The organism is Olivibacter sp. 47, from assembly GCF_030372825.1.
Lineage (GTDB): Bacteria > Bacteroidota > Bacteroidia > Sphingobacteriales > Sphingobacteriaceae > Olivibacter > Olivibacter oleidegradans.
On record NZ_JAUCNR010000001.1, the window covers coordinates 4649663 to 4707333 of the forward strand.

Here is a 57671-nt window from a genome sequence, read left to right on the forward strand (position 1 = left end):
TTCCGTTCGTTTAGTCAAGTTAGTAGGAGAGGCTTTCTTTGAGATACAAGAAGATAACCAAAGACCCTTTTACGTGCAATCCTCAAGGCTAGTTACCCAAGTATTGGGAACCGCTTTTAATATGAAAGTTTTTGAGCATGAGCCTTTGGTGGTTACCGTACAGTCGGGCAAAGTGAAAGTAACCGGTGAAAAGGAGGAGCGGGTATTGACACCGAATCAACAAGTTGAGTACTTGGAAGGAATGGGTTTATCTGCTGTGAAAGCCGTAGACGCCTCGGTAAGCGCGAGCTGGCGAAATGGGGTGCTCAACTTAAATAATAAAACCCTTTGGCAGGCGACACGCGAAATGGAGCGCTGGTATGGTGTAACGATCCGTATTGATAAAGAAAAATTAAAGAATTGCGTGATAGCCGGGGAGCATACCAATACCGGTTTATATAATGTGTTAAACTCGTTGGCTTTTGTCTTGAAGCTGCGGTATACAACTAACGGAAATGAAATCGTCATTACAGACGGAAAGTGTCCTTAATTGATCAACCTCAAAAATAATAAAAATGAAACCGACATAGCATAAAATACATAAAGAAGCGGGAACATCGGATAATGTTCCCGCCGACGGCAGCTTAACAATACTTTGGCCGGTAAGAAAAGCTGCTACGGATTAACGAACTCAATATTCATTAAACACTCAAAATTATGAAATTAATACTACAACAAGTAGTAATTAGGATAGTTATGCGTATCGCAACCATTATTGCGTTTCTTATAATAAGCTTATCCTGTTCTTTTGCCACTACAGGAAAAGCACAGGGACTCGCAACGCTGACCGTTCACTTGGATATGAAACAGGCAACCGTTAAGCAAGTGCTCGAAGTGTTGGAGTCGAAAATAAACTATAAATTCTTATATCCAAAAGCCTTGGATAGTTATAAAAGCCCGGTTTCAATCTCCGGAACTTATGCGGTATCGGATATTTTGGTGGAGCTTGCGACCCAAACCGGATTGTCTTTCCGACAAATTAACCATACCATCGCCGTGTCGCTCAACAATGTGAAGGCTAAGAGTGATGCTATAAAACAACTGCTGGTAAGCGGTCGTGTAACCGACACCTTGGGAAACCCCTTACCGGGAGCCAGTGTGCTGGTGAAAGGCGGTGGTAAGGGTGCGAATACCGATAGTCAAGGGCATTATCGTATTCAGGCCGCTAAGGGTGATGTACTCTTGTTCTCTTATGTGGGCTATCGACAATTGGAAGTGCCGGTAGAAGGAAAGCAAACGATCGATGTGCAATTGCATGAAGAAGGTGCCGCTTTGAGTGAAGTAGTAGTGGTTGGCTATGGTGTACAAAAGAAAGCCACAGTAACGGGAGCGGTTGCAACGGTTTCGGGGAAAGAGATCAATAAGGCGCCTACGACCCATGTAGCCAATACGCTGGCAGGACGTGTAGCGGGGATTACCGGACTGGAAAAGACTGGCGAACCGGGTTCTGGCGGAGCGCAACTGTTTATACGCGGACAAAGTACGCTGGGCGATAATAGCCCGCTATTAGTTGTCGACGGAGTACCGAGTTTATTGGGAGGACTTGACAAATTGGACCCGAATGACATTGAAACGGTATCGGTATTAAAAGATGCCTCCGCTTCGATTTATGGTGCCAGAGCAGCGAACGGTGTTATCCTAGTAAAAACGAAACGTGGAATTGACGGAAAGCCGACGCTCGATTATAGCTTTAACCAGGGTTTTGTGACTCCAACGAGAATGCCCAAAATGGCTGATGCTCCGTTATACGCGCAACTGACCAATGAGATTCTTGAATATGCGGGGCAGCCTATTAAATTTTCGGCAGAAGATATCCAGAAATTTGCCGATGGTTCTTCACCTTATACCCATCCGAACACGGATTGGATCGATGCGGTTATTAAACCGCTTTCCTTACAGAATCGACATAATTTAGGGTTGCGCGGGGGATCGGAGAATATCAAGTACTTTGTTTCATTGGGCTCCCAATATGAAGATGCCGTGTACAGGAATAGTGCAACCAATTATAAGCAACAAAACTTACGGGTTAATTTGGATGCAAAGGTCAATGAATATATACAATTGAGCTTTGATTTGCAGGGTCGGCATACGAACCGAAATTATGCGCCGCGCGGAGCGGGCGATATTTTCCGGTTTATTCAACGTGGTCGACCAACGGAAACAGCCATTTGGCCAAACGGCCTCCCCGGGCCGGATATTGAAGGGGGTAATAACCCCGTAGTGACATCCACAGAGGAAGCTGGGTATAACCACCATGTGATTAACCTCGGGAATGCGATTATTGGTTATAAAATCAAGATTCCGGGAGTTGAAGGCTTATTTGTGGATGGAACCTATGCAGCGAGTGTAGAGGTGCTGCACCGCAAAAATTTTGTAAAGCCTTGGACCTTGTATTCCTTTGGCGGTTTTGACGAAAATAACGAGCCGAAGTTGGTCGCCGCCCAACGGGGTGTTAATTCGCCGGAACTGACCGAACGTTACGATCAGAATCAGCAGGTTCTTTTTAATACAAAGATCAACTATGTACGCTCTTTCGGCAAGCATAGTCTGAATAGCTTTGTGGCATATGAGCAAAATGTGGATAAGGGAACCAACATTCTGGGCTATCGTCGGGACTTTATATCCCCGGTGGTTGACCAACTTTTTGCGGGAGGTCAGGACATGCGCAGGGTGGAAGGGTATGGCTATGAATTTGCCCGAAGAAATTATTTTGGTAGAGTATCCTATCAATACAATGATACCTATTTACTCGACCTTAATTTTCGGGTAGATGGTTCGCAGAACTTTCCCGCGGGGAAACGTTATGGTTTCTTTCCCGGGGTGTCAGCCGGTTGGGTCTTATCCAATGAATCTTTTTGGACCAAATATGCGAAAACAGTCAATTTCATGAAATTAAGGGCCTCTTATGGGCAAATGGGAAATGATAAAATCGATAATTTCCAGTTCTTAAGTAATTATGGTTTTGAGAAAAATAGTGTTCTCCAGGGAGCAATTTTCGGAGATAACCTAACCTTCAATCCCGCAATTTATCCAGTGAGAGTGGCTAATCCCAATATTACCTGGGAGGTAGCCAATACCTTAAACGTCGGTTTGGAAGCTCAATTATGGAATGGTCGTTTCGGACTGGAATTCGATTATTTCCGTGCAGATCGTGATAAAATTCTTATTCAGCGTGCGCAGTCAATACCACAGTATGCAGGGTTTTCCTTACCTGACGAGAATTTAGGAAAAGTTCGTAACCAAGGTTTTGACGCGGTATTAAGCCATCGGAATACCTTCGGGAATTTACGAATGGACATCAGTGGCACCGTTTCCTTTGCGCGCAACAAGATTCTGTTTTGGGATGAATCCCAAAATATCCCGGCATACCAACAATATACCGGTTCTCGCATTGGATCCGGGCTCTATTACCATGCCATCGGGGTATTCAAAAATGAAGAGGAGCTGGAAAATTATCCTCATTGGTCAGGTGCTCGCCCGGGAGATGTGATCTTTGAGGACTTTAACCGAGATGGCAAAATAGATGCGTTGGATCGTATCCGTTTTGAACCTTCTTTCCCCGAGTGGAATTTCGGATTGAATATTAATTTGCAATACAAAAACTTTGATCTTTCGGCGCTTTTTCAGGGCGCTACCGGAGGCTCGCAATATGTGCGAACCGAGTCGGGCCTGATCGGGAATTTTCCCCTTGCTTTTGTAGAAAATCGCTGGACACCGGATAATCCGAACACGAATGTTCCTCGTGTATACGATACGCGTGAGTATTGGATTACGCAGGGCAATTCCCATTGGTTATGGGATACCGATTATGTTCGTCTGAAGACCTTACAGGTTGGTTATTCCCTTCCGGCACACGTGATCGAAAAAATCAAGCTGAAAGGTTTACGCTTTTATCTCAGTGGACAAAACCTGTTTACTTGGGATAAAATGAAGATTTTTGATCCTGAAATCCATGACAGAGAGGATAATGGAAATCAAGCTCATTATTATCCCCAAATCAAGATCTATAATATAGGTGCTAATATCACTTTCTAAAAGCTAAATCATGAATAAAAGATATAATATTGCGGTACTTTTTTTCCTTTTGGTATTCGGTGCCTGTAAGGACGATTTTTTGGATCGGAAACCCTTGGATTCCATTTCCGATGCGGACGTATGGAAGGATCCTGCCTTGGTACAATCGTATGTAAATGAATTGTATGTGGACGTGTGGGACCCCTTTATCGATAGTTGGAAGGTGATGCATACCGCCATTACGGATGAAGGGATGTACCTACGTGATAAGGGCACGGACGTCGTTTTAAAAGGGACTTTTACACCTGAAAATATGGGAACCTTAACCCAGTTCGGACGATGGGAACCGTACTATAAGGCGATCCGGAATTGTAACCTCCTTTTTGAGAATATGGATCGTGTGCCGTTTACCGACGAAGCGATGAAAAATCGTTTGTTAGGAGAAACTTATTTTTTGCGCGCCTATTTTTACCTAAATTTGGTAAGTCATTTTGGCGGGGTATCGTTGATTACTAAATCTTTCGGCTTGGACAGTGGTGAGGAAATGTTTGTAGAGCGTAGTTCTTTTGAAGACTGCGTTGAGCAAATTGTGGCTGATTGCGATCAAGCGATTGCGTTATTGCCGGAAAGTTACGGGGCGGATCATAAGGGACGGGCTACCAAGTTTTCCGCCATGGCGGCTAAATCGCGCATCCTTTTATATGCAGCGAGTGATCTATATAATAAAGCTGCAAACAGCAATGCTTTGGTAGGCTATGTAGATGGTAACCGGCAGGAACGGTGGCAGCGAGCTTATGAGGCGGCCAAAGATCTGTTGGATAACCCAGGGCCGCATCGTTTATACCAACCTACAGATTCTGCTACCGAAAATTACGGACGAGTATTTTTAGACAATCATAATCCGGAGATCATTTTTGCCATTCTGCATAACAAAGAATTGAAAGGTACATCCGTGGATTTATGGAACGGACCAAATGGTTATCATAACTGGGGTGGCAACCTGCCGATAGAGAACTTTGTTTCGGGTTATCAAAAACGGGATGGCTCTCCTTTTGATTGGAATAATCCGGAGGATGCAGCAAATCCATATGTAGGTCGTGATCCGCGATTTTATGCGTCTATTTTATATAATGGTGCCAAATGGCGACAGCGGCCCACAGACGCGGCGGCGCTGGATCCCGACAATGTGATTCAAACGGGGCGTAAGGAAGTATATAATGCCTCCACCAATAAAATTGAGGAAGTATGGGGCGTGGACACCCGTTATAGTCCGATTGAGAATTGGAATGCTTCCATCACGGGCTACTATACCCGAAAATTTCTGGATATCAATGTAGATGGTCAGTTTTTTCGCGGAGAGCAGCCTTGGATCATTTTTCGCTATGCCGAAATCTTGTTGAATTATGCCGAAGCCGCCCTCGCTTTAGGTAGGGAATCAGAGGCCCGGGAAGCAATCAATACGGTAAGAACACGTGCCGGCATGCCGACCTCAACGGTCAGTGGACAGGCTTTGGTCGATCTGTATCGTTATGAGCGTAAGTATGAACTGGCTTTCGAAGGGCATCGTTACTTCGATATGCGACGCTGGTTGATTGCTGAAAGTTTAATGAACGTACCGGCAAAAGGAATAGATATCTTGGCGAAGCTCAATGCAGACCGGAAGACTTACACCTATCAATACAAAATAATTGATGTGGCACCGCGCCAATTTAATGTAAAGGGCTATTTTGCGCCTATTCCCATTGGGGAAATACAAAAGAATCCTAAATTACAGCAAAATCCTAATTTTTAATCCTAAAGAATGACTGGCATGACAACAAAATTAAATAGAAGGGCTTTTGTATCGGTGATTTCTAAAAGCAGTGCGATAGGGTTTATTGCTCCGGCCTGGATCGGTGCAGAATCTCAGGCAAGCCATGTGTTTCTTACGAAGCCGTACCTGCAAAACCCAATGGCGAATGCGATGACCATCTGCTGGATAACAGCTAAACCGAGCCATAGTTGGGTAGAATTTCAGGAAGTAAAAGGTGGCGAGCAACGAAAAGCGCAGGCTGTCGTATTGGGTTTGGTGGTTGCGAACAATACCATGCATCGAATTACGCTCCGGAATTTAAAACCTGGCGTTACTTATCGTTATCGCGTGTGTTCGCGCGAGCTGCAGATGTTTAAACCTTATGAGAAAACATTCGGGGAAACGATCTTTAGCGACTTTTATCAGTTTACTACACCCGATCCTTCCAATAGGGAAGTCTCCATGCTGATCTTTAACGATATTCACGATCGGCCTATTTCTTTTGGTCAGCTCATGAAGTTAAATGGCACGGATCCTTTTGATTTTGTTTTTTTGAATGGAGACATGTTCGACTATCAGGAAAGTGAACAACAACTGATTGATCACCTGATTCAGCCGTGTACGGAAATATTTGCGTCAGAAAAGCCTTTTTTATTTGTTCGTGGAAACCATGAGACGCGTGGAAAGTTTGCTTACCATCTGGCTGATTACTTTGAAAATATAAATAATCAGCCTTATTTTCTTTTACCCGTGGACCGGTGCATTTTATTGCTTTGGATACGGGGGAAGACAAGGTAGACGACGATGTGGAATACGACGGGTTGGCCGCCTTTGATGTCTTTAGGGAAGAGGAAGCACGCTGGCTGGAAACCGAGTTACAAAGCAAAAGTGCAAAGGAAGCTGCCTTTCGCGTGGTACTAATGCATATTCCTCCTTTCTATTCAGGCGACTGGCATGGAACTATGCATTGTCGGAAGCTCTTCTCGCCGCTGTTTGAAAAGTACGGAGTTGATATGGTTATTTCAGGACATACCCATCGCTACGGTGTACACAAACCGCAGGAAGTTCATAGTTATCCCATTATCATTGGTGGGGGCCCAAAAGAAGGAAATCGTACATTGATAAAACTAAAGGCCAACGAAAGAGAGTTGAATCTTTCCATGCTAGCTGACACGGGAACTGAAGTAGGAGCTTACCGCTTGGTGGCACGTAAGAGAAAATAATCACATAGGGGATAAGCTCGAGTAAATTAAAAAGCCTTGGCTCTTAAGCCAAGGCTTTTTCGTGGGAATCGGTCTGATAACTTAATACTTGCTTAATATTACGACCGGTATATTTGCATTGCAACCTGATTTTATTCAGCTTACATTTATGAGCGCACACATCAAATTCTTTTGCTACTGCTGTCTTTTCTTTTTTGTAACGGGCAAGGTACAGGCACAGCTATTTAAACCAACGGTGTACCCGGACCGCGTCATATTGACCTGGGCCGAGGATCCGACTACCACACAGTCTGTTACCTGGCGTACGGATACTTCAATAGTTACCGGTTGGGCGGAAATTGCCGAGGAAATGAGTGCTCCGGGACTCGAACCACCCAAAGCACGTCAACTCCAAGCAACAACGAACAGTCTGATGGATAAGGAATATGCGGCTGCACATTATCATCGAGTGACATTTCGTGACCTCAAACCAAGTACGCTCTATGCTTATCGTGTGGGAAGTGATACTTTATGGAGCGAATGGTTTCAATTTAAAACCGCTCCTGCGAAAGAAGAGGCTTTCTCTTTTATCTACTTGGGTGATGCGCAGAATGATATTAAATCCAAATGGTCTAGAGTAATTCGAAAGGCATTTGCTACCGAAGGCGATGCGCGGTTTATTGTACATGCAGGCGATTTGATCAATCGGTCGAACAACGATGAGCAATGGGGTGAATGGCATTTCGGCGGTGGGTTCATCAATGGTATGATACCGAGTGTGCCGACACCGGGTAATCATGAGTATAAGCGTGATGAACAGCAAATGTTAAGGTTGGATCCACATTGGAAAGCACAGTACACTTTACCTACGAATGGGCCGGAAGGAATGCAGGAAAGTGTTTACTACGTAGATTACGCCAATGTTCGCTTGATTTCGCTGAATTCGCAAATGATTGTACTGGACAGTCTTGCGCGTAGAAAACAATTCGATTGGCTGGAACAGGTTTTGAAGAATAATCCGCAGCGGTGGACATTCTTGACTTTTCATCATCCGATTTACTCGACAGCGAAAGGAAGAGATAATAAGGAGTTCCGAGAATTGTTTCAGCCATTATTTGAGAAATACCATGTTGATATATTGATGCAAGGGCATGATCATACCTATGGGCGTGGTAGAAATTTGCCAGTCGGAAAGTCGAAAAAAAGTGCCGGTGGCCCTATGTATTTGGTGTCCGTGGCGGGGCCAAAAATGTATGAGATGGGCTCGGATAACCAATGGGCTGATAAGCTGGCATCTCATACACAGTTATTTCAGGTCATTCATGTTGATCACGATCGATTAATCTATAAAGCCTATAAGGCGTCAGGTGAACTTTTTGACACTTTCGAACTGAAGAAAAGCTCGCGTAATCAACCCGCTACCTATATCGAGCGGATGCGCCCGGATTGATAGACTCCGATTGCTGATGAAAATGTTCAGAAATCATTCGGAATATATGTAGACGGTTCATAAAATGCTAAAATTGCTGATATATTAGGTTATATCTTGTAATTTTTTCTCTCCCGGTATAATTAGTTTTGTAACATCTTCGATGGAAAACTAACGAATCGGAATCAAATAACCAATTATGAGAGAGCAATCGGCATGGGATGATCGGTCTATGTGGGATGGACTGGTTGATGGGCAACAAGGGGCTTTCACTGCCCTAGTGAGGCGTTATACAGACACTCTTTACGATTATGGCATGCGCTTGTGCACAGATGAGGAATTAGTAAAGGACTGCGTACAAGAGGTGTTTCTTTTTATATGGAGGCGAAGGCAATACTTGCAGCAGCCGGTTTCTTTGAAATTTTACCTGATGAAGGCTGTTCGAAATAAAATAGGCCGTGAACTTCCGAAGTGGCAAATGAAAGAGCAGCTTCAGGAGTCTGAGTATCAATTTCCCGACTTCTTTATCGAACTGGATGAACAGACTGCGACGCCCCCCGCTGTTCGAAAGCGTTTGAAGTCCTATATCGATCAGCTTTCACCTCGTCAGCGGGAAATTCTTTATTTACGGTTTTATGAAGGCCTCCGACAACAAAAAATTGCTGAAATGATGAATCTAAATCATCAATCGGTTTACAATCTTTTGCGTGGCGCACTGGTTGCGCTCAAGAAAAAAGTGGACTATGAAACACTGATTGCTTACTGGTGTTTCTTTTTCGTATTGTTGTTTTTTAGCTAAAGGAACAAGCCTGTATTGACAAATAACTAAGGTTGCAAGATCTTGACAATTTCTTTAAATCCTTTGGTTTGTGCATGCTGACTCGGTGTTACACCCTGATGATCGGGAATATCTAGCTTGGCACCTGCGTCTTTCAGGATCTGTACGATCCGTTGGTATTTTTCGCTTCCGTCACCTAGCAGTACGGCTTCCATCAGGGCGGTCCATCCCAAGCGATTGACATGATCTATCGGGAATCCTTTGGTGTTAGCTAATAGTTGAACGGTTTCGATATGCCCGCGTTCACAAGCGGGAATAAGTGCCGTTCCGTGATAACGGTTGAAAATATCGAAACGCGCTCCGTGATTCAGAAATAACTGTACCAGCTCGGTTTGTCCACTGGCACCGGCATAAAGAAAAGGGCTGTCTTGGTTATCTGCTTGTAGATTGACGTCCGCTCCATGCGTTACCAGCAGTTTAGCCAGGTCGGTTTGATGGTTGATTGTCGCGATCAAGAGCAGTGATCGTTTGCTCTTATCTCTTGTGTTTACATCCGCTCCGTTTTGCAATGCTTTAGAAACGTCTTGTATATCGTTTTTTTCTACTAGGTTTAGAATTTCCTGATTGTTCAAGATCTTTTTTGTACTTTCCGGCATCGTTAAATTACATGAGGTAATAGTCGTTATGAGCATCATTACAAAAAATATTGTTTTCATAATTCAATTAGTTTTGAATGATCAGTCTCCTCAGCACTTTTGTCAAGTCTGGAAATTTTCAATTTAAAAGACAATATTGCCTTGATAAATGAGTGATTTAACAGGTGAAACCCGCGAAACAGCTTCAGCAGAACAGCTGGCCTCGATGAAAACTATATTAGCATCATCACCCACTTTTGGCCATTGTTGTACCCCTTGATCGCTCAAGGGAAGCGGACCGGCGGTTGCCAGCTTTAAAATTCTCGATAAGTCAAATTCGGTGGTGTATCCGTACAATTGTGCAGCAAGATTCGCTTTTTGCAGTACGCTTCCCGTTCCGAAAGTGTTCCAGTGATCGATAATGCTATCATTCCCGGTCATGATTTTCACCTTGTGCTTTAGTAAGATGGGAATCGGCATGATCAGTCCTCCGAAAGGTATCGTAGAAACAATGCCTATTCCAGCGGCACCAAGCCTTTCAGCGATTTCTTCCTGTTTGCTAGCATCTAGCTTCCCAAGAACGAAACAATGACTCAGGTAAGTTTTTTCTTTTAGCCTCGGATTTTCGATTACCTTATCGATGAGGTATTCTACTGTTCTCAATCCAGATTCTCCGGATTCGTGTAGGTGTATATCGATGCCTTTGTTGTGGTCGAGCGCAAGTTGTACGGTAAAATCTATTGTCTTTTCGATTGCGCCATCGATTGAATAAGGATCCAGTCCGCCAATAAAATCTATATCGGTTTTAGCTGCTTCTTTCAAGTAGGGAACGGTATCGGTATAAAAAACGCCGTGTTGGGGAAATGCGACCAGCTCGGCTCCGAAACCATTTTTTTTGTTTTCTAATGCGTTTTGAAGATGCTTTAAGGAATCTAGCTTCGACGTTGGTTCGATATTGACATGGCTTCTTGCAAAGGACGTTCCCTTCGATTGAAGAAGTTCAATAAGTTTTTCTGCCTTGTAAGTCGAATTTTTCAACATATCGGGCAATATTTTCTGCTCAAGGGCAATCATTCCTTTTACGCCACCGGTCCTTTTTCTTACTGCCTGCCAGTTTTCTCCGTAGAAAGTTTTATCAAGATGAATGTGCATGTCCCTAAAGGAAGGGAGCATAAGTAGGCCTTTGGCGTCAATTGCCTCCGCAGTGGACTGATTAGGACTAATTTTTCTGATTTTTCTATTTGCTACTTCAATGGAAAAAAGCGCTGTTTTGGTGGCAACCACTTCGCCGTCTTCGTACTCGAAACCAGTTTCTAAGCGAACATTCTTCAGCGTGTAATTACCGCCCTCCATTAATTTTCCCTCTTTTCTCTCCGCTGCTCCTTGGCTAACCTGTGCATTGACCACACCTGGCGTGAGTGATAAGCCTGCAAATCCTATGGTTGCGTTTTTAAGGAATTCTTTACGTGATAGCATTGAATGATTCATCTTTTTATTGTTTGTTCACGTTCAAATTATACGATACCTAATGACAAAGGTACGATGCCTACTTTTTATAAGGTGTGAAGGATTTCTGCTATTACTTGTGGGATTTATCTATTTCGCGAAAAGCCGAAGGTGTTATTCCTGTTTGGGTTTTAAAAAAGTTGGAGAAATAAGCGTGATCTACGAAACCCAGTTCGAAAGCAATTTCTTTAATGGAAAGGCTTGTGCTTTGTAGCATTCTTTTTGCTTCGATACATACTCGTTGCTGTATGAGCTGTGTTGCTGAAACTTTTAGATTTTTTTTACAAAGGATATTCAGATAATTGGGTGAAATATGTAGCTGTTCCGCATAGAAAGTCACTAGCTTCTGCTCCTTGAAAAATTCATCTATTAAGGTGTTGAATTTAGCTAGCCGGGGATTGGATTGATAAACCTTGAACTCGGTGAACGTGCCTTCTGCTTCTTTACTAACAATTGCGGCAATGACTGCAGCGCGAGCGCTGATCAGATGTACGAGTGAACGATCATTCTTTAATTCATGCTTGATAGCATCAAACTCATATAATAACAATTGGAAGGCCTCATCAGTCAATTGAATAACAGGGTGATTTTGGTAGTTGGTAAAGGAAAACCTGAAATAGGGAGCAAATTGCTCGAAAAATGAACGTTCGATCATCAGTTGATATCCGGTGGTTCCTGTTTCTATATCCCATTTATGCATCTGGCCCGGAAATAAAACGTGTATTTGATGGTTGCCGATTTGATAATCTATCGAATCAATATTGTGTGTTCCCTGTGCTTGATCAAAGAGGATGATAATAAAAAAGTCGTGTTTATGAGGCTTCTCGATTAGCCGTTTACCATGAAGTTCATTGAATATGATTTCCTCACGACCGGCAATCTGTCCTTTTCGAAACCCATGGATTCCGATAATGGGTATTGTATGATCCTCTTTATATGTGGGCATAAGGTAAATATAGTGAATCATGAATGTTTTTTAATTTCATCCTATTATTTTCTTTTGGTTGATGAGAGCTCGAGTAAATAACCGAAGCGGCAGCGAAGCTCATTGACACCTGTAAATGTAAACACTTGTCAATAATAATTGCCCTGTGTGTACAGACAGTTGCACTAGTACAAGCTCCTGCTTAAAACGTATAACTTAGCACTTATAACTAAAAAGCTATCAGCAGTCAGCTTTCAGCCATCAGCTTTAATAATATATTATTACAGTGGCACGAGTAGTTACAATAGCATAGGCCCTTACTTAATTACGTATAACTTAGCACTCTTAAGCCTTAAACGGACACTGGTAGCAGGACATGGGTAGCAGGACAAGTCATTACAGTTGCACAAGCACTAGTACAAGCTCCTGCTTAAAACGTATAACTTAGCACTTATAACTAAAAAGCTATCAGCAGTCAGCTTTCAGCTATCAGCTTTAATAATGTATTATTACAGTGGAACGAGTAGTTACAATAGCACAGGCCCTTACTTAATTACGTATAACTTAGCACTTATAACCGGCATAGGCTATGTACGACCCATCGCTGACCGAAAGCTAATTCCTAATAACTAACAACTAACAACCAATAACCAACAACTAACAACCAATAACTAACAACTAATAACCAATACCTAATAATTAACATCCCAAAACTATTTTTATTCAAAAAAAAGCAAAAGCATGAGTAGATTTTACTTTTTGATGTCTATATAGTTTTAGAGACAGAGCTTGAACGCCACATGCAACATTATAGACATTATAAAACGGTCGATTTTTTAACTGATGACAATTTTGCTGACTGGGTGAGGTTTCCGCGGCCGGATAGCGACCGGCACTGGCAAGAAGTTTTTGTTCTTTTTCCGGCACTTGTTCCCTTTGCAGAAGAAGCGCGACAGATGTTGTTGCATATGCAGATAAAGCCAATAAACGGGGGAACGGACGACTTACAAAAAAATATTCTAGATAAAGCCTTTGATGCCGACAATGTTACAACGAAAAAAATAGGCGCCCTGCAAGGAAAGCTCTATAAATGGAGTGCTGCGGCACTGATCGTCCTTGTGTCCGGACTTATATTGTGGAAGGGATTAGTTACCCGTTCGACCAAATTGGAAGTGGTTATTGCAAAAGATGGAGGCGTAAAGCGAGTGAAGAATTCGGCAGATATGGCCTTACTGGTTCAACTTCCGGATCAGTCTACCGTTATCTTGCAACCAAAGTCGCAACTAAGCTATCAGGTAGACTCCTTTGCTGTTAAAAGAGCGGTGTACCTAACGGGAGAGGCATTCTTTGATATTACTAAAAATGAACAGCAACCTTTTGTCGTTAATACGGATCAATTGAGCACAGTGGTTTTGGGAACGAGTTTTTTCATAGATGCTAAACCAGGCGTAGCAGACCATCATGTGGTAGTAACGAGCGGCTCTGTCCGTGTCAAGGAACGAATACACCGGGCTAAATCGAGACCCGATGAATCCGATGGATTGCTATTAAAAGCGGGCGAAGAAACGCGAACGCAAGGGGATCATTCACTCGTTGCTATACCTTCACGAGAAGCTTTACACATGCAGGATGATTTTGAAAAAGCCTTTGATTTTCAAAATATATCAATGGATAGGGTGGCTAAAATCATACAGGAATATTATGGTGTGCCTGTGCGGATTGAAAGCCAAGTTTTGACGAATCGAACGATTACGGCTTTTTTAGGAAAGGTTTCTTTGCAGGAGAAGCTCGACTTAATTGCCAAAGCTGTTGAAGCGCGGTATCAATTGGAAGACGGTATGGTCATATTTACTTTAAAAAACCAACAATAAAACCGATATGAACAGAATAAACAGGAGAACGTAACCAAGCATGCTAAAAACCCGCTAAAGCTGCTGGAACATCATTAGCGGGTAAGTTTCAGCCCATCAATTTATTACCGCTCGTCAAAGTGGTTTGGGGGCTATTTGTTAAATTTTCAATAAACCTAACAACCAAATGTATGGAAAAAAATCAACATTTATTGTTGTCATGAGGACAGGCACATTACAATTATTAATGGCAGTATTCCTTCTGGGGAGCACTTGGGCGGCTAATACCCATGGGCAGGGAATACTCAATGAGCGCATTACATTTTCAAAAAAAGAGGCCTCTTTACAAGTTTTGTTAAAAGACATTGAACAGGCTTTCAACATTCACTTCATTTATAGTCCGGCACTCATTAATGTCGATCAGACTGTAACGATTATTGCTAAGGATCGGCCCTTGGGCGGATTATTGGACGAATTGTTGGACCCTTTACGTATTAGCTATGAGGCGTCAGGCAATAATGTGGTATTAAAGCGTGCACGTGGACAAAAGCAGCTTGCCATAAAAGGAATCGTACGGGATAAGGCGGGATTGCCCTTGGGAGGCGTTTCAGTGTTGCTGAAAAACGCTGCGGGTAAGGGTACTTCAACGAATGAAACCGGCACTTTTTCCATCTCGGTACCGAGCAATGCGACGCTGGTGTTTCGTTATATCGGCTACCAAGAGCAGGAAGTATCGCTGAATAATCGTAGCTTTTTGGAAGTGGTCATGATAGAGGATCCTGCTAACCTTGATGAAGTAGTTGTAGTGGGATATGGTACCCAAAAGAAAGCGAACTTAACAGGTGCCGTAGCGACCGTGAGTGGAGAAGAGTTGGTGAAGCGACCGGTAACTAATGCCGCATCCATGTTGCAAGGACAGGTGCCGGGTCTACGTGTTGTACAGAATTCGGGTGAACCCGGAAACGAGGGGCTGTCTGTCCGAATTCGTGGGCAGGGTACTTTCAGTGGCGCGGGTTCTAACCCATTGGTGTTGATTGATGGGGTAGAAGGAAGTTTAAACGACGTTAACCCTAATGATATCGAGAACGTGTCGGTATTGAAAGATGCTGCCTCGGCATCGATCTATGGATCTAGAGCAGCAAACGGGGTTATTTTAGTGACCACCAAAGCAGGTCAGTCCGGCGGTTTTGTGGTCGACTATACCTTTAATGGTGCCGTGCACACCCCTACAAGATTGTTCGATCTCATTACCAACTCGGCCGAATATATGGAACTTTGGAATGAGGCAAGATTGAATAATGGCAATACCGCTGGCTTATATCCTCAGGAAACGATCGATTTATATCGGAATGCAACCGATAGGGTGCAGTATCCAAATGCTGATTGGTTGGATATTATGTTCAATCCTGCTTTTGTACAAACACATAATCTTGGAATCAGCGGTGGTACCGGTGGTACGCACTACAATTTATCATTGGGTTATATTGATCAACCCGGCGTGATGAAGGGTTTTGAATACAAAAGGTACAATGCCCGTTTTAATATTGGTTCTTCTATCAACGACCATATTAAAATAGGGGCTAATATAAGTGTAAAACAAGGCGATGTTTCCCGCCCTCGTCAAGGAGCACAAGATGCTTTTATTGCTACCATATCACAGGCTCCTACGTATTTGCCAAAGCTTCCGGATGGACGTTATGCATTTAAAGCCTATGATTTTGAATATAACAATAAAAATATGTTGGCCATTGTGGAGAACGAGGTATTCTGGAAGAATCGTGACTACTCGGTTAATTTGCAAGGCTGGTTGGATGTGCAGTTAAGTAAAAAATTGAACTGGTATTCTAAAGCGGCTATCGTTGCGGACTTTGACAAATCGAAAGACTGGCGTCCGGTAGTGCCGCTGTATAATTACCAAACAGGTGATTTCGCGACAGATTTAGATGTAGGTGGCAAGGGACTTGGGGTTAACAACAGCGAAAATCGATATACCAACTTATTTACTTATTTAAAGTATGACGATGTTTTTGCAGGCAGTCATCAATTGTCTGCGCAGCTTGGCTTCAGCCAAGAAGCGAATAAGCATGAATACTTATATGGCTATCGCCGCGACTTTTTCAGTACGGACTTGAAGGAGTTGGATGCCGGGGGGTTAGCAGTGCAGAACTCAAGCGGTTCTACCTACGAGTGGGCGATGCGTTCATTCTTCGGTCGGCTTACCTATAATTATAAGGAACGCTATTTATTGGAAGTAAACATGCGTTATGATGGAACCTCCCGATTGCACAACGACCATCGCTGGGGGGCTTTCCCCTCTGTGTCCGGAGCATGGCGGGTTTCCGAAGAATCTTTTGTGAAGCAAGCAGATTTGAGCTGGTTGAATAACCTGAAAATCCGTGGCTCCTATGGGGAATTGGGAAATCAGAATATCAATATTGATATCCGGAGTAGCTCACCTTATCAATATGCTTATCAGGAAACATACCCATATCCTTACCAGGATATTTTAAATTATACCGGCAATTATCCATTTGATAATGCCAATTTAAGCACCGGTGCGGCGCAGACGGCATTGGCGAACCAGCTACTTACTTGGGAGACGACCAAAATTGCCGATATTGGTTTGGACTTGGCTGTTTTAAACGGTTTGGATCTTACCCTAGACTGGTATCGGAAAACAACTTCCGATATTCTTCGGCCATCCCAATTAACCGGCGTAGTGGGGCTTACAGCGCCAAATATCAATAGTGGTACCATGGAGAATGAGGGTATTGAGCTTGCGCTGCGTTATAGTAGACGCGTACAATCAGGCGCTTTAGAGGGCTTATCATATAGTTTTGGTGGGAACATTGATCGTTTCCGAAATAAGTTGGTGAAGTTCGGGCAGCGCGAAATTGGCAGTAATACGATTAAGGAGGAAGGTCGTCCTTGGGATACTTTTTATATGTTGGAGTGGATCGGCATTTTTCAAAGCGAAGAACAAATACAGGCATCTCCCCGTCAATATAATGACGATACACAGCCAGGTGATTTGATCTTTAAGGATCAAAATGGTGACGGTATCATCGATGATGATGACCGGACTTATCTCGGGGGTCAATATCCATCGTTTGAATATGCCTTTACGGGCAACGCTAGCTGGAAGAACTTCGATCTTTCCTTTATGTTCCAAGGGGTAGAAGGGAGAAAAATTTATGTCGCCGATTGGGGCACGGTACCTTTTATTCAGGGATCGCCACCCACAACCGATTGGCGCAATCGGTGGACACCGGAGAACCCGTCGACAACGATGCCGCGAATATATTGGGGTTTTGATGCACCGGCAAAAGTGCGGCGGACGTCTAGCTATTATTTACAGAATGCTTCTTATTTACGGTTAAAGAATATCACGATCGGTTATACCTTCCCGGCTAATTTAGTAGAGCGGATAGGTTTGAGAAAGCTGCGTCTGTTTTTCTCGGGCGACAACTTGTTTACCCTTACGGATTATCCGGGTTTGGATCCGGAGCGGGGCGGAAATGGTGTTTTCGTAGGCTATCCTCAAAACAAAATCTATTCGTTTGGTCTAAATGTGCAATTTTAAGTTGAACACGATGAAAAAGTATATATTATGGATGTGTACCACCCTTTTTCTGTTAAGCATGGGTGGTTGTAGTAAAGATTTTCTTGATAAAGATCCCTTGGATCGTTTAACGGGTGATCAGTACTGGAAATCGAAAGCCGATTTTGATATGGCACTAACCGCTATTTATGGGCAGTTGCAAAATAGCATCTTTTCCTATGGTAGTCCTAATTGGGATGTGTTGACGGATAATGGCTACGGTCAACATAATTATAACGGCAGCCAAGGCATTGTGCGCGGTGAAATTTTTCCTTCCTCGGGAGGATATATTGTTGATATTTACAATGCATGTTATAGTGGCATAGCTCGGGCCAATATCTTTCTTTCTAAATTAAGTGCTTACGAGGGGGCGGAATTGGATGCAGCTGCCCGTTCGCGCTATGAGGGGGAGGTTCGCTTTATGCGTGGCTTCTACTACTATATGCTCTATGCCTGTTATGGTGCAGTGCCTGTGGTAACGGAGCCGCTCACTTTGGAAAATCAAGTTCAGCCAAAGGCTGCTGAAGCGGATGTATTGGCGCAGACACTTGCTGACTTGGACGTAGCCATTGCCAATTTAGGATCAACTCTTTACGCTAGTGGAGATGGCCATATAGTTAAAACATCCGCACAAGCGTTAAAACTACGGGTGTTACTTTATGCGGCCTATGATGAAAATGGAACGCCTGACCCCGCTTTGTTAAGCGAGGCGAGTACCTTGGCAAAAGAAATCATGGCGGCCGGTTATACATTGACTCCCTCCTTTGAGAGCACCTTTAGGGACGGTACACAAGAGGGTAATCCGGAAATTATTTTTTCCATCAAGTTTCTAGCACCCAATAATGCAACGCCAATGGATCAATGGTATGGTGATTGGGCGGTGGTTAGCCCCTTACCTAACTTTTTAATGCATTTGAACCAGGTGACATTCGTCGAGACCTGACGATTTTTGATAAGGTGGTGAATTTTGACGGTGTTGTCCATCGGCCTTCCAATAATGTGCCCACCGGCTACGGGTTAAAGAAATTTCTGACGCCGGGCCTGATACCTTATGGTTATTCGACACAAAGTCAGCAAGACTGGGTTATGCTGCGTTACGCGGAGGTATTGCTTTCTTTTGCAGAAGCGGAGAATGAGCTTTCAGGGCCTACACAGGAGGTGTTAGAGGCCTTAAATGCGATACGTTTACGTGCCAAGTTGGATCCGCTAGCTGCGGGTTTGACCAAGGAAGCAATGCGAGCGGCTATTCGCAAGGAACGCCGTTTAGAGTTGGCTTTTGAAGGCTTGCGCTATTTTGATCTGAAGCGTTGGCGGATAGCAGAAGAGGTGCTCAATAATGTGAAGGATGGTATCCTTACGTATCGATTTGAAGAGCGCTTTTATCATTGGCCTTTGCCGCAAACGGAAATCGATAAAAGTCAGGGCGTACTGGAACAGAATCCGGATTATTAAGTTATTTATAAATGTATTTATAAATGCATTAGGGCAGTCGCTTGCTAGAGTGGGGCACTTTGTCGGTGCTATGAAATGAGAACGTCCGGCTTTTGGGGATGCCGGACGTTCGTCTTTTTTTAATCAACCTAAACCTATCTTATTATTTTCAAATCCTGTGCCAAATGTTTTCGTCGTTTTTCAGTTAGATTAGCGCGGAATTAGAAATGAAATCCTCGGCAGGTATAGTACCCTTGTCCTAAAAAATGGACAATTGAGATTTATCTACGTAATAAAATACCAGACAATTGTAATGAGTATACCGGACAATTGTAACGAGTCCGTGTAACTTTTACGCATAATAGTAAGTTAACCTACACTTAACATAATAGGGCTATTCTTGCGCCAAATTGAAAAGGTAGTATGAAACATTTTAAACCCTATTTTTTTACAAGCTTATTGGTGGCAGGCCTCAGTGTTACGAATCAGGTAAGTTTGGCAAAACTAAACAACCACATTCACTTAACAGAAGCACCGCAGGAAGAAATTGCACTTGCAGGCCTGGTAAAGTCGGCCGAAACCGGCGAAACGATTCCCTCCGTTTCCATTATAGCTGAGGGTAAGGCCGTGGGGGTGACCGATGTCAATGGAAAATTTCAGGTAAAAGTACCACGAGGAGCGGAAGTACGCTTTCAGTACATGGGTTATCAGCCGTATTCCACCAGATTTACGGAGGATAATCAAAGCTTATTGATTTCACTTGGCAGTGCAAGTACCGACTTAAGCGAAGTGGTGGTAACGGCATTGGGTATCAAAAGGGATGAAAAAGCGCTGGGCTATTCGGTATCTAAGCTCGATAATAAAGACTTAACCGAAGCGATGCCAAACAATTGGTCGGAAGCCCTTAAAGGAAAAGTAGCCGGTTTAAATATTACGCAGGCCAGCTCGGGTCCGCTGAATACCTCGCGGATTAATTTGCGTGGCAATTTATCACTCGACCCGGCCAAAAATCAGGCCTTGATTGTGGTGGATGGTATCCCCATGATCAATGGAAATATCAGCTCGGGAGTTGATCAGGCTTATGGTGCGGGTGCAAGCGGTGCGGATAAAGATATTCCAATCGATTTCGGAAACGGTTTAGGCGATATTAATCCGGACGATATTGAGTCGATCACCGTCTTAAAAGGAGCCGCGGCAACCGCTCTCTACGGTAGCAGGGCCGGTAATGGAGCCTTGATTATTACGACTAAATCGGGCGCTAAGCACGACGGCGGTATTGGCATTACAATCAATTCCAATACCAGCATCAGCGATATTTTGCGTTGGCCTGATTATCAGTATGAATATGGGCAAGGCGTGCAAAACCGCAACGCTGCAGGTGAGCTTTACTATTCGTATGATTTATCGGAAGATGGGGCGAATACGGGTTCTACCTCCAGTGCGTTTGGACCTAAGTTTGACGGTCAGTCATATTTCCAATACGATCCGGCAACGGGTGCACAATCGGCCACGCGTGTGCCATGGGTACCTTACAAGGATAATATCAAAAGCTTTTGGCGCACGGGAACAAACTTTACTAATAGCGTAGCCTTGGATGGAGCAACCGATCGATTTTCGGCAAGAGCTTCCATTACGCATACCAAAAATAAGTGGATTATGCCGAACACGGGTTTCGACCGTTTAGTGGCGAGTTTGAATACCAGCGCGCAACTGACCGAGAAATTGAAATTGAACGCGAAGTTGTCTTTTACTAATAAGAACAGCGATAACCTCCCGGGTACAGGTTATAACAATCAGTCGATCGGCTATTTTATGATCTTCCAAAATCCGAATGTTGATCTGGATTGGTATCGCCCCATTTGGAAGCCCGGCATGGAAAACATAGAACAAATTCACCCTTTTAGCTCCTTTATTGAGAACCCTTTCTTAATTGCCTATGAGATGACCAATAGTCTGCGCAGTACCAACTTGGAAGGGAACTTGCAGGGTATCTATAGCTTTAACAGTAAATGGGAATTGATGCTCCGTTCCGGCTTAAATATGAGGCAGGATCAGCGCGAGCAACGGCGGCCCTATAATACGGCAAATTTCCCCCAAGGGTATTATAAACAACAAGACGTGTTTTTCAAAGAGACCAATACGGACGGATTGTTGACCTATCGTGATAAATTGAGCGAGGACTTCTCTTTTACAGGGTCGGTAGGGGCAAACTTTATGCATAATCAAATCAGAACCAGTAATGGAGTTGCACGGGGTTTGATGGTTCCGGGTATCTATAAACTGTCTAATGCCCTAACACAGGCTGTGGCCGAAAACCAAACTGTTGAACGTAAAACCCATAGTGTTTATGGTTTGATCAATATCGGTTGGAAAGATAAAATCTTTTTAGATGTAACCGGAAGAAACGATTGGTCGTCTACCTTACCCGACGGCAACAATTCCTATTTCTATCCTTCGGTGAGTTCAAGTTATGTTTTGAGTGATCTATTCGAATTGCCTGAATTGATCTCTTTTGCCAAAGCACGTTTGTCGTGGGCTCAAGTGGGCACCGATACCGATCCGTATCGTACTCGCAGCTATTTTGAAACTTCGCCTTTTCCTGGTTCGGCCGGTGCACCTGCTATCTTGTTCAATGACGATCTTAAGCCTGAAATTTCAACCTCGTGGGAGGGAGGTGTGAATTTCATGCTGTTTAATAACCGCATCAATGCAGATGTAAACCTGTATACGAATAATACGGTAAATCAAGTGTTGCGAGTTCCATTAGATGTGACAACGGGTTATCAAGAGCGTTTCATTAACGCAGGAAAAATCCAGAATCAAGGTGTTGAAATCTTACTGAGCGGCAAACCTATAGTCAGTAAAGATTTCAATTGGAATACCACCATTACGTGGGCAAAGAATGTAAACAAGATTTTGACTTTGAGCGAAGATATGGGAGTAGACCAACAGCTTTATGCCGAAAGTGGTACGGTATATTTCTATGCCACGAAGGGAGGATCGATTGGAGACCTTTATGGCTACGGTTTGGTACGTAATGAGGCCGGGCAAGTGGTATTTGATGCAAAAACGGGCTTGGCATTACGACCTACTGATATAGAGAAAATCGGTAACGCTTACCCTTTATGGCGTGGTGGTTTCCAGAATGAGTTCTCTTACAGGAACTGGCGTTTGAGCCTATCGATTGATGGACAATATGGTGGGATTGTCTATTCGCAAAGTCACCATAAAATGACTGAACAGGGTAAGTTAGGTCATACTTTATTGGGGCGGGAAACCGGTACCGTCGTTGGCGATGGTGTGGTGCAAAACGCAGATGGCAGTTATTCACCTAATACAACCCCGGTGGCCATTAATACCTGGTATGCTGATTATTATAGAAGAGCCAATGTAGAAACCAATAGCTTTGATGCCTCTTATGTTAAATTAAGGGAAGCACGTATTGAATACGCTTTACCCAAGGAGTTATGTAAAAAACTTCGAGTGGGCGGTGCAAGTATTGCCGTCTTTGGTCGCGACTTAGCGATGATTTCCATGTTCCCGATTTTCGATCCGGAGACGGCAGCTTTAAATGGAGCCACGATTATTCCAGGCGTCGAGATGGGACAAATGCCTACACCGCGAACATGGGGAATGAATCTAAATGTAAAATTCTAATTGTTGACTGATGAAACTAAAACCGTATATCAAAACATTGGCTATTGTATCCTTTTTAGGGATGAACGCCTGTACAAAAGACTTTGAAGAAATTAATACCGATCCTAATAAGTTGGAGGTGGTATCACCAGGTAGTATGCTTACCCCCGTTATCTACAACATGAGCACTTATTTTACCGAGCAGAGCTACAACTTTGATTGGCAGATGATGCAGGTATGCATTCCCCATCCAAGCGTTTCTAATGGGATTCACCGTTATGACTTGAATGAAAATTCAGGAAATGGAACTTGGAATACGTGTTATAAGTGGATGGCCAATATTAGGGAGATGGAAACTGCAGCCGACAATTACAATTTACCTGTCTACAGAGCTGTAGCGGCTACCTTAAAGGCCTATATAATGGGGATCCTCACCGACAGTTTCGGAGATGTCCCTTTTTCTGAGGCAATGAAGGCAGCTGAAGGGATCAGTCAACCACGCTTTGATACACAACAGGAAATTTATGAAAACCTTATTGCACAATTAGAAGAGGCGAATACCATTTATGCGACAGATGACTCCAAGATGTTTGGAGAGGATCTGCTTTATAGTAACGATAAGACGAAGTGGCAGCGCTTTAATAACTCCTTGTTGATGCGTTTATTGCTGCGCATGTCTAAAAGAACGGAAATGAATAGCTATGAACGGTTGCAAACAATAATCGATAATCCGGATCAATATCCGGTGTTCACGAGCAATGCTGAAGCTGCCTTTGTAACCATTACAGGAAATTCCCCTTACGATTATGCTTGGGGCAGAAGGCAGGATTATGCCAATGCTAAGGCTATGGCATCCTTCTTTGTCGATTTACTAAACGCACAAGAAGATCCGAGGCGTGGCTTGTTTATGACAGGAGCCAGCCGTTTAGAAGGGGGTAAGCCCGTCGATATCGGTTGCAAAGGCGTAACCGCCGCCCATTCCGGTGACGCCTCACAATTCAATTTCAATCCAAGTCAGCCGAATGCCGACCTCATGGTTTATACCACTTTGGGGACGGAGATTATTGAAGTGATGATGAGTTATGCCGAGGTGGAGCTTATTAAAGCGGAAGTAGCTTTGGAACGGGGAGATTTAAATGCGGCAAAAGCAGCTTACGAAAAAGGTGTTGCTGCAGGGATCACCCAGTGGAAAAATGGTGTTATGCCCCAAGGCTATCTAAGTCATCCCATGGTAGCATTCAATGGAACGATGAAGCAGTTGATGGAACAAAAGTATATTGCACTATTTTATAATGATTATCAGCAGTGGTTTGAGTATAGGCGAACCGGTTATCCGGAACTTCCGAAAACGGAGTATATGCTACATGATGGCGTCATGCCAACCCGTTTCATGTATCCAACAGAAATTCGCAGATCAAATCCAACGAATTACCAGGAAGCGGCTAATCGGATTGGCGGTGATAATATAATGACGAAAGTTTGGTGGGATAGATAAAAAAATAACTGATCGTATCAAAACAAAGGCGAGGCCCTAATCACTATGTTAGCGCCTCGCCTTTGTTTTATAGCTCTTTTATTGTCTTTCCTGTGAACGCCGATTATCGACGGGTACTTTATAGTATACCTCGCCGTCATTGTTCAATGCATTCAGTGATTTGACGAGGCTATCGACTTCGGTAGCCAATACGTTTTCCATCACCAGCGTCACGACCCCATGATGACGCATGAAAATGTTAAATAACATCATGTTAACTTATTTATACACAACGCACAGCAGGGATTCTTGTTGTATTGGTAAGATTCGGTATCACAAAGCTTTTATATCATTGAAAGAACCCCTCTCTATAGGTTTTAGAATCAAAGGTAGCGGATAATTTCGAAATATGAAATACCTACAAATTAGGAAATAAAAAGTTGTGCCGGTTTTGATCGGCAATATGAAGGTAGTGAATTTTCAAAGCGATGATCATAGGGCCATGATCACCGCCGTTGTTCAGGTATTCTTGGTTAAATAATTTCTTTGTTTTTTATGCAGGCTGACTGCAACTGTTTCATTAATTTCTTTGAGTGAAAAAGTTCATTGATCATTTGTTGGTCATCGGTATTCCGTGCCCCAGATCCTACAAAACTTACACGTTCTTCTTTAAATAATTTCTGTGCTACACGCTTTGCGTCGACCCCATTAGATCCAGCTAAGGAAAGTAAATCACTTTCATATAGGCATCCTTGCAAGTGAAGGCGTGTTATATTCCGATAGTTATCTTGCAAGCAGGCGTATTGCTCTGTCTTAGCCAGTACCGGTTGCAGGCCTTTACCGGTGAGATAAGCGACAACATCTTCCAGATCGCGGCTTAAAATATCTGCCGGTGCCTCTAGCAGTACATAATTTTTTCCAAAAGTCTCTAATTTTTCTTGTTGAAGAAGGGCTCCGTCCGTATCCAAACGATAAAGCCTAATTGAATGTATTGGCAAGGCGCTGTTAAACGTTTTAGCATCTATAGCATCCTGACTCACAGCTCCGAAGATGCAAGCATAGCCAGCGTTTTTCAGTTCTTCGGTTACATCAGTGCTATTGAAATAGCCGAAACTTGGTTTCAGTAAATCAATATGTATATCGGCAGCGAGTATGCTTCCAACCCTATTGCCTGTATACGTTGCTGATTGAGTTGGTAAAATTGAAAACATCCTTATATAATTTATACAATACTTGTGATATAATGTATAAATATAATCGTATTTGCTCAACTCGTTTCGCAAGTGTTTTCGTTTTGTGTCTAAATGACGTATTTCTGTGTGTAAACTGATGGATATTTGTTCAGTTTGTTAGGAATATGCTAAACAATCAATAAATTTGATTTGATATCCGCAAAGTAAGTCCGACCTATCGGTATACCGGTGCCATCTTTCAGCTTTAGTTCCAATTGGTTAAAAGAATGAATATGAGAACGATTGACGAGGTACGACTTATGTACGCGTAAAAAAGGGTGTCCTGCCGGTAATTTAGCTTCGAATTCCTTTAAATTTTTTCGAAGGGCTACTCGTCTGGTGCCAATCTGCAATTCCACATAATTACCATTGCCTTGATAAAAACTAAGTCCTTTAACGATACGTGATGTTTATTTCGACCCATAGGTAGAAACAAGCTTGGTTCGTCTGTTTTTTGAAAATGACTCATGGCAATCTCGATGGCAGCATATAAGTCAATCTTGGTAAAAGGTTTGATAAGGTAACCGTAAGGCCGTGTATCTTTTGCGTTTTCGATCGTGGCGGGTTCCGCGTGTGAGGTCGTAAAAATGAACGGTATACCCTTAATGCGTAACACGCGAGCCACATCAATACCGCTTCGTGCACTGCGTATGCCAATGTCTAAAAGCACGAGATCCGGCGTTTTTTCTTTTACGAAGCTTAATGCTTCCTCGTAATCAGCCGCTATACCACATACGGTGTAACCAACTTCTTCGAGCATTTCCTGCATGTCCAATGCAATGATCATCTCGTCTTCAACTATAAGAATTCGTAAATTTTGCATCTATGTACTTCTGAAATTAATTTTAAAAATGGAGGCTTCGTTAAATTCGTAATGGATCGTTCCCTGTAGTTGTTTTGTAAGGTTGGTTAGCAGGCGTAGGCCCATGGTACCTGTTTGTTCCCAATTGATGCCCGAAGAAATGCCCGGGCCGTTGTCACTGTAATACAAACGATAGTACCCTGCTTCTGTGGGCGTAACCTGGATGGTTACTTGTAGGTGTTCATCTTCTTGTCTCGCATATTTAATTGAATTGGTAATCAGTTCGGTAATCAGTAAACCATACGGTATGATAACATCAGTTTTTACTTTAGCCGCACAGATATTGATTTTTTTTTGTATTTGTTCTTGTCCGCTATAACTCTTTACGATGTAATGGACTAAATCTTTCGTATAATTTGCTAAATCAATGGTGTCATGCAAATTGTCAGTGTATAGCTTTTGGTGCACTAAAAGCATCGATTGAAGTCGCACGGCGCTATCGTGAAGGGCTTTTTTTACTTCGGGGTGCTTACTTGTACGTATGTGCATGTTCAATAAAGAGGACGCAAACTGTAGATTATTCTTGACGCGATGATGTGTCTCGTTTATGAACAGCTCGTGCGATTCTGTTTTGTTGCGTAAAGCCTGATAACGTTCGTCCAACTCAGCATATTCTCGCTTTAGCCTGTGAATACGTTGTCTATTTTTGTGCCGGCTAATAAAAAAGATACTCACAACGGTGAGAACAATGCCAAGGATACCGAAAAAGCCGGCGTCCAAAAGTGCAAACATACCCTTCATTCGCATGGGAATAGGCTTTTTAGGAATATCACTGATTAAAAATGGTATCACAATATCTCTTTCTTTTAGACGTGAAAAAAGCAAAATTCTCTTAGTGGTAAAGAACGTATTGCCTGTTTGCTGAGTATCTTATTTGCAAATTCGCTATTAAATATTAAAAATCATGCCAATATTTTTAATTTTCCACTCGATTTCTTTTTAAAAAATGTAAAAATGTCTTGTTGCGTTTAAAATCGCTTTTTCTTGCTGATATTAAATTTATATTAATTGTGTTAACTCTATGTTTTTGTGCATTTAAGTTGGTTTTTTTCACGATTTTATGAAAAATATGTATGCAATATGGCCTTTTCTTGAATTTTATTTACCGGTATGATGTTTGTTGAGCGCATTTCACAGGAATAAACATTTTTGTTAAATTTTTCTCGTAATTTCCCTTTTATGGATTTAAGCAGCCGTTACCTCTTTCATTTTACACACGTAGTTACCGATTTTTTCTTTATTATCCTTTCCTTTTTACTTGCTGTTCGATTTAGTAACTACGAGTATTTTTATCAGCTGAGCCTTTATGATGCGGGATTTCTACTTTTTTTGCTTTGTGGGTGGTACTTTACCGCTCGTTCCAATCGATTATATGAAGATAAGATCCAGGAAAACCAGATGCGTGAGCTGTTTAAAACAGCTAATACGATTTTATGGCAGGTGATGTTGGTGATTTTGTTCATTTTTGCTGTAAAGGAAAATGACTATTCGCGAACTTTTGTTGTGATCTATGGCTGTCTGGTTGCTTTCTTCATACCTTTCAGTAAGATTCTGCTTAAGAAGATCTATTTGATGGTATTTCGCCATGGCTACTTACGCCGTCGTGCACTCGTGATCGGAGGAGGAGAGCATGGTCAGCAATTTTGCAGGTATATCAAAGAAAATAAGTATTACGGCTATGAAGTGGTGCGCCATATTCAGGGCGCCTTGACTTTTTCCCAGCCAGCCCAAAGCTTTGGAGAGCGTATGTTGATGGTGGGAGGGCAACCCTTAGGGGATATCAATGACATTGATGAGGTGTTTATTGCAGATGGTCCGGAAACCTCTTATAATACGAAAGAAATCGCTTCTGCCTTAAGTGCCCACGCGGTAAGACTTCGCATTATTCCGGATGTCTTTCAAATGAGTAACTCGGGGATGTATACTTTTAGCATGATTGGCGGTTTTCCGTTGTTAAGCGTACGGAATGAGCCATTGGAAGATATTTATAATCGGGCGGCAAAAAGAGCCTTTGATATTTTCTTTAGTTTGTTTGTGCTCGTCTTTGTATGCTCCTGGCTGTTTCCTCTTATCGCCATTCTCATTAAATTGGGATCGGAAGGCCCCGTGTTTTACAAACAAGAACGCTGGGGTAAACGCAACCGACCTTTTCTCTGTTATAAATTCAGATCAATGTATGTGAAGGCGCCTGATACCAATCAGGCCGGTAAATTTCAACAGGCGCAAAAGAACGATCCCCGGATTACGCCGATCGGGCGTTTCCTTCGTAAAACGAGCTTAGATGAATTTCCACAATTCCTAAATGTACTTTGGGGCGAAATGTCGGTGGTAGGACCTCGCCCGCACGCTTCGCTGATGAATGTCGAATCTACCTATATTGTAAAAAACTACCTGGTAAGGCATCAGGCCAAACCCGGTATTACGGGATGGGCTCAAGTGAACGGACTACGCGGAGAATCCGGAAATCCGAATCTATTAAAAGCGCGGATTGAACATGATATCTGGTATATCGAACACTGGACTTTTTTGCTTGATTTGAAAATTATTTTCTTAACCTTCTGGCGAATGATTATCGGCGATAAGCAAGCTTATTGATTATTGAACAAGGGAGCTTGTTAGTAGGCGATAGGCTTTAAGCAATAAGCTATAGGCGATGAGTGGTGAGTGATGAGTGATGAATGATGAGTAATAAGCTATAAGGCTTGTACTGCTGTTATTCATCACTTACAACGCGCAATTACACTAACTACTGAACGACTTAACTATTTAACGACTCAACTACTGAACGACTCAACTACTCCCTAACTAGTGAACAAGGGAGCTTGTTAGTAGGCGATAGGCTGTAAGCAATAAGCTATAGGCGATGAGTGGCGAGTGATGAGTTATGAATGATGAGTAATAAGCTATAAGGCTTGTACTGCTGCTGCTATTCATCACTTACAAGTAGCAATTACACTAACTACTGAACGACTTAACTATTTAACGACTCAACTACTGAACGACTCAACTACTCCCTATTACGTAAAACATAGGACTTAAAACTTACAACTCACAGAACATGATTCCTCATACTCATAATTGAACCATTGGTACACATTTGTATGATTATATTTCGTTGATTGTGATGGTTTTATCCATATTTGCCTTTGGAAAATAAAGATTTTTTATTTTAGGATCAAGGTATTCGCCAATTACACCTGATATCATCTGTACGTTAAAAAATGTTAAAACGCATTGTTTTATCCAAAAATATCTAGTGCTAGGTATATATATGAAAAAGATTATTATGTACATTTGTGCCGTAAAAAACAACTGTAAGTACCTAATTGTAAAATTGTTAAATGAATAGTAAAAGTAATGCACCGGCCTTATTGAGGCAAGGACCGAGGCTTCCGTTGAGCGAGAGAGGGCGCTCTGGAAGCAATAGTAAGAAACGAGAAATAATTATTGAAGTGTCGCGGCAATCTCCTTTCATGCCTGTATATGATGATTTTGAAATCAACGATGGTTATCTGACTTTATTTGCGAAATAATTATAGATTAGATTTTTACTTATACCAATCTTTGGACGCGACTGGGTCTACTAGACCCATAGACATAAATTTGAGGCTTGTTTCCAATTTAGTTATCAAAAATTGGAAGCAGGCTTTTTATTTTTAGCGTGTTCAGGCTATAAACCTTCCCCTTTTCTTCTGTACATATTTACACAATATTGTGTAGTTCGTACACAAGTGCCTTATGGCTTTTTGTTTACTGTCATTTTGCGTAGTATTTTCGAAATAAATCAATCAGTTGATCATTTGCTTAACTTTTATTTAACAAACGATCTTGTTTTTTGATAAATATTCATTTATAGCTTGTGCTTAATCTGTGCTCATTTGAGCAAGTTGGCGCATATTAAGGACAGAATTGAAAAATATAGCCCGTTTCTATCATGCGCATCTCATACAAAGCTGATTTTTTCGAGGAAGTTAAAAGGAAAATAACGTCTCAGGGCTTTCGGATTGTTGGTCTTGATCATTCGCAGCCATGGGGCGGTTCATTAATGATCGACGAAAGCCAGGCACAACGCTTCGCCGACCTGTTTTTTCAAGAGGTTATACAGTCTCAAGAGAAAAAGGCAGCTCATCCCTCCAAGCCCAAAGTATTGGTTATTGAACCAAAGCAAGCTATTGCTTGGCAATATCATCAACGTAGGGCCGAATGGTGGCAAGTGATTGTAGGCGAAGTAGGCGTGATTACGAGTGATGATGATGAAGAAAGAAGGCTATTGGTTAAACAGTCAAAAGATATCATCGAGCTGAGACCGGGAAAGCGACACCGCTTGGTAGGATTAGACGACTGGGCTGTTATCGCACAACTTTGGAACCATGTGGATGTTCAGTATCCTTCGGATGATGCAGACGTAATACGATTGAAATTATAGCTCATAGGAGTGAAATAATATAAAAACAATGTAACATATGAAGACAGCATTAATTACTGGTGTAAATGGGCAAGATGGAGCCTATCTTGCAGAACTTTTATTAGAGAAAGGCTACATGGTGCATGGTGTTAAACGCCGTTCGTCATTGATCAATACCGATCGTATCGACCATCTTTATCAAGACCCACACAGCGAAAATGTGCGCTTTAAGTTGCATTATGGCGACATGACAGATAGCACCAACCTGATTCGTATTATTCAGGAAACGCAACCCAATGAAATTTACAATTTAGCGGCGATGAGCCATGTAAAAGTGAGTTTTGATACGCCGGAATATACTGCTAACGCCGATGGTATCGGTACCTTGCGTATTTTAGAGGCCATCCGTATTCTTGGTCTAGAAAAGAAAACACGCATTTACCAAGCTTCGACCTCTGAACTATATGGTTTAGTGCAAGCAGTACCGCAAAGCGAAACCACACCCTTTTATCCACGGAGCCCTTACGCCGTAGCTAAGTTATATGCTTATTGGATTACGGTGAATTATCGTGAAGCATACAATATGTACGCCTGCAACGGAATCCTGTTTAACCACGAGAGCCCCTTACGTGGTGAGACGTTTGTGACGCGGAAAATCACACGAGCGGTGGCGGCTATTTCTCTAGGCCTGCAGGACAAGATGTTCTTAGGCAATTTGGATGCGCGCCGCGATTGGGGCCATGCCAAGGACTATGTAAAAGCAATGTGGCTTATCCTACAACAAGAAAAAGCGGAAGATTATGTTATTGCAACCGGAATTACCACACCGGTGCGTGATTTCGTAAAAATGGCTTTTGCGGAAGTGGGCGCCGAAATAGAGTTTAAAGGTGAAGGTGTAAATGAAAAAGGATTTGTCAAGTCACTAAGCAATCCGGAATATGATGCTTTACAGATAGGGCAAGAGGTAGTATCTGTAGATCCGGCTTATTTCCGTCCGACGGAGGTTGAGTTATTGATCGGTGATCCGACTAAGTCGAAAACAAAATTGGGCTGGGAGCCGGAATATGATTTATCTGCTTTGTGCCGCGAAATGGTGGCTTCGGATATCGAGGTGTTTAAAAAGGACAATAAAACGCAGTGGGAGCACTTGGCGGGTTAGTATATAAAGTGATTAGATGAAAGACGCTTAATGAATAATGCGAAAAAACTCGTAGCAAAAGGTGTTTTTTGGACGGGCATACAAATGGTGGTTAATCAAGGATTTGGTTTTATCATTCGTTTGGTATTGGCGAAACTCTTGTTCCCGGAGCAATTCGGTATCGTAGGAATGGCAACTGTGTTTACGGGATTTGTTCAGGTGATGAACGACTTAGGCATAGGAGCTGCGCTTGTCCAAAAAAAGGATGAGACATTGAGCGATGAGCACTTTCACACAGCATTTTGGACGGGTTTCGGATGGTCATTATTCATTTATCTGATCATTTGCTTTGCTGTAGCGCCATTAGCCGCTATGTTTTATAGTGAACCTATCTTGAAGTCACTTATTCCTGTAATCGGTTTGGGGGTACTATCAAGTCCGATCAATTTGGTTAATAAGGCTCAATTAACAAAGCGCATGGATTTCAAAAAAATTGCGTTTATTGATAATACATCGAACATTCTTTCAGGATGTCTTTCTCTCGGCCTTGCATTTTCCGGAGCGGGTGTGTGGTCGTTGGCCTTTAACTCGGTAGCTTCAATTATTGTAGCGATTCCGCTTTATTTTAAAGCAACCGGATGGAAGCCCAGATTTATTTGGAATAAGCAAGCTTTTCACGATATCTTCGGTTTTGGTATCTATACGACGGGGACTAATGTGCTTAATTATCTAATTAACAATGTGGACTATCTGTTAATAGGAAAGTTATTAAGCGCACAGCTGCTTGGTGCTTATACATTTGCCTTCATTCTTACTGATACATTTCGGAGCAGGCTTATGGCCGTCATCAACAATGTAATGTATCCGCTTTATGGCAAGAAGCAGACAGACCATAAGGCGCTAAAAAGCTACTATTTGAAAGTCATCAATTATAATAGCTTAATTATTTATCCTATTATGACGGCTTTCTGTGCGCTGGCTGAACCTATAATTCTTGTATTCTTTGGCGACAAGTGGGAAATGGCTATTGAGCCACTTCGCATTTTAGCCATCGCGGTGATGTTCCACATGATGGTTAATAGCAATACGGCGCTGATTAGAGGAGTCGGTAGGCCTGGCTTGGAAATGAAACTTCAATTGGTAAAGGCAGTTATATTCTTACCCATGCTGTTAGCAGGCATCTATTACTATGGAATTATTGGGGCTGCTTGGGCGATACTATTGAACAAAGTGATAGCAGTATTAATTGCCCAGTATACCTTTAATAAGCTACTGGCAATTAAGGTAAGCACCAAAGAGTTTTTAGTAGCCATTAAAGACCCGTGGATTGCGTCGTTATTGGCTTATCTGGTGTCAAAAACCACATTTACCCTACTGGGTTGGCCCTTTGTTGTATCGGCATCCTTACTGATGTTGACTTATATGTTGGTTATTTGGTTGCTCATGGGAAATGAGATTCGTCTACAAATCAATCAACTCAAATTAATGAAGAAATAATAGAAGAATAGCTATGATGAAGGCCCTAAAAGCACCTATTAAACGAATGATCAAAGAGACAATACCGATCTATTGTGCTCGATCAAAAAAATTATCTGTTCTTTATTATCTGCTGTTTGATAAATCTTTTGCCCGAGAAAGCCAAGCTGTATTAGCTGGAAGAGTGAAACATGTAAAGGAGGCGAAGGAAATCAAAGCAAACTACTTTTTATTAGTACGCAATACGCACCGGATTGAAAAGGGCTTATTGATGCGTCCTCGCAGGGCCGTTTTTGGAAAGGATTATATTGAAGAGACGATTGATAGCTTTGAAGGAATTTGCAAATTGCAATCTACGACGGATACAAATTTACAATTGAAGTGGTTTAAGGACGTCTTGTCCGCCTATTTCGAGTCTGCAGGCGAAGAAGACCCCTTCGTCTATAAGTTGGGGCAACGCTATCACCGCATTCTTCAAGAGTGTATGCCGCCTACGAATATACCAGACGGAAAAGCGGAAGCAAAGTCCGTTCCCTATGTCCGTTTGGAAGAACATCGGAGTAACATTTCCTTTGAGGATTTTTATCAATTGTGCCGTCAACGTCGATCCGTTCGTTGGTTTTTAGACACACCCGTTCCACGGGAAATGATCGATAAGGCGATTCTAGCGGCTAATCAAGCACCGAGTGCTTGTAATAGGCAGCCATTTGAATTTCGCATTTTTGATGAGGCCCAGCTGGTAAAGGAAGGGATTAATTTACCTATGGGAACCAAAGGGTACGGTCATTCGATACCTGTCTTTATTGTTTTGGTGGGAAATCTGGATGCCTATTTTGATGAAAGAGACCGTCATGTAATGTATATTGATGCTTCTTTGGCTTCTATGTCCTTTATGTTGGCTCTAGAAACTATGGGTTTAAGCAGCTGCGCTATTAACTGGCCGGATATTGAAAGTCGTGAACAAAAAATGGATAAATTTTTAATGTTGAAGCCTTATCAACGTGCGTTGATGTGTATGGGAGTCGGCTACCCTGATCCGGAAGGTTTGGTGGCTTTTTCGGAAAAAAGACCGTTGGACCAAATTCGTAGATATAATTAATAGACACATGATAATCGAATTACGTGGGGTTGAATTCCACAATAAAGGTGCCGAATTGATGCTACATGCCATTATGGATGTTGTTAAAAAACAAATTCCTGATGTGGTTTTCGTTATGGAGAAACGGCCTAGTGCAACAATTAAACAACAACGTAGCTTGGGTATTTATACCAAATTGAACGTGAAGAAATATGGGATAGACTCGGCTAAGTGGGGTCGATTTATGCCAAAATTCCTGATGCGCAGTTTAGGTTTTGTTCACGAAAAGGACATTCAGGCTGTGCTTGATGGTTCGGGGTTCGCGTTTGGCGATTTTTGGGGCGAAAAAAAGGCGGGTGAACGTTTGGCAAATCATATTGAAAAGTGGAAAAGGCAAGGGAAAAAAGTCATTATGCTGCCACAAGCTTTTGGAGCATTCGAGAATCCTGCATTACAACAGAAAATGCGAATTATTTTAGATCAAGCCGATCTGGTCTTCGCACGCGATCAATATTCACTTGCTTATTTGAATGGTTTGCAGGTGTCAACCGATCGAATACACCTTAGACCGGATTTTACCAATCTGATCAAAGGAAAGGTACCCGATTATTTTAATCCGAAGGAAACGGAAGTGGCCATCATTCCTAATAATAAACTGTTGGAGTCCAATATTTTTACACACCGTGGTCAATACCTGGAACGTTTACATGATCTAGTCGTATTGATTGAAAGGCATGGTAAGATCCCTTTTTTCCTTATTCACGAAGGAAAAAAAGACCTGCAGCTTGCGGAGGATGTGAATACTCAATTCAGTAAAACCGTCAAAATTATCAAAGAAGATGACCCGCTTAAAGTGAAAGGAATTATTGGCGCCTGTAAAGGTGTTGTCACATCAAGGTTTCACGGCCTGGTTAGTGCACTTTCTCAAGCAGTACCTTGTCTTTGCATTGGGTGGAGTCATAAATATCAAGCCTTAATGGAAGATTACAATTTCAAGGAGGGCGGAATTGGAAAAGAGGACATGGATTTGGAGTCGCTCGAAGCTAAAATCTCATTGATTTTGGATGAGAAGAGCGCTGCTATATGCAAGCAGACATTAGCAGACGCAGGTGCGAAGCAAAAGGAACTATCGAAGCAGATGTGGGAGCAGGTGTTTTACGTACTAAGGAATTGATAAAATAAGCAGATAAAGCTATCGTATGGAAATCGCAGTCATTATACCGGTATACAATGCTGAAGCCTATGTGGCAGATGCAGTACAGTCTGCCTTACAGTTTGAGGAAGTGAAAGAGGTCATTCTTATTGAGGACTGCTCACCGGACAATGCTTTGGCCGTATGTAAGGAGTTGGAAAGACAACATGAACGGGTTAAGCTTTATCAGCACGAAAATGGCATAAATAAAGGAGCCGGCGCATCTCGAAATCTTGGCATACAGAAGGCTACTTGTCCCTATATCGCTTTTTTGGACGCTGATGATCTGTTTTTAACGAATCGCTTTGATGCTGAACGGGAGTATTGGCAGGAGGGAAAAGATTTCGACGCCATGTATGGGGCCTTAGGTATTCACTTTTACTCGCAAGAGGCTCAAGAGAAATATGCCAGCCATTTCTCATCGAAGTTTACGGTGGTGCGGAATTTTAAGGCAGGCGAGTCCATGTTCGAAGAACTGCTTGGTATCAATGAGAAACGTAGAGGGCACATTCATTTGGATACGCTTACTGTAAGAAAAGTAGTTCTTGCTCGAATGCCGATGCACTTTCAGGAAAATTTGCGATTACATCAAGACTATGAATTTACTATCCGATTGGGCTATTACGCACAGGTCGTTCCCGGCATTCTTGCCCAGGCGATCGCTACTAGAGGTGTCCATTTGGAAAATCGGTATACGAAGGTGGGGTTTAAGGAGAAAAAGTACTACCGTAACCAGTTACTCGTATGGGAAGCGTTAGATCGATGGGCCCAGGAAGAAGGTTTGGCTGCTCGATATAAGCAATTTATCGCCCGAAAAATTTACGCATATAAAATAGCTGGTTCCTATTTCTTCAGTGCTTGGTCACTCTTTTTGAAATACTTATTGAAGGAGCGGCAAGTATTAAAAGAGTATAGAATTTATTATAGAACTATGTTGAATCGTTAGCCTTATGACGAAAGATATGATAAAAAAGCCATTAGTATCTATTATAGTACCCGTATATAATCGAGCAGATTTTATCGGTGTTACTTTAGAGAACCTCGTGGCAAATCAATATCGCCCATTGGAAATAATACTGGTAGACGATGGCTCTTCGGATACGTCGCTTTCTGTGCTTGAGCGGTTTAGGGAAAGCCAGCAGAACGAGCTCTTTACAGTAAAAGTTTTTACGCAGTCAAACCAGGGAGCGCCCGCTGCTCGGAATTATGGTTTTTTACAGGCTAAGGGGGCTTTTATTCAATTTTTGGACAGCGATGATTTAATTGACACGAATAAGTTCTCCGAGCAGATCCACAGCATGGAGTTAGAAAGTGCCGACTTCGGCCTCTGTGATTTTCAAATGATCTATGTAGATACAAATGAGCAGGTTTATCATTCCAATGCCCATAAGTTAAAGAAAGTACTTAAAACACACGGTTCTTTCGGTTGTGGCTCACCTTTACTCAGAAAAGACTTAGCTGATAAGATTAGCTGGAATGTGCGATTGAAAAGAAATCAAGACGTTGATTATTTCCTCAAAGCTGCCCTTATGTCGATGCGTATTGCCTATGTGCCAAAAGCACTTTATACCTATGTGAGGCATAGCAGCGACCGAATTTCTGCTTCTTACAGTAAAACATCGCCAGTATATGACGAACGTATACGGTCTCTCAGGCAGTTGTTTGGCAGAATACCGAATAAATTCCATGCAGCCATCGCATTAATGAACTTGTATTTAAGCTTATTCAAATTCAAATTAACAAGATAGTATGGTGAAATTATTCTTCGATATTATGATTACGGGGCATCACGTAGAATATATTGACCATATGGTGAATTATCTTCGAGAAAAAGAAGATGGGCACAACTACGTTTTTGTGGTACACCCTCAATTTGAAGAACGCTTTCCTGAAATTGCGATTAAGATAAAAGAAGCGCGCAATTTGCGCCTTGTCTGTGTTAGTCTACATGAATTTGAGAAAACCCAAGGTCGAGGGCTGGTGAAAATGTCTTTTAATACTTATCGGTTAGCCCATCGATATGCTTTACAAGTAGGGGCGGATCATGTCTGCTTTCTCTATTTCAATTTATTGCAATTACCATTAATCTTTTACACGCCAAGCTACAGCGTAAGTGGTATCCTATTCCTTCAATTTTATCGTATGCATCGAGGAAGCTTAAAGGAGCGGATTAAATATTTGCGCAAATATTTAATTACCAAAGGTTATACAGGAAACAAAAAAGTGAATCGTGTTTTTGTTTTGAACGATGAACAAACAGTTTCTTTTCTGAATAGGAAATTTAAAACTTCCATTTTTAAGACGTTGGCTGACCCTATTCCAAACATAGAACCGTTGGAAGCTTTCAGTGTGTATGAACATTATGGTATTTCGAAAGATCGCCAAATATACTTACATATTGGAAGTTTGAGTGACCGGAAAGGAACGATCGAATTTGTGAACTCCGCCACCTATTTAAAGCCCGAAGTGCAGATGAAAGTGGTGTTTCTATTGGTGGGAAAGGCGGGGAACAGCCAAGAGGAAGAAGAACTTCAATTGGCACTTAATGAGCTTCGCATGAAAACGCAAGTACCTATTATTTGGGATAATCGTTTTGTACCGAATGCCATGATGAAAAGTCTTTTTAACCAGTGTTATGCGGTGGTGATTCCCTATAAAAACGCAGAAGCTTCCAGTGGAATTCTCGGCCATGCCGCTGCTTCCAATAAAATGGTGATTACAACGGGTAAAGGATTATTAAAGGATATTGTTAACACGTATCAACTTGGTCTGTTAGTCGATGAGGTTACGCCGGGGGAAATTGGCAGACAAATTACCGTTGCCAGTGGCCACTATAACTTCGTTAGCAAGGCTCGGGATTTTGTTGAATTGAAAAGCGTGGATCATTTTGCAGCTGAAGTTGAGACTGCTTTATAGTAATATAATATATGGAAGAGAACGGAAATAAATTAGTGATTTACCTCTGTATGATCGGAGTGGTCTTCCTTAGTTCCTTCCGTTCGCCGGATCCGGAGCTAGCACTGGATTATTCCGTTCCCTCCTATATTCAGTTTCTCCAGACACTGTCTGTACCCATCGTGTTGCTTTTGATGCTGTTGAGTATTGGATTTATGTTCCGGGTGCCGACAGAAATGGAAAAAGAAGGTGGGAAATCTTATTTGCCGTATTTTTTTATCTTCCAAGTCATTATTCTGTTAACCGAATTTTCACGGCAGAATAATGCGACGGAGTTTTTGATACGTTTGTTATTCGGTATCATCACCTTTATTTATTTCTTGAAGGTAGTGGCCAATTTGCCCATTTATCGAGCAGAGGGGTTTTCCGTTTTAGCAGCTTTTTTCTGGGGCAGTTTTTTCTTCATCGCATTGAACGTGCTTATACACGTTTCAGGAATAGGGCATGTCATATGGAAAGGCCGATTATTTGGAGTGACGGCTCATCCCAATTTTATGGGAATCTGCGCGTCTATTGAAACGATCCTCGCTTTTGTCTTTTTATGGAAAGAACGGAAGTGGAAGAGACGCTCTATTTTCTTGATAGCTTTTGCAGTGGGTATCTATGCGTGTCTCTTGACAATGTCTCGTACATCCATGCTAGGAGTAGCCACCGGGGTTTTCATTTTCTTCATGGTAGGGATGAAAAATTCATCTTTCAAACCGTTTTTTATGATATTGTTAGCGCTGGTTTCAATGCTGTTGGTGGCTAACCTAACTATGCAGTCGTTGGATTATGCCGATCGGGGAAATACCCGAGAGCAGACGTGGCGCGAACTTTACGAAGATGCCTCTGAATTACCATTGATTGGGAAAGGACGAAGCGGTGCTAGCACAAATGCCTATATGTTTGCCATCGTGGCAGGAGGTGTTTTGGGAGCTGCATTTTTTTTCCGGAGCCTGTTTGGGGTGATGGCTTCAGCTTTTACGGATCTATTAAATACACACAACTTTAAGCGGTTGGCTTTCTTGGCTTTACTGACGTTGATATTGGTGACATCTGTTTTTGAAGGATACCTACTGGATACGGTGAGTATCCCATCCTTTACATATTGGATGTTATTGGCGGTTACTAGACAGTTATAATGGAAAAGAGAATTGCAATTGTGAACCCTTCGGTACCTCATTATAGGGAAGACTTTTATCGCTATATAAAAGAACGATTAGCTTGTGATGTGTTCACTTATGAAGACATGAAAAGTACGAGTAACCGCAATTTCAAAGAGAGCCAGTTGATAACGAAACGCTTGAAAAGTATTAAGTTGAAAAAATTTCTGCTCTTTAATATTTTTCCCTTACTCAGTAAACAGTATCAAACATTAGTGTTGATGTGGGACTTTGCGCAAATCAGTACTTGGTTGCTTTTGATTACGAAACCGCTCCACCGTAAAAAAATTATTCTTTGGGGGCAGGGTATTTCTGTAAAACGCTATCTCGTGGAGGAGGTACATCCAAACCGGCTTTTAATGGCAATGTTGAAGCTGGCAGATGGCGCTTGGGTTTATATGGAAAAAGAGACTGTTCAATGGAAGGCAATTTTTCCCGATAAGGCTATCGTTGCGCTGAACAATACGATCTCCGGTGTTGAAAAGGTTTTGGATACGCACTACGATGTAGATGAATTAAAAGGCATTAAGAAAAAGCATAACATCACGGAGGACATCTTATTGATTTACTGTGCCCGCTTTGATAATCCCTATAGACGTTTTGATTTACTGATTCAAACTATTGAATTGCTGGACCCTCGGAAATATGGCTTTATCATTATAGGTGAAGGCGCTTATAAGCCTGATTTTTTACCTTATAAGAATGTGTATGATTATGGAAAAGTGTATGAAAAGCAACTAAAGGATGAGCTTTTTTCGATTGCCGATATTTATTATCAGCCCGGCTGGATTGGTTTATCGGTTGTTGAAGCCATGGCATATGGAAAGCCAATTTTAACATTTAAACGGAGCGAGGCAGTCTTACAATGTGTGGAGTACCATTATATAGAGCATGATCGGAATGGAATTTTATTAAATAATATCGAGGAGTTAAAAGAGACGCTGTCGAAGCTTATGCAACGAGAACTGATAGCAATGGGCATGCAATCGAAGCGAATTGTCCAGGATAAACTACTTATGGGAAATATGGTGCAAAATGCTTTATCCATCTTATAATATGAGAACAAAAATCTTACATGTTATTTCAACTATGGATCCTAAAGCCGGGGGCGTTAGCCAAGCTGTTAAAACCATGGTAAGGGGACTAAAGTTTTACAATATTTCAAGTGCTATTGTTTCGTTAGATGAGGAAGAGATAAAAAGAGATTATCCGGACTTTGAACTAATTACAATAGGTAAAGGAACAACATCTTGGAATTACCATACTAAATTGATCAGTTGGCTTAAAGAAAATCTGGACGCATACGAAAATGTCATTGTTCATGGTCTCTGGCAGTTTCAATGCTATGCTATCCTGAAAAGTATGCCTGCGGCTACTGCCACGAAAATTTACGTAATGCCCCATGGTATGTTGGATCCTTACTTTCAAAAATCAGCTGGCCGAAAACTGAAAGCCTTTAGAAATCAACTCATTTGGTCGTTGGTTGAAAATCGGCTGATTAAAAAAGCGGAAGGGCTATTATTTACTTGTGAGATGGAAAAGACTTTGGCTCATGAGACATTTAATGGCTATAAGCCCAAAAAAGAACTTGTTGTAGGGTTAGGAGTGGAAAAAGATTTAGAGGAAAATGAGGCAATGGCTAACGAATTTAAGATTGCTTTTCCCCAAGTTACTTCTGATGGTTATTTCTTATTCATTAGCAGAATTCATCCCAAAAAAGGATTGGATTTGTTGGTAAATGCTTATTTAAACCTTAAGCAATCAGGTACGCATTCATTAGCTCCTTTGGTTATAGCCGGGCCGGGTTTGGATACACCTTATGGAAGGGAAATTCGAGAACTGGCAGCTAAAGATCCTGATATCATTTTTACGGATATGTTAACAGGGCGTTTGAAATGGGGTGCCTTTTACGGTTGCGGCGCTTTTGTGTTACCGAGCCATCAGGAGAATTTTGGTATAGCGGTGGTAGAAGCTCTTTCTTGCCAGAAGCCGGTCCTGATTAGCAATCAAGTGAACATATGGCGAGAAATTGAGAGAGAAGGGGGAGGGATCGTGGTGGATAATACACAGAAAGGCGTCGAGCGTTTACTCCATAGCTGGACACACTTAGATCCAAACGAGAAAATAAAAATGGGAAGAAACGCAGAGCGAACATTTCATAAGTATTTTACCGTGGGCATGGCCGCGAAGCGTTTAAAAGAAGCGTTGAATTATGACTAAAGTATATAATAATGATACGTACGTAGGAGCGTCCTTTTCCTTAAGTAACCGTTTGATGCGGGTGCTTTGGAGCCTTGTTTATGCCTTATTATTTAAATATTCGCCCCGACCATTTCATGCTTACCGTGCGGCTATTTTGAGATGTTTTGGCGCTAAAGTAGGTAAAGGAGTGCATGTTTATCCCGGGGTAAAGATTTGGGCCCCATGGAATCTGGATTTGAAGGATGAGTGTGGTATTGCTAGCGGAGCCGAATTATACTCACAAGGGATGATTACAATTGGTTATCGTGCCATCGTGTCGCAGGGTTCTTATGTCTGTACGGGTACGCATGATTATACCAAGGTAGGGCATCCGTTATATACCCTGCCTATTGTTATTTCCGCGCGCGCTTGGGTCGCCGCGGATTGTTTTATACACCCAGGGGTTACTATTGGTGAGGGTGCCGTCATTGGAGCACGTTCAGTAGTTACGAAGGATATGCCCGCATGGATGGTTTGCGCCGGACATCCGTGTAAGCCCTTGAAGGAGCGGGTAATGGTCAATGAGCCAATGGAGCAATTAGCTAATTAGCTTGTTGTAAATCGTTGAGTCGAGAAATTGTTGAGTAGGGCAAGGAATAATGAGCCGATGTGATGATGAGCCAATGTGATAATGAGTTGAAGATTAGTGATTAATAGAGTGTATGAATGATAAACTTGCCTGGTAGGCAGTGTGACTGACAGCTGATGGCTGATAGCCGAAAGCTGATAAATAAACAAGAAATAATGAATAAGCCTACGCTTAAGGCCTAAAGCATACTGCCAAAAGCTATGTGACTAGTGGCCGATAGCCGAAAGCTGAAAGCTGTTAAATATGATTTCTGTACTGATTTTAACTAAGAATGAAGAACAAGATTTGCCAGGATGCTTAGCTTCGGTAGCCTGGTGTGATGATGTCCATGTTTTCGACTCTTTTAGCGAAGATCGTACCGTGGAAATCGCCCGGCAGGCCGGTGCTAAGATTACGCAACGTAAATTTGATAATTGGTCGGCACACCAAAATTGGGGTCTGGCCAATATTCCCTTTAAGTACGCTTGGGTTCTTTATATAGATGCTGATGAGCGGGTATCAACGGGTTTGAGGGAAGCACTCATGGCGTTCGACCAGGAAGGAGATGCAGTGGCTTATGAAATTCAACGACGTGATTTTGCCTGGAACGGCCGTTGGTTAAAACATGCTCAGATATCTCCTTTTTATCTCCGATTTTTTAGACCGGATAAAATGCGCTACGAACGTTTGGTCAACCCGGTGTCTTTGCCGGATGGACCGGTAGGCCGATTACACGGATACCTCGACCATTATCCCTTTAGCAAAGGTTTTCGCTACTGGTTGCAACGGCACTTGAGTTACGCCGATATGGAGGCAGCAATGCGCTTGGAAGACATGGGAAAAGGTACCAACTTCTCGTTACAAAAAGCGCTGTTCAGTAAGGATTTTACAGAAAAGCGCTATCACCAAAAGGGCTTATTCTATAAAATGCCAGGACGCCCATTTATTAAGTGGCTGTATATGGTGCTGTGGAGGAGAGCCTTTCTAGATGGCATAGCGGGAACTACTTATGCTACACTACAGTCTATCTATGAATACTTCATTGTCTTGAAGACAAAGGAGTTAGTGAGTAAACAAAATTCCAAATAGAAATGCTATGAAGATATTAATATTTGGTATCAATTATTACCCTGAGCTTACCGGTATTGGAAAATATACCGGTGAAATGGGTGCTTGGTTAGCTGCTCAGGGGCATGAGGTTGCTGTAGTAACGGCACCTCCCTATTATCCGGAATGGGATATCCATCCAGCCTACAAAGGAAAAAAATGGTTCAAAGAGATTATTGATGGTGTAACCGTTTACCGAGTACCTTTATATGTGCCAAAAGAGGTTACCTCAAAGAAACGCATTCTGCATGAATTTTCTTTTTTAGGTTCAGTATTGCCAAAATGGTTTGGTTTACTGTTAAAGAAAAAGTATGATGTGGTCATCAATATTAACCCACCATTTCATTTGGGCTTCTTTGCGTTATTGTATGCGAAAATAAAGAAAGCACGCTTATTGACACATATTCAGGATCTGCAAATCGATGCTGCGAAAGATCTTGGTATGATCCGTAATAAGCGCTTATTGGATTGGATGTTTAAATCTGAACGTTATCTTCTTAATAGCAGTCATGCGGTATCCTCCATTAGCTTAGGCATGCAGCGAAAGATCCTTGCAAAAGGCGTCCCGAAAGAAAAATTTATTATGTTTCCCAATTGGGTAGACGAAACGGCTATCAAACCGCTGTCGATAAACGAGTCGTTGCGTAAGGAATGGAATATTCCAATGGATGATAAGGTTATTCTATACGCCGGAAATTTAGGAGAAAAGCAGGGGCTGGAAGTTATTATTGAGGCTGCGGAAGCATTTAAGCAAAACCATTTTATTCGTTTTTTGATCGTCGGATCAGGTGGTAATAAGGAAAATTTGCAAAAGGCGGTAAGCGAGAGAGGTCTGAACAATGTGTTCTTTTATCCGCTGCAACCGTACGAAAAATTAAGCGCTTTATTAGCTACAGCTGATATTCACTTAGTATTGCAGAAAAAATCGGCCGCCGATTTGGTTATGCCGAGCAAGTTGACGGGTATATTTTCTGCAGGTGGTTGCGCTTTGGTAACCGCCATGCCTAACACCTCCCTATATGACATCGTGGACCAAGGTAGATTGGGCGTGTTGGTAGAACCCGAATCGACCCAAGCACTCGTAGACGGTTTGAATAGGATGTTGAGTGAAGATTTAGCAAGTTATCGTAACGCTGCTCGAGAGTATGCGATGCAACATCTTTCGAAGGAAAGGATTATGCGAAACTTTGAGGATCGCTTATTGGAAATGATCGGTGTAAAAGAAAGGACTAAAAAATGGCATTACGCTTAATTTTTTTATTGATAGTTTGCATGGGATGTATTGGAATAGTGGCGGCGCAGGATTCAGTAAAGCGTTGGCAAGATTCACTAAAACTTTCTGTGGGTACGATAACGACGGTAGCCTCGAAAGATTTTTTACCACTATGGTTAGTTGCAAACCGATACGGAACGATTAAGGATAGGCAAAGTGATGTTTCGACAAATGTCTACCTCGCTAACGAACATGCGTCAAAAAATGGGGATTTTCGAGTGAATTATACCTTAGATGTCTATAATCATAATCATTTTGAGGGTTTTACGATTGTAGAAGGAAATGTGAAAGTTAATTATAAGGGTTGGGAGCTTCGGGGAGGAAGATATCGTGAAGTACTTGGGGAGGTCGACCCGACGCTTTCGACAGGCTCTTTGGGACTGAGTGCTAATGCCTTACCTATTCCAAAAATCGGTATTGCAGTGCCTGCGTATAAAGAAATTCCCTTTACTAACGGATGGGTACAATTTAAAGGTTTAATCAGTCACGGTTGGATGGGGAAAGATCGTTACTACGAATCCTATTTACACGAAAAGGCATTTTATTTACGCGTTGGTAGAGGAAAATTGAAATTATTTGGTGGGGTTGTTCACTTTGGTGAATGGGGTGGAAAGAGGGGAAGGTTTTCATTAGATAGAAGCTGGAAGGGCTTTTGGGATGTTTTCCTTGTAAAAGAGGCAAATGATGGCAGTTTACCATCAAATAGTATACTGCGCCCCAATCGTGCAGGAGACCAGCGTGGAACGCTGGAAGGTGGTTTCGATTTGGAAAGTGGTTATGGTTATTGGCATTTTTATAATCAGCTATTTTTTGAAAGTGGTACGGGTATCGATATCCGTAACATCGACCGCCTTGCTGGCCTTAGCTTAACTTTTAAAGAACCGAAATGGAAAATAAGAAAGGTGCTCGTTGAGTTTATCCATACCAAACAGATGGAAGACTATGGAAAGGAACAGCAAAGCTATTACAACAATGGAATCTATAAAACCGGTTGGGAATATAAAGATATGATCATTGGAACCCCCTTGTTTCTGAACCGGGTAAGAGGGAGTCATTTTCTGCCTGTGAAACCCTTTAACTGGCAGCAAGACGAAGGTCGTGAAGGAAGGATTATGGGGAAGGCAAACATTATTAGTAACCGCGTAGTAGGTGGGCATCTGGGAATTGAGTATGCACCTTTCAAGCACTTTAGCTTCAAAACGCTTCTCACTTATAACGTGCACTTCATGGGGGCTACAGCGATCGAAAAGTATGTAAATAGTACATATAAGCAGTTTTACAGTTTACAAAGTGTAAGCTATGTTTTGAATAGAAAGTGGTGGATTAACGGCGAAATCGCTTGGGATGCCGGTGATTTTTACGACAATGTAGGCTTTAGCCTTGGTGTTAGCTATCGTATTTTTTAACGCTCGATTACGCAATGAATAAAATAATTAATCAGGATAAGAAGATATATAATGAAAAAATGCGCATTGGTTTTTTTTTAGTGTTAATAGCGTTTTTGGCAACTGCTTGCCAGAGTAATAAGACCATTCCTTATTTTAAAAATATTCCTAAGACAGAATATAATAAGATCGAACAAGCAGCATATACAGAACTGAAAATAAAAGAAGATGACATCTTGGATATTACCATACAAACTGCCGATGTCAACGCTGCTTCACAAGTGAACGATGCCGCAACTAATAATAGCATAGCGAGCCCCGGAAGTGGTCAACAACGAGCAACAGGATTTGTGGTAGATAAAGAGGGAGAAGTAGAATTGCCCGTATTGGGAAGGATTAAACTAGAAGGATTAACCAGTTATGAAGCACGTAATCTAATTCGTAAAAAGGCTAACGAATATTTTGTGGATCCAACTGTGCAGGTTCGCTTTGTTAATTTTAAGGTAACTGTAATCGGAGAGGTAAACCGACCTTCGAGCTATACGATGCCATCAGAGCGAGTAACAATTTTAGATGCGATTGGCTTAGCTGGAGATTTGACTATATATGGGAAGAGGGAGAATGTGCTATTGATACGTGAGACGAATACCGGGAAGGAACTCGTGCAGTTTAATTTAAACGATTCGCAATTATTTAAATCGCCTTATTACTACTTAAAGCAAAATGATATTATTTACGTGGAACCTAGTAAGGGTAAAATAGCTGCTGCTGAATCTTCTCGCTTCAGTGTGATAGCCATCATTGCATCATTATTATCCACTGCGGCACTTATTATAACACGACTCTAATTGAACCCGATCAATGAATACATATAATATGGAAGTAACATCTCAATCGAAGCGAAAGTCTGCATTCAGCTATAAAGATTATTACTACGTTTAATAAGATTATGGCCGTTATTTCTTTTGAGTTTACTACTGTGCTTTGTGGCAGGCTATGTATATCTCCGGTATTACACCACCCCTTTGTATCATGTAGCAGCAAAAATACTGATCGAAGATGACCAGCAATCCACCCCTTCGGCAGCTCAATTAAATCTTGAGAGCTTACTTGGAACTACAAGTGGTGTAGACAATCAATCGGAGATTCTGAAAATACGTTCATTGATGGAGGCACTCGTAAGGGACTTTAAACTTAATATTATGTGGTTTAAGGAAGAGCCCTTGCGCGATGTAGAAGTTTTTGAAGGGCCTTACAAGCTCGTTTTCAACGGCGTAACTGACACCATTAGTCGGGCTTTACTGCTTACTATGCAGCCTTATGACAGTGCCTTTTTCAATCTATCTTACGAAAGTAATGGAGAACAAAAGATTCTACAGAAGATCCCTTTCAATAGTCCATTCGAATTAGCAGGTTATGGCTCCTTCACTATGGAGAAAAATGGCGAATCCAAAGCGGCGGTAGAAGACGTAGAATACAAGATTAAGGTTTTGCCTTTTGATGATGCGGTTTCTTCGTTACGATCAACCATTACAACGAATATTAGTAATAAGCTAACCACAATTATTGATTTACAGATGGATTGCGCCCTTAAATCCAAAGGAGAGTATGTGCTAAATCGTTACATCGATCAATATATTAAGCAGAATATTCAGAACAAAAGCCGAATAGCAGATAGTACGATTTCCTTTATTGACCAACGCATTATTTTGGTAAACACAGAGTTGACGAGTATTGAACAAAAAATTCAACAATTTATGCAAGGGCAGGGTTTGACTAACATATCGGCGCAATCTCAACTTATGCTTCAGAGCAATAAAGAATATGGACAACAGCTAGATGATGTGCAAATACGGATGGAAGTAATGGATGCAGTAGATTCATTACTTAACGTACCCGGAAGCAAAAGCTTGATATCCGGCAATGTATTGAGTAATGGGCAATCGTCAGACCAGGCGTTTAACGCGCTGATTTCGAATTATAATGGACTCATTCTAGAACGCGATCGCTTACTGATGGGATATCGACCGAACAATCCGATTATAAAAAATGTAGATCAGCGGATTACTTCAGTAAAGGAAAATATTTTTGATTACATCAAGAACACGAGACGTTCTCTGGAAATCAATAAGCAGGAAATTGAGCGCAGCACACGATCGATTCGTGGCGATATACGACAGGTACCCGCGCAGGAGCGTGCTTTTCTCGACTTGTCGAGACAGCAACAGTTAAAGCAGGAACTCTATTTGTTTTTGTTGCAAAAGCGGGAAGAGACCGCTTTAGGGAACACATCCAGTATTGCGGGGATTACCATCTTAGATCGGCCTAAGGCAGATAAACAACCTTTTAGTCCAAAGTCAACCTTTGTTTATCTAGGTTGTTTTGTTGTGGCCCTTTTAATTCCTACAGGCAAGATTTTCTTGGAAGATAGTTTGAATACACGGGTGCAGAGTCGTAAGGATATTGAAGAGCGGACTTCGGCGCCTGTTATAGCGGAACTTAGTCATAATACGTCGGGGATCGATTTGTTGGAATTCAGTTCCTCACGTTCGATATTGGCCGAGCAATTTAGAGGGCTACGTACCAATATTCAATTCCTTTTGGCAGAAGACGAGCGTAAGGTAGTGCTCCTGTCTTCCGGTATGCCGGGAGAAGGAAAATCTTTTATTTCGCTAAACTTAGCCAGTGTCTTCGCCCAGTCGGATAAAAAAGTTCTACTCATGGAATTTGACCTCCGTAAGCCAAAATTGTCTAAAACTTATCAGACGCAAGTTGGGCAAAAAGGGATATCCAATTTTATGGTAAATAAGGAGTTGACGCTTGACGATATTGCGCGACCGGTGGATAGTACCGGGAATGTTTATTTTGTGCCATGCGGGCCGATACCTCCCAATCCGTCCGAATTGATTATGCAAGCACGTACCAAAGAGTTGTTTAGAGTCGCACGAGAACGATTTGATATTATTATTATTGATGCACCACCGATTGGTGCGGTGACAGATGCCCAGCTGCTCAGTAACTACGCTGACTTATTTGTGTTCGTGACGCGTGCTCATTACACACCATATAACCTACTTGCGTTACCGGAAGATATGAAAAGGGAAAGAAGGCTGGGAAATTACGCTATCGTCCTCAATGATGTGCGAAAGAGGGGGAATGGTTATAGCTACTATGGATATGCTTATGGAAGTTATGGTCAAGAGGAGCAATCAAATAAGTGGTGGAAGAAGAAGTAAACAGCAAAGAACCTTAACTTATAAAGAATAATCAATGAACATCACAAAAATCTGCTGCATAGGTGCCGGTTATGTTGGCGGCCCAACCATGGCGGTCATCGCCAAACAATGTCCGGATATTCAGGTTACGGTAGTGGATCTGAATGAATCACGTATTAATAAATGGAACGATCCTAATGTGGAAAATATACCGGTATATGAGCCGGGATTAAGTGGAATAGTGGCGGAAGCGCGTGGTCGGAATCTTTTTTTTACAACGGAGGTCGATCGTGCTATTAAAGAGGCCGACATGATTTTTATTTCGGTGAACACACCAACTAAGACTTACGGAGCAGGTAAGGGGCAGGCCGCAGATTTAAAATGGATTGAGCTTTGTGCCCGACAAATCGCTCGCGTAAGCACAAGTGATAAAATTGTGGTAGAGAAATCAACTTTGCCCGTCCGTACAGCTAGCACTTTGAAGGATATCCTAAAACACACCGGGAATAATGTCAAATTCCAGATACTCTCTAACCCGGAATTTTTAGCAGAGGGCACCGCTGTTGATGACTTGCTAACACCCGATCGCGTGCTGATTGGCGGTGATCAAGATGCGGAAGGGAAACAAGCTATAGAAGCACTTGTGAACATATATGCGCGGTGGGTGCCCAAAGAGCGGATTCTAACGACAAATGTATGGTCTTCTGAGCTGTCGAAGCTTACTGCCAATGCTTTCTTGGCTCAACGTGTATCATCTATTAATGCTTTATCTGAACTGTGCGAATTTACAGAAGCCAATATTGGAGAGGTTGCCCGCGCTATCGGAACGGATAGTAGAATTGGTCCAAAATTTTTAAAAGCTTCCGTAGGGTTTGGAGGCTCCTGCTTTCAAAAAGATATTCTCAATTTGGTATATATAGCCAGAAGTTATGGCTTAAATGAGGTTGCCGATTATTGGGAACAGGTGATTATTATGAATGATCATCAAAAGAGGCGTTTTGCCAATAAGATTATCAAGACGCTTTATAATACAGTGAACGGAAAAAAGATCGCTTTTTTAGGTTGGGCCTTCAAGAAAGACACAAACGATACACGCGAGTCTGCCGCTATCTACGTCGCAGATCATTTACTTTATGAGCAAGCAAAGATTGCCGTGTATGATCCGAAGGTTTCTGCCGATCAAATGTATGCCGATTTAGATTATCTAAATACCAGAACTGTAGAAGAAAACCAGCTGCTTGTTGATGTAGTACAAGATCCTTATGAAGCCTGTCAAGATGCACATGCAGTAGCTATACTGACAGAATGGGATGAATTCAAGGATTATGATTGGCAAAAAATTTATGATGCAATGCTTAAACCTGCGCATATATTTGACGGACGGAATATTTTAGATAAGGGGCAGCTGGAGCGTATAGGGTTTAAAGTGAGCGCTATCGGAAGCTGATTTTATTTCATTTACTTCATCTGTAATTTTTTGCAATGTAGCAATCTACCTTCCTGGATCAGGTTGGTATGGTGTTAATCGTGTTGAGATATCTCACTTCGGTGATAATGGTGTATTTCTCAATATTGCACATTATAATTGTGTATTTGTGATATAATGATTAGTTTAGCACTAAGTTTTGTTTGTTGCATATTTGGTATTGTCATTTGATTTGAAACGTTTTTGCGTTGACTGAGTTTGGTTGTCTTTTGACAGTCATGTGATGCGATACAGTATATAACGAACGGACATTTCAGAAGGATAACACCCTTCGCTCCCTAACTTAATCTTTTATTTTAAATACATCAACCATGCAACAGGTTGCAACCTTCGCAAGCGAAGCAAAATGTCCTAGGTGTGGCGCGGTTACGGATTATCGTATACCCCGCAACAGATTTGTGAAGCTATTTCTGCCTTTTTACAAGAGAAAATTTTGGTGCCCTAAATGTTCTAATCACTTTTATACACTAAAATAATCGAGCACAAAGGTCGATTTGACAATACCTACATGCACCGGACTGTGCATATTTTTCATTTATTTCTTAAAAGGCGTGTATTGATCAACGCTTCTGCACAATTATTGCCAACCGACAAAATCTGCTGAGGTTGTGGTTGGCTTTTTGTGCGAATTAAACGCTCTCCCGCGTTAAAGGCTATCCTATTAAACAGGGTGTAGCAACACAATTATAGATACAAATAATTTTATGAAAAGCTATCGCTATTTTGTATGGTTGCTGAACGTGTTGTTCGTAACCCTACTGATCAACAGTTGCGACAAGGGAAATGGAGACATGGATCCCGTTGTTGATCTTGACAGCGGCTTGGTTTACTACTTTCCGTTTAGCGGAAACAGCATAGATCAAGTCAGTAATGAAACTTATGACATCAAAGAGGCCACTTTTGGTGCCGATCGTTTTAATGTACCCAATAAGGCGCTAAGAATGGTAAATAATGGTTTGTATGGACAAGGCATGGATATAGGAGCAGGATTGGGTGAAGCTGAAGGAAGTTTAGCCTTTTGGATCAATCTGGATGATCTTGAAAAGCTTCATCCGTTGTTTATAAAAGCTTATTTCCATAACTTCAGTGCTCGGGAATATAATATGTTTATAAACCCCGATAGCACCATGACACTCTATTGGACAAATGAAAATATTTGGCCGACGACACCGAAGGTCATTAAGTGCCAACAATGGCAGCATATCGTTGTCCGCTGGTCGAAGAACAAGTCGGTACTTGAAGTTTTAGTTGATGGCAATATTGTTTTAACTAATTATTATCAGAGCGATCGAATACTAGACCCTCAGGAACCACCTCAGAAAATGGGTTATAGTTATAATTATGAGGGGTCGCATACAGGTTCATCTAATTATTTTCGTGGTAGAATTGATGAAATACGAAAATACAACCGTTGGCTTAGAGACGCAGAAGTGGATGCATTAATTGATCAAAATCAGACATAAGAGCGTATCATGTAGGATAGTCTTAAAAGGTTCTGCTTCAAAAGTAGAACCTTTTTGCTATATATACCTAGCCAAGTACGCAATAATCTATCGTTGGTGTTTTCTCCGAGCGGATGGACGTGAGATATTAAGGTTATCAATTAAAGTCCAAGTGAATTTTAATAGCGATTGCTTTGTAGGTAAGCAATTCCCTTCAACGAAACGTTTCGAAATAAAAGGAAAGTTTTGATAATAAAAAAATATCCGCTAATTTGTGCTGACTAATTAATTATTGATGATCGATTATGCCTGTGCCGCCAATAATAGATCCGTTGACTATCCGGAAGCTTCGTGACGGAAATGAACAGGCTTTTCAGCTCATTTATCAACAGTGTCATCAATCCGTATTTCGCTTTGCCTATGCGTTTCTTAAAGATATTGAGTTAAGTAAAGAAGTGACCCAAGAAACCTTTTTAAATTTATGGATTCACAGAAACGATTTGTCGGACGAGTTACCACTATATCCTTATATTTTTGCCAAAGCACGGAACTTGACAATTGATGCCTTCAGACGATCTACGGTTGTAGTACGAATGCAGGAAGAAGCGACAAAATTTTCGATACACCTAAGCACAGAAACAGAGGATACAATCTTACTGAATGATCTACGACAGATCACGCAACAGGCGTTAGATAGATTGCCTAAACAACAAAAACTGGTGTTTGAACTTAGTAGAACCGAAGGGCTCTCTTATGAGGAAATTGCCAGTGAACTACGGATATCTAAAAATACCGTAAAATATCACTTGGTATGCGCCTTAAAAAACCTGCGATTATATTTGGCACAACATGACATCTTTTACTCGGTTTTGATTGTCTATCTTTTGTGGCGAAAATAATTTTTTTAATCTTACCCTACCCTCTTTCGGCTTTCATGCGTTTACCCTTACAATAGTATCATTTTTATATAGTTTAATGACGAAAGATCGCTTGCTGCTCTTACTTACGGCCTATTTAGAAGACAATTTACTTCCGGAAGACTATCGGGTTTTAGTGGACTATCTTCACGAAAAGGGGCACGAACAAGTGTTAGACGAGGCTATAGTAAGCATTATGGATGAGCTTGACCTGACGACAGATATGCCGATCCCCAGTGATGAGATTTATCAGGGAATCATTCAGGATAGTCGTTTTAAAGAATCGGCGCACCTATCTTTTCAAAGGAAGCGGCACCCTAAGAAACGACCATGGCTTCTAGTTGCGACGGCTGCTATTGGTTTGATTTTGGTCTTGTTTGGCGGATGGTTTTTAAGTTATGTTAATAATGGTTCAACGAATTGGCAAACTTCAAGTGTTGCGTCAAGTAATATTACTCCCGGCGGAAAGAAAGCAATTTTAACATTGGCAGATGGTACCTGTATTGCGCTGGATAGCACGGCTAATAAAGAGGTAGCTGTGCAGGGAAACATGCATATACGCGCTACCCGGGGAAGATTGATTTACGCGTCTGATGTTAAAAAAAGCAAAGAAAGTAATCAAGAGCTTTTGAATACCATCGCTACACCAACTGGCGGTGAATATCAGGTTGTATTGCCGGATGGTACGAAGGTGTGGCTAAACAGTGCTTCTTCCATTAGTTATCCACTTGTTTTTAGTGAAAACGAAAGGAGACTATCCATGAAAGGAGAGGTTTATTTTGAAGTAGCCGCCGATAAGAGTAATCCCTTCGTTGTTGATGTAGCAGGTGTACAAATTGATGTGTTGGGGACGCATTTTAATGTCTGTGCTTACGCCGATGATAAGCTGATAAAAACGACGTTGGTACAAGGGAGTGTGCAGGTTAGAAGAGGAGAGGAACGACATCTTCTAAAACCGGGGCAGCAGGCGCAGACCAGTTTAACAGCCGAAAAAACGGAAATAGTATCCGTTGATTTGGAAGAAACATTAGCTTGGAAGAATGGCAATTTTTTCTTTAACAGTGAACCCTTGGAGCGTGTAATGAAAAAAATCAGTAGATGGTATGATGTAGAAATCGAATATAAAGGGAACTTTGAAGGGAAACGATTGGATGGGACCATCTCCAAAGCAGAGGATATCCGACAATTACTTGCCGGGTTTGAAAAAACGAAAATAGCACGTTTCACCATTAAAGGAAGGAGGGTAATCGTTATGAATTAAGCTAACCTAAATGGTGCGAAGGTAAGGAGATCAGGAGCGCACCACCGCCCCTGATCGTGCGACCTGTCGCCGCCATGTTCATCAATTTAAGTTTAAGGACCTAATATTAATAAACCTGTACTCAAATGTATAAAAATTATACTGCATTTGTTTGCGCTATTGCTATGCGCAAACGATTTAGACTTTTCCTGATTATGAAGGGGATTATGATCCTAGTGTTCCTCGCCCTCCACGCTCAAGCTGCGATCTATGGACAAAGCATTAATCTCAATCGAAAAAACGCCCTTTTAAAAGATGTATTTCGAGAAATCCGTAGGCAGAGCGGCTACAACATTTTAATTGATGCTAATTTGTTGGAGAAAACCCGACCTTTTAACGTAACACTTTCGAAAAAAAATATAAACGAAACGATGCAGCAAGTGCTGCAAGGGCAGGGGCTATCATATGAGATTATGCAGAAAAACATCATCGTATCGAAAATTGAAACAACGTATATATCACTTCTTGATAATAAGAATAGCTCAAAGAAGAGACAAAGCATGGTTGATGGTACGGTACGTGATGCAAAGGGAAAACCTTTATCAGGAGTGACGATTGTAGTAAAGGGCTCGAATATCGGTGTGATTTCCGATGAGGACGGTAAATATAGGATAGAAGTTCCGAGTGATGCAACACTCATATTTAGCATATTGGGCTTTGCTTCCGTGGAAGTGAACACGAAAGGCCGCATCAAAGTGGACGTGGTGATGGAGGAAGAGGATAAACAAATGGAGGAAGTGGTGATAACCGGTTACAGTACGATTGAGAAGAGACATATCGCGTCATCTGTTGCCGAATTGAATATGGATAGAGCAACCAATAGGCCTATTTTTAAATTGCAGGAGGCCTTCAGTGGTACTTTGCCGGGTGTTACTTTAATGCAAGGTAATAATATGCCGGGAAGTGTGCCGGGGACTATTTCCATTCGAGGGGTCGGTACTTTGCAAGGCGCCGAACCTTTGGTGATCGTAGATGGCATGGAGCAGAGCCTGACCGACCTTGATCCCAATCAGATTAAAAGCATCAACGTCCTAAAAGATGCTGCTTCAGCTTCTTTATATGGATCGCGTGGTGCCAATGGAGTTATCATTATTGAAACGAAACGAGGCCAAACCGGTCAGTTTAAGGTCGACCTACATTCTTGGACCTCATTCAATGAGCCTATTGATAAACCCAATTTTGTAAGGGCAGCGGATTATATGCGCTTAAATAATGAGGCCCATCGGGCACAGGGGCAATCGCTGCTTTTTACAGATGAGCAAATTGCCTTAGCTGATCAAGGGCAGTATACGGAAATAAACTGGTTGGACCAAGTCATGCAACAGCGGGCGCATGCACAGAACGTTACAGCCAGTATATCCGGTGGCGGAGGTGTAGGGACTTTTAATCTGATGCTCGGCTATATTAACGAAAGCGGCCTTAATCAGTACGAAGGGTCGGAGAAGTTTAGTGCCCGCTTTAATACCAATATCAATGTAGCAGACAAATTTGTGCTATTGGCTGATTTTTACGCACATCGCTTGCAAGTGGACCGGTTACAACTCAGCGATATTGATGATGATCCCAGTGGAAATTGGTTGTATGAGGATGCTTGGAAGATGAATCCAACTCAACCTGTTTTTTATGAGTCGGATAAACCGGAGCATTATATTTTACATAATAACCTAAACCCCTTGGCCTCTATTGCGCATGGAGGAAGAAGAAATAATATGTACGATGTAAGCACGATCAACTTGCGACCCAAGTATTTTTTGAAAAGTAATTTGTTTTTGGAAGGAAATGTTTCTTATACCATTAATAAGTCGGCGAGCAAAATTAAGCGCTCTACTTTTATGTTTTATGATGGAGACGGTAAACCTGCAGCCACCTGGGCCAATTATGTTGGCGCAAAACAGGGCGTAAGTGTGAGCCAACTTACCGCACGGGCGAATATTAATTACGAACAAGATCTAAGGGGGCAAAAGGATAAGCTCTATCTGATTGCAGGTTCAGAAATTATGAATTATAACTACACGGATTATAGGGAAGTTAGCAAGGCCTCTTTTTTTGGTAAGGTAAATTACGCTTTCGATAATCGTTATATCGTCGAGGTTACGGCCCGGGCGGATGGTAGCAGCAAGTTTGCTCCAGGGCATCGTTGGGGAATGTTCCCTTCTGCTGCTATCGCATGGAATGCCCAAAATGAAAAATTCTTTGACAATATACGTTCATCAGGAGCAATTACGAATCTCAAACTGCGGTTTTCATATGGACGCATTGGAAATGAAAATGTAGACCCCTATCTATGGCAGGAAAATGTAAATGATTGGGGTTGGACGATGCGTGTACCTAATCCCGAATTTTCCTGGGAAAAGCAAAAGCAATGGAACGTTGGGTTAGATTTGACTGCATTGAACGATCACCTTAGTTTAACAGCCGAAATTTACAATAAGCATTCATACGATCTTATCTATGGACGTTTTCCGGTGCCACCGCTTACAGGATCTAATAACCTCGAATCGGCTGTCAATATTGGCGAAGTTGAAAATAGGGGGTGGGAAATCAGCGCGCAATGGTCTGATAAATTAGGTGATTTTAGCTATACCATTGGAGGAATGTTGTTTGATAATCGTAATAAAGTCTTAAAAGCTGGATACGGAGCAAATGATACATTAATTTTTAAAGACAATGAGAATAAGATTTGGTATCCTGGAATCGCCTTAGATAATTATTACGGATACCGAAGCAACGGTTATTTTCAAAACCAGGAAGAGGTCAACAATACAACAGCTAAATTACCGAATACCCTGCCGGGAGACATCCGTTATATCGATCAAAATGGTGACGGTATCATCAACGAGATGGACCGGGTAGACTTGGGCGATCCTTTTCCGCACATGAACTATGCAATCAATATAGATCTGCGTTATAAGCGCTGGGATTTTACGGTGTTGGGACAAGGT

Annotated in this window: 45 protein-coding genes and 1 pseudogene (2 of these 46 running past the window's edge); 38 read left to right on the top strand and 8 right to left on the bottom strand. The window is 41.9% G+C overall.

Going from position 1 to position 57671, the window contains the following annotated elements:
* From QT327_RS20240 to QT327_RS20270, 7 genes are all read left to right on the top strand, one after another.
* On the top strand, positions 1 to 529 hold the 3' portion of the coding sequence (locus tag QT327_RS20240; RefSeq protein ID WP_289553856.1) for a FecR family protein. It extends 473 nt beyond the left edge of the window; 529 of the gene's 1002 nt are visible here — the last part of the coding sequence; its start codon lies off the left edge, out of view; the stop codon is at positions 527 to 529.
* 167 nt (positions 530 to 696) lie between these two features.
* Positions 697 to 4074 (top strand): SusC/RagA family TonB-linked outer membrane protein, encoded by a 3378-nt coding sequence (locus QT327_RS20245; protein WP_289553857.1) that lies wholly within the window; start codon positions 697 to 699, stop codon positions 4072 to 4074.
* A 10-nt stretch (positions 4075 to 4084) separates the two neighbouring features.
* Entirely contained in the window at positions 4085 to 5845 is a 1761-nt protein-coding gene (locus QT327_RS20250) for a RagB/SusD family nutrient uptake outer membrane protein (protein WP_289553858.1), read from the top strand.
* A gap of 18 nt (positions 5846 to 5863) precedes the next feature.
* Positions 5864 to 6643 carry an FN3 domain-containing metallophosphoesterase family protein gene (locus QT327_RS20255; RefSeq protein WP_289553859.1) on the top strand — a complete coding sequence of 260 codons (780 nt, stop codon included), beginning with the start codon at positions 5864 to 5866 and terminating at the stop codon, positions 6641 to 6643.
* Positions 6604 to 7068: a metallophosphoesterase family protein gene (locus tag QT327_RS20260; RefSeq protein WP_289553860.1), complete on the top strand. Its 465-nt coding sequence runs from the start codon at positions 6604 to 6606 to the stop codon at positions 7066 to 7068. Before QT327_RS20255 ends, QT327_RS20260 begins: the two co-directional genes overlap by 40 nt.
* A gap of 148 nt (positions 7069 to 7216) precedes the next feature.
* On the top strand, positions 7217 to 8497 hold the full coding sequence (locus QT327_RS20265; protein WP_289553862.1) for a purple acid phosphatase family protein: 1281 nt from the start codon (positions 7217 to 7219) through the stop codon (positions 8495 to 8497).
* 178 nt (positions 8498 to 8675) lie between these two features.
* Positions 8676 to 9275: an RNA polymerase sigma factor gene (locus tag QT327_RS20270; RefSeq protein WP_013665206.1), complete on the top strand. Its 600-nt coding sequence runs from the start codon at positions 8676 to 8678 to the stop codon at positions 9273 to 9275.
* 26 nt (positions 9276 to 9301) lie between these two features.
* Here QT327_RS20270 and QT327_RS20275 read toward each other — a convergent pair whose 3' ends face one another.
* From QT327_RS20275 to QT327_RS20285, 3 genes are all read right to left on the bottom strand, one after another.
* Positions 9302 to 9970: an ankyrin repeat domain-containing protein gene (locus tag QT327_RS20275; protein WP_289553864.1), complete on the bottom strand. Its 669-nt coding sequence runs from the start codon at positions 9968 to 9970 to the stop codon at positions 9302 to 9304.
* Positions 9971 to 10033: 63 nt separating this feature from the next.
* Positions 10034 to 11377 carry an amidohydrolase gene (locus QT327_RS20280; RefSeq protein ID WP_289553865.1) on the bottom strand — a complete coding sequence of 448 codons (1344 nt, stop codon included), beginning with the start codon at positions 11375 to 11377 and terminating at the stop codon, positions 10034 to 10036.
* Positions 11378 to 11468: 91 nt separating this feature from the next.
* A complete protein-coding gene (locus QT327_RS20285) occupies positions 11469 to 12362 on the bottom strand; it encodes an AraC family transcriptional regulator (RefSeq protein ID WP_289553866.1) in 894 nt (297 codons plus the stop codon).
* A gap of 758 nt (positions 12363 to 13120) precedes the next feature.
* Here QT327_RS20285 and QT327_RS20290 point away from each other — a divergent pair.
* The 6 genes from QT327_RS20290 (at position 13121) to QT327_RS20315 (ending at position 24333) form a co-directional block, all read left to right on the top strand.
* Positions 13121 to 14191: a FecR family protein gene (locus QT327_RS20290; protein ID WP_289553867.1), complete on the top strand. Its 1071-nt coding sequence runs from the start codon at positions 13121 to 13123 to the stop codon at positions 14189 to 14191.
* Positions 14192 to 14417: 226 nt separating this feature from the next.
* Positions 14418 to 17753, top strand: a complete 3336-nt coding sequence (locus tag QT327_RS20295) for a SusC/RagA family TonB-linked outer membrane protein (protein ID WP_289553868.1) — start codon at positions 14418 to 14420, stop codon at positions 17751 to 17753.
* Positions 17754 to 17763: 10 nt separating this feature from the next.
* On the top strand, positions 17764 to 18714 hold the full coding sequence (locus QT327_RS20300) for a RagB/SusD family nutrient uptake outer membrane protein (RefSeq protein WP_289553869.1): 951 nt from the start codon (positions 17764 to 17766) through the stop codon (positions 18712 to 18714).
* Between the two features lie 14 nt (positions 18715 to 18728).
* Complete coding sequence (locus QT327_RS20305; protein ID WP_289553871.1) at positions 18729 to 19223, top strand: RagB/SusD family nutrient uptake outer membrane protein; 495 nt, start codon at positions 18729 to 18731, stop codon at positions 19221 to 19223.
* 402 nt (positions 19224 to 19625) lie between these two features.
* A complete protein-coding gene (locus tag QT327_RS20310; RefSeq protein WP_289553873.1) occupies positions 19626 to 22859 on the top strand; it encodes a SusC/RagA family TonB-linked outer membrane protein in 3234 nt (1077 codons plus the stop codon).
* Positions 22860 to 22869: 10 nt separating this feature from the next.
* Positions 22870 to 24333, top strand: coding sequence for a SusD/RagB family nutrient-binding outer membrane lipoprotein (locus tag QT327_RS20315; RefSeq protein WP_289553874.1), 1464 nt, complete (start codon positions 22870 to 22872; stop codon positions 24331 to 24333).
* A 78-nt stretch (positions 24334 to 24411) separates the two neighbouring features.
* Here QT327_RS20315 and QT327_RS20320 read toward each other — a convergent pair whose 3' ends face one another.
* The 5 genes from QT327_RS20320 to QT327_RS20335 all read right to left on the bottom strand — a co-directional run bounded on the left by QT327_RS20320 (position 24412) and on the right by QT327_RS20335 (position 27198).
* Positions 24412 to 24585, bottom strand: coding sequence for a hypothetical protein (locus QT327_RS20320; protein ID WP_289553875.1), 174 nt, complete (start codon positions 24583 to 24585; stop codon positions 24412 to 24414).
* 260 nt (positions 24586 to 24845) lie between these two features.
* Entirely contained in the window at positions 24846 to 25523 is a 678-nt protein-coding gene (locus tag QT327_RS20325; protein WP_130856124.1) for a CpsB/CapC family capsule biosynthesis tyrosine phosphatase, read from the bottom strand.
* 149 nt (positions 25524 to 25672) lie between these two features.
* Entirely contained in the window at positions 25673 to 25903 is a 231-nt protein-coding gene (locus QT327_RS28325; protein ID WP_354004789.1) for a LytR/AlgR family response regulator transcription factor, read from the bottom strand.
* Positions 25873 to 26367, bottom strand: coding sequence for a response regulator (locus tag QT327_RS20330; RefSeq protein WP_289553877.1), 495 nt, complete (start codon positions 26365 to 26367; stop codon positions 25873 to 25875). Before QT327_RS20330 ends, QT327_RS28325 begins: the two co-directional genes overlap by 31 nt.
* Positions 26368 to 27198, bottom strand: coding sequence for a sensor histidine kinase (locus QT327_RS20335; protein ID WP_130856126.1), 831 nt, complete (start codon positions 27196 to 27198; stop codon positions 26368 to 26370). It abuts the gene before it with no gap.
* Between the two features lie 387 nt (positions 27199 to 27585).
* On the opposite strand from QT327_RS20335, the gene QT327_RS20340 reads away from it, so the two are divergent.
* The 25 genes and pseudogenes from QT327_RS20340 to QT327_RS20460 form a co-directional block, all read left to right on the top strand.
* Positions 27586 to 29001 carry an undecaprenyl-phosphate glucose phosphotransferase gene (locus tag QT327_RS20340; protein ID WP_289553879.1) on the top strand — a complete coding sequence of 472 codons (1416 nt, stop codon included), beginning with the start codon at positions 27586 to 27588 and terminating at the stop codon, positions 28999 to 29001.
* A gap of 746 nt (positions 29002 to 29747) precedes the next feature.
* Entirely contained in the window at positions 29748 to 29939 is a 192-nt protein-coding gene (locus QT327_RS20345; RefSeq protein ID WP_013665222.1) for a hypothetical protein, read from the top strand.
* Between the two features lie 401 nt (positions 29940 to 30340).
* Positions 30341 to 30832, top strand: a complete 492-nt coding sequence (locus QT327_RS20350; RefSeq protein ID WP_289553881.1) for a cupin domain-containing protein — start codon at positions 30341 to 30343, stop codon at positions 30830 to 30832.
* A 37-nt stretch (positions 30833 to 30869) separates the two neighbouring features.
* Positions 30870 to 31970 carry a GDP-mannose 4,6-dehydratase gene (gene gmd, locus QT327_RS20355; protein WP_289553883.1) on the top strand — a complete coding sequence of 367 codons (1101 nt, stop codon included), beginning with the start codon at positions 30870 to 30872 and terminating at the stop codon, positions 31968 to 31970.
* 30 nt (positions 31971 to 32000) lie between these two features.
* On the top strand, positions 32001 to 33446 hold the full coding sequence (locus QT327_RS20360; protein WP_289553885.1) for a lipopolysaccharide biosynthesis protein: 1446 nt from the start codon (positions 32001 to 32003) through the stop codon (positions 33444 to 33446).
* Positions 33447 to 33459: 13 nt separating this feature from the next.
* Positions 33460 to 34524 carry a nitroreductase family protein gene (locus tag QT327_RS20365; protein ID WP_289553886.1) on the top strand — a complete coding sequence of 355 codons (1065 nt, stop codon included), beginning with the start codon at positions 33460 to 33462 and terminating at the stop codon, positions 34522 to 34524.
* Between the two features lie 7 nt (positions 34525 to 34531).
* Entirely contained in the window at positions 34532 to 35677 is a 1146-nt protein-coding gene (locus QT327_RS20370; RefSeq protein WP_130856132.1) for a polysaccharide pyruvyl transferase family protein, read from the top strand.
* Between the two features lie 25 nt (positions 35678 to 35702).
* A complete protein-coding gene (locus QT327_RS20375) occupies positions 35703 to 36641 on the top strand; it encodes a glycosyltransferase family 2 protein (protein ID WP_289553888.1) in 939 nt (312 codons plus the stop codon).
* 4 nt (positions 36642 to 36645) lie between these two features.
* Positions 36646 to 37443 (top strand): glycosyltransferase family 2 protein, encoded by a 798-nt coding sequence (locus tag QT327_RS20380; RefSeq protein WP_130856134.1) that lies wholly within the window; start codon positions 36646 to 36648, stop codon positions 37441 to 37443.
* Between the two features lies 1 nt (position 37444).
* Positions 37445 to 38611 (top strand): glycosyltransferase, encoded by a 1167-nt coding sequence (locus tag QT327_RS20385; RefSeq protein ID WP_130856135.1) that lies wholly within the window; start codon positions 37445 to 37447, stop codon positions 38609 to 38611.
* An 11-nt stretch (positions 38612 to 38622) separates the two neighbouring features.
* Entirely contained in the window at positions 38623 to 39774 is a 1152-nt protein-coding gene (locus QT327_RS20390) for an O-antigen ligase family protein (RefSeq protein ID WP_130856136.1), read from the top strand.
* On the top strand, positions 39774 to 40850 hold the full coding sequence (locus QT327_RS20395; protein WP_242627192.1) for a glycosyltransferase: 1077 nt from the start codon (positions 39774 to 39776) through the stop codon (positions 40848 to 40850). The genes QT327_RS20390 and QT327_RS20395 overlap by 1 nt, the downstream gene beginning before the upstream one ends.
* 1 nt (position 40851) lies before the next feature.
* Complete coding sequence (locus QT327_RS20400; protein ID WP_207303754.1) at positions 40852 to 42015, top strand: glycosyltransferase; 1164 nt, start codon at positions 40852 to 40854, stop codon at positions 42013 to 42015.
* On the top strand, positions 42008 to 42586 hold the full coding sequence (locus QT327_RS20405; RefSeq protein WP_130856138.1) for a WcaF family extracellular polysaccharide biosynthesis acetyltransferase: 579 nt from the start codon (positions 42008 to 42010) through the stop codon (positions 42584 to 42586). Before QT327_RS20400 ends, QT327_RS20405 begins: the two co-directional genes overlap by 8 nt.
* Positions 42587 to 42868: 282 nt before the next feature.
* A complete protein-coding gene (locus tag QT327_RS20410; protein ID WP_130856139.1) occupies positions 42869 to 43693 on the top strand; it encodes a glycosyltransferase family 2 protein in 825 nt (274 codons plus the stop codon).
* A gap of 7 nt (positions 43694 to 43700) precedes the next feature.
* On the top strand, positions 43701 to 44963 hold the full coding sequence (locus QT327_RS20415; RefSeq protein WP_130856140.1) for a WcaI family glycosyltransferase: 1263 nt from the start codon (positions 43701 to 43703) through the stop codon (positions 44961 to 44963).
* Complete coding sequence (locus QT327_RS20420; protein ID WP_130856141.1) at positions 44948 to 46390, top strand: capsule assembly Wzi family protein; 1443 nt, start codon at positions 44948 to 44950, stop codon at positions 46388 to 46390. Before QT327_RS20415 ends, QT327_RS20420 begins: the two co-directional genes overlap by 16 nt.
* 14 nt (positions 46391 to 46404) lie before the next feature.
* Positions 46405 to 47217 carry a polysaccharide biosynthesis/export family protein gene (locus QT327_RS20425; protein WP_289553893.1) on the top strand — a complete coding sequence of 271 codons (813 nt, stop codon included), beginning with the start codon at positions 46405 to 46407 and terminating at the stop codon, positions 47215 to 47217.
* Positions 47218 to 47304: 87 nt separating this feature from the next.
* A pseudogene (locus QT327_RS20430) lies at positions 47305 to 47544 on the top strand (Wzz/FepE/Etk N-terminal domain-containing protein); the annotation flags it as partial.
* Positions 47545 to 47946: 402 nt separating this feature from the next.
* On the top strand, positions 47947 to 49605 hold the full coding sequence (locus QT327_RS20435) for a GumC family protein (RefSeq protein ID WP_354004828.1): 1659 nt from the start codon (positions 47947 to 47949) through the stop codon (positions 49603 to 49605).
* Positions 49606 to 49639: 34 nt separating this feature from the next.
* Positions 49640 to 51031 carry a UDP-glucose 6-dehydrogenase gene (locus QT327_RS20440; RefSeq protein ID WP_149105275.1) on the top strand — a complete coding sequence of 464 codons (1392 nt, stop codon included), beginning with the start codon at positions 49640 to 49642 and terminating at the stop codon, positions 51029 to 51031.
* Between the two features lie 743 nt (positions 51032 to 51774).
* The gene (locus QT327_RS20445; protein ID WP_130856144.1) at positions 51775 to 52533 is read left to right on the top strand and encodes a LamG-like jellyroll fold domain-containing protein; all 759 of its coding nucleotides are present in this window, start codon (positions 51775 to 51777) and stop codon (positions 52531 to 52533) included.
* A gap of 311 nt (positions 52534 to 52844) precedes the next feature.
* Complete coding sequence (locus QT327_RS20450; protein ID WP_165446971.1) at positions 52845 to 53411, top strand: RNA polymerase sigma factor; 567 nt, start codon at positions 52845 to 52847, stop codon at positions 53409 to 53411.
* Between the two features lie 76 nt (positions 53412 to 53487).
* Complete coding sequence (locus QT327_RS20455) at positions 53488 to 54690, top strand: FecR family protein (RefSeq protein WP_130856146.1); 1203 nt, start codon at positions 53488 to 53490, stop codon at positions 54688 to 54690.
* 125 nt (positions 54691 to 54815) lie between these two features.
* On the top strand, positions 54816 to 57671 hold the 5' portion of the coding sequence (locus QT327_RS20460; RefSeq protein WP_207303755.1) for a SusC/RagA family TonB-linked outer membrane protein. It continues 408 nt past the right edge of the window; only the first 2856 of its 3264 coding nucleotides appear in the window; it begins with the start codon at positions 54816 to 54818; its stop codon lies beyond the right edge, outside the window.

What these genes read in the sequence shown, in the direction of transcription:
- QT327_RS20245 (WP_289553857.1), top strand. Translation starts at nt 697, where the DNA reads ATGAAATTAATACTACAACAAGTAGTAATTAGGATAGTTATGCGTATC.
- QT327_RS20250 (WP_289553858.1), top strand. Translation starts at nt 4,085, where the DNA reads ATGAATAAAAGATATAATATTGCGGTACTTTTTTTCCTTTTGGTATTC.
- QT327_RS20255 (WP_289553859.1), top strand. Translation starts at nt 5,864, where the DNA reads ATGACAACAAAATTAAATAGAAGGGCTTTTGTATCGGTGATTTCTAAA.
- QT327_RS20265 (WP_289553862.1), top strand. Translation starts at nt 7,217, where the DNA reads ATGAGCGCACACATCAAATTCTTTTGCTACTGCTGTCTTTTCTTTTTT.
- QT327_RS20270 (WP_013665206.1), top strand. Translation starts at nt 8,676, where the DNA reads ATGAGAGAGCAATCGGCATGGGATGATCGGTCTATGTGGGATGGACTG.
- QT327_RS20275 (WP_289553864.1), bottom strand. Translation starts at nt 9,970, where the DNA reads ATGAAAACAATATTTTTTGTAATGATGCTCATAACGACTATTACCTCA.
- QT327_RS20280 (WP_289553865.1), bottom strand. Translation starts at nt 11,377, where the DNA reads ATGAATCATTCAATGCTATCACGTAAAGAATTCCTTAAAAACGCAACC.
- QT327_RS20285 (WP_289553866.1), bottom strand. Translation starts at nt 12,362, where the DNA reads ATGATTCACTATATTTACCTTATGCCCACATATAAAGAGGATCATACA.
- QT327_RS20290 (WP_289553867.1), top strand. Translation starts at nt 13,121, where the DNA reads ATGCAACATTATAGACATTATAAAACGGTCGATTTTTTAACTGATGAC.
- QT327_RS20295 (WP_289553868.1), top strand. Translation starts at nt 14,418, where the DNA reads ATGGCAGTATTCCTTCTGGGGAGCACTTGGGCGGCTAATACCCATGGG.
- QT327_RS20300 (WP_289553869.1), top strand. Translation starts at nt 17,764, where the DNA reads ATGAAAAAGTATATATTATGGATGTGTACCACCCTTTTTCTGTTAAGC.
- QT327_RS20310 (WP_289553873.1), top strand. Translation starts at nt 19,626, where the DNA reads ATGAAACATTTTAAACCCTATTTTTTTACAAGCTTATTGGTGGCAGGC.
- QT327_RS20315 (WP_289553874.1), top strand. Translation starts at nt 22,870, where the DNA reads ATGAAACTAAAACCGTATATCAAAACATTGGCTATTGTATCCTTTTTA.
- QT327_RS20320 (WP_289553875.1), bottom strand. Translation starts at nt 24,585, where the DNA reads ATGATGTTATTTAACATTTTCATGCGTCATCATGGGGTCGTGACGCTG.
- QT327_RS20325 (WP_130856124.1), bottom strand. Translation starts at nt 25,523, where the DNA reads ATGTTTTCAATTTTACCAACTCAATCAGCAACGTATACAGGCAATAGG.
- QT327_RS20330 (WP_289553877.1), bottom strand. Translation starts at nt 26,367, where the DNA reads ATGCAAAATTTACGAATTCTTATAGTTGAAGACGAGATGATCATTGCA.
- QT327_RS20340 (WP_289553879.1), top strand. Translation starts at nt 27,586, where the DNA reads ATGGATTTAAGCAGCCGTTACCTCTTTCATTTTACACACGTAGTTACC.
- QT327_RS20345 (WP_013665222.1), top strand. Translation starts at nt 29,748, where the DNA reads ATGAATAGTAAAAGTAATGCACCGGCCTTATTGAGGCAAGGACCGAGG.
- QT327_RS20350 (WP_289553881.1), top strand. Translation starts at nt 30,341, where the DNA reads ATGCGCATCTCATACAAAGCTGATTTTTTCGAGGAAGTTAAAAGGAAA.
- gmd (WP_289553883.1), top strand. Translation starts at nt 30,870, where the DNA reads ATGAAGACAGCATTAATTACTGGTGTAAATGGGCAAGATGGAGCCTAT.
- QT327_RS20360 (WP_289553885.1), top strand. Translation starts at nt 32,001, where the DNA reads ATGAATAATGCGAAAAAACTCGTAGCAAAAGGTGTTTTTTGGACGGGC.
- QT327_RS20365 (WP_289553886.1), top strand. Translation starts at nt 33,460, where the DNA reads ATGATGAAGGCCCTAAAAGCACCTATTAAACGAATGATCAAAGAGACA.
- QT327_RS20370 (WP_130856132.1), top strand. Translation starts at nt 34,532, where the DNA reads ATGATAATCGAATTACGTGGGGTTGAATTCCACAATAAAGGTGCCGAA.
- QT327_RS20375 (WP_289553888.1), top strand. Translation starts at nt 35,703, where the DNA reads ATGGAAATCGCAGTCATTATACCGGTATACAATGCTGAAGCCTATGTG.
- QT327_RS20380 (WP_130856134.1), top strand. Translation starts at nt 36,646, where the DNA reads ATGACGAAAGATATGATAAAAAAGCCATTAGTATCTATTATAGTACCC.
- QT327_RS20385 (WP_130856135.1), top strand. Translation starts at nt 37,445, where the DNA reads ATGGTGAAATTATTCTTCGATATTATGATTACGGGGCATCACGTAGAA.
- QT327_RS20390 (WP_130856136.1), top strand. Translation starts at nt 38,623, where the DNA reads ATGGAAGAGAACGGAAATAAATTAGTGATTTACCTCTGTATGATCGGA.
- QT327_RS20395 (WP_242627192.1), top strand. Translation starts at nt 39,774, where the DNA reads ATGGAAAAGAGAATTGCAATTGTGAACCCTTCGGTACCTCATTATAGG.
- QT327_RS20400 (WP_207303754.1), top strand. Translation starts at nt 40,852, where the DNA reads ATGAGAACAAAAATCTTACATGTTATTTCAACTATGGATCCTAAAGCC.
- QT327_RS20405 (WP_130856138.1), top strand. Translation starts at nt 42,008, where the DNA reads ATGACTAAAGTATATAATAATGATACGTACGTAGGAGCGTCCTTTTCC.
- QT327_RS20410 (WP_130856139.1), top strand. Translation starts at nt 42,869, where the DNA reads ATGATTTCTGTACTGATTTTAACTAAGAATGAAGAACAAGATTTGCCA.
- QT327_RS20415 (WP_130856140.1), top strand. Translation starts at nt 43,701, where the DNA reads ATGAAGATATTAATATTTGGTATCAATTATTACCCTGAGCTTACCGGT.
- QT327_RS20420 (WP_130856141.1), top strand. Translation starts at nt 44,948, where the DNA reads ATGGCATTACGCTTAATTTTTTTATTGATAGTTTGCATGGGATGTATT.
- QT327_RS20425 (WP_289553893.1), top strand. Translation starts at nt 46,405, where the DNA reads ATGAATAAAATAATTAATCAGGATAAGAAGATATATAATGAAAAAATG.
- QT327_RS20435 (WP_354004828.1), top strand. Translation starts at nt 47,947, where the DNA reads ATGGATTGCGCCCTTAAATCCAAAGGAGAGTATGTGCTAAATCGTTAC.
- QT327_RS20440 (WP_149105275.1), top strand. Translation starts at nt 49,640, where the DNA reads ATGAACATCACAAAAATCTGCTGCATAGGTGCCGGTTATGTTGGCGGC.
- QT327_RS20445 (WP_130856144.1), top strand. Translation starts at nt 51,775, where the DNA reads ATGAAAAGCTATCGCTATTTTGTATGGTTGCTGAACGTGTTGTTCGTA.
- QT327_RS20455 (WP_130856146.1), top strand. Translation starts at nt 53,488, where the DNA reads ATGACGAAAGATCGCTTGCTGCTCTTACTTACGGCCTATTTAGAAGAC.